Source organism: Flavobacterium zubiriense, from assembly GCF_041729725.1.
GTDB classification, from domain to species: domain Bacteria; phylum Bacteroidota; class Bacteroidia; order Flavobacteriales; family Flavobacteriaceae; genus Flavobacterium; species Flavobacterium zubiriense.
Window position 1 is genome coordinate 1 of sequence record NZ_JBCFQL010000011.1, and the last position, 57,083, is coordinate 57,083.

The window sequence follows — 57,083 nt, forward strand, 5'->3', positions numbered from 1 at the left end:
GGAAAGCAATATAAAGATAGTTTTTGATGTAATATTTTTCATAATTTTAGAGTTTTTAACAACTACAAATCTAATTTAAACAATTGAATAATAATGAAATTAAAATATGTCCTTTTAGCATTACTTGTTGGATTGGCTTTTACTTCTTGCAGCAAGGATTCTGATGCGGATTCTGATTCAAACGAAACCGTTGTTCCTGATGAGATCAACGACTTTGTTTGGAAAGCGATGAATTCCTGGTATTATTGGCAATCTGATGTTGACGATTTATCAGATAGCAAAATTACTTCTGGCAATAAGTATGCTAATTTTATTAACGGTAAAACTCCAGATGCTCTTTTTTATTCGCTCCTTTATCAAAGAGGAACTGTTGATAGATTTTCTTGGATTGAAAACAGTAATGAAGTTGTAAATGTTTCAAAAATTGCCGAAGTCAAAAAAAGTAGCGGTTTTAGTTATGGTATTTATCCTAAAGATTTCAATAATGTAAATTTGGTAGCCTTGATCAATTATGTTGTACCAGATTCACCTGCAGCTTTAGCAGGATTGAAAAGAGGTGACGTTATTACCAAAATAAATGGGGCTCAACTTACGGCAAGTAATTATAATCAGCTAGAGGATACACAAGTAACCCTTACTTTGGCCGCAAGTGTGGGATTTATAAGTACTGGTATGGTAACTACTAACAAAGCAGGAACCGTAACTTTATCCCAAACTGACATTGACGAAAACCCAGTTGCTTATTATGAAAAGAAAGTATATGGCAGTAAAAACATTGCCTATTTAGTGTATAATAGTTTCAAATCTGATTATAATGATGAACTTAATGCGGCTTTCGCCAAAATGCAATCGGATGGAATTAACGAATTGGTTTTAGATTTAAGATACAACGGAGGCGGATCATTAGAAACTGCAGTAGCTTTGGCACAAATGATTAATGGAAGTTTTACTAATAAACCTTATGTTTACTTAGATTTCAATGATAAACATAATAGCAACGATGGCTTTGAAAACCTTTCAGATAAAGTTAAAGTTTACAACTTGGTTGACAACGAACCTACTTTTCAGAGAGATGAAAGTATTAATAGCCTTGCTTTAACAAAAATATATGTCTTAGTAAGTTTTGAAACGGCTTCAGCGAGCGAACTCACGGTTCAATGTTTAAAAAAATACATTAGCGTTATTACGATTGGAAATGAGACGGTTGGCAAATTTGTTGGATCTAACACCCTGTATGATGATCCTGTATCAAATTATACTTCATCTACCAATAAAAGTACCAAGCACCAATGGCAGTTACAGCCCATTACCTTTACCTATTTCAATAAAGACAAAGACAAAAATCCAGATGAAATTACACCTAATCACGATATTAATCCATATGAAATTTTCTCAGATTCAGTTGAGTTTGGAAACGTAAACGATCCTTATTTAAAAAAGGCACTCGAGCTGATTACCGGGCAAACTTTGCGGACTAATACTCAAAACACCAACATCTCATTGTCTTTTAGAAACAACAATCTTGCTTCGTTCAATCCTACAAATGCTGCCAAAGGATTGTATATTGAAAATTTTAAAAATTTAAAAAAATAAGAATCAGTATAAGTAAGACAATAGTTTAATAGTCATAAAGTAAAAAGAAAGTTGTAACTGTTTTAATTGTCTTTCAGAATTGATTTGTCTGATAAATTATATAAAATTTTAGACTAAAAATACAGTCAAAAACAGTTTTAAAGCCTATTTCAAGTTAGTTGAAATAGGCTTTTTTTATAAAAATTTTAATGTTTTGGAGAATTCTTAATTTTGCAACTTAAGATTAAAAAATACTATCTTTACAGATTAAACGTTTTAAGAACTTAAGTTGTGCTGGTCACAACACTACATATAAAATTATGGCATGTGCAAGTTGTTCAACTTCTGATGGTGCTGCACCTAAGGGTTGTAAAAATAATGGGACTTGCGGCACCGATAGCTGCAACAAATTAACGGTTTTCGATTGGCTTTCTAATATGAGTTTGCCTAACGGCGATGCTCCTTTTGATTGTGTTGAAGTTCGTTTTAAGAATGGAAGAAAAGAGTTTTATCGCAATACTGAAAAATTAACTTTAAGCATGGGAGACATTGTGGCAACTGTCGCTTCTCCTGGACACGATATTGGAATTGTTACTTTGACAGGCGAATTGGTTCGCATCCAAATGAAGAAAAAAGGAGTCGATCCTAACAGCAATGAAGTTCCAAAAGTGTATCGCAAAGCTTCTCAAAAAGACATCGACATTTGGTCAGCGGCTCGAAATAAAGAAGAGCCTATGAAGGTTCGTGCGCGTGAATTGGCGATTCAGCATAAATTAGAAATGAAAATATCGGATATTGAATTTCAAGGAGATGGTTCGAAAGCGACTTTTTATTATACTGCTAATGATCGTGTTGACTTTAGACTTTTAATTAAAGATTTTGCTAAAGAATTCAGTACCAGAGTCGAGATGAAACAAGTAGGTTTCCGTCAGGAAGCAGCTCGTTTAGGTGGAATTGGTTCTTGTGGAAGAGAATTGTGTTGTTCGACTTGGTTAACTGATTTTAGAAGTGTAAATACTTCGGCAGCACGTTACCAACAATTGTCTTTAAATCCTCAAAAATTAGCCGGACAATGTGGTAAATTAAAATGTTGTTTGAATTATGAACTAGATACTTACATGGATGCTTTAAAAGGATTTCCTGATTTCGACACCAAATTGGTTACCGAAAAAGGAGATGCTATTTGTCAAAAACAAGATATTTTTAAAGGTTTAATGTGGTTTGCTTATACTAATAATTTTGCTAACTGGCATGTGTTAAAAATTGATAAGGTTAAAGAAATTATAGCGGAAAATAAATTAAAAAAGAGAGTTTCTTCGCTAGAAGACTTTGCAATTGAGGTTACACAAGAAGTTGAAAAAGACTTTAATAATGCCATGGGGCAAGAAAGTTTAACGCGTTTTGACCAACCAAAAAGAAGTAAAAAGAACAATAAAAAGCCTAAAAAAGCAGTTGAAAATATTTCGGTAGTTCCAAACACTAAAAAACCCGTAAATAATAATAAGCAGCAGAATAAACCGGCTGATGCTTCTCAAAAAACAGCTGCTGATAAAAAACCTAAAGGCCCAAGAAAACCTATAATTATTAAAAAAAATGAGGCTAAAGAATAGCGTTTTACTCCTTTTAGTTAGCATACTCTTTTTTTCATGTGATGAAGAAAGAGTTTTTGATGAATACAAATCCGTGGGCAGTGCTTGGCATAAGGACAGTATTGTTTCTTTTAATTTACCCGAATTAGATTCAACAAAAAGATATAATCTTTTTATAAATATAAGAGATAATAATAATTATCCTTTTAATAATCTTTTCTTGATTGTAACGCTAGAAAAACCAAATGGTTACACTAAAGTAGATACTTTAGAATACCAAATGGCAGCTCCAGATGGTACTTTGCTAGGAAACGGATTTACAGATATAAAAGAGAGTAAGTTGTATTTTAAAGAGAATGTAAGGTTTAGAGGGAAATACAAACTGAATATCAAACAAGCGGTGAGAGAAGGAGGTAAAGTTCCTGGAGTTACACAATTAGAAGGAATTACCGAAGTAGGTTTAAGAATAGAAAAAAAAGAATAAATAGTTATGGCAACTAATAAAAAAACAAATAATACCAATCACGATTTTAAGTATTATACAAAAAAATTCTGGAGGTTTTTTATCTATGGAATAGGAGCAATTGTTCTTTTTTTCCTTTTTGCATCCTGGGGACTTTTTGGTTCTATGCCTTCTTTTGAAGACTTAGAAAATCCAGATTCTAATTTAGCAACCGAAGTTATTTCTTCTGATGGTGTGGTTATTGGAAAATATTTTCAAACCAATCGTTCGCAATTAAAATATTCCGATTTGCCAAAAAATCTAGTAGATGCATTAGTAGCTACTGAGGATGAGCGTTTTTACGAACATTCAGGTATTGACGGTAGAGGTACATTAAGAGCGGTATTAAGTTTAGGAACTAACGGTGGAGCAAGTACGTTAACCCAACAATTAGCCAAACAATTGTTTCATGGTGAAGGCTCTAAATTTTTACCTTTTCGTATTGTCCAAAAAGCAAAAGAGTGGATTATTGCCATTCGATTAGAAAGACAATATACTAAGAATGAAATCCTTGCTATGTATTGTAATGTGTATGATTTTGGAAATTATGCAGTAGGAGTAAGCTCGGCGGCACATACTTATTTTTCAAAAACACCAAAAGAATTAACCATAGATGAATCGGCAATTTTAGTAGGGATGTTTAAGAATTCAGGTTTGTACAATCCAGTTAGAAACCCTGTGGGAGTAAAAAATCGTAGAAATGTGGTATTGGCACAAATGGAAAAAGCGAAAATGATTTCTAGTGCAGAAAAAGAAAAATTACAAGCATTACCAATTACGTTACAATTTAAATTAGAAAGTCATCGTGAAGGAACAGCTACTTATTTCAGAGAATATTTGCGTGATTACATGAAGAAATGGGCAGAAACGAATAAAAAACCGGATGGTTCAGATTATGATATTTACAAAGATGGATTGAAAATTCATACTACTATCGATTCCAGAATGCAATTGCATGCAGAAGAAGCAGTAGCGGCTCACATGGCTAATTTACAAGAAGAGTTTTTTATTCAATCTAAGACCAATAAAAATGCGCCTTTTGTTAATATTTCTGAGAAAGAAACTAACCGTATTTTAATGCAAGCCATGAAGGCTTCTAATCGTTGGTACGTAATGCAATCTATGGATAAAAGCGAAGATGAAATTATTGAATCTTTCAATAAAAAAACAAAGATGACCGTTTTTACATGGAAAGGAGAAAAAGATACCATTATGACTCCTATGGATTCCATTCGTTATTACAAACACTTTTTACAAGCGGGATTGATGGCAATGGAACCACAAACCGGAAATATAAAAGCTTGGGTAGGCGGAATCAATTACAAATATTTTCAATACGATCACGTAGCACAAGGAGCGAGACAAGTAGGTTCTACTTTTAAACCTTTTGTTTATGCAACCGCTATAGAACAATTAAATATGTCTCCGTGTGATTCAATCATCGATGCACCATTTACTATTCCTGTAGGGCGTCATCATGTTACTGAAACTTGGACTCCTAGAAACTCTAACAACACTTACCTTGGAATGGTAACTTTGAAAAAAGCATTGGCAAGTTCGATAAATACTGTTTCGGCTAAATTAATTGACAAAGTAGGACCAGAGGCTGTTATAAAATTAACCCACAAGTTAGGAGTTAAAACCGATATTCCTGCACAACCTTCGATAGCACTTGGAGCTGTAGATATTACTGTTGAAGAAATGGTGGCTGCTTACAGCACATTTGCAAATCAAGGAGTATACAATAAACCTCAATTTTTATCTCGAATAGAAGACAAGAGCGGAGTAGTTATCTACGAGCCAATACCAGAATCACATGATGTATTAAATAAAGACATTGCTTTTGCAGTTGTTAAATTGCTGGAAGGAGTTGTCGAAGGTGGTTCAGGTTCAAGATTAAGATCTGAATACGGAGGAAGTGGTGATAATAGATGGACAGGATATCCGTATAAATTGACCAATCCAATTGCAGGAAAAACAGGTACTACTCAAAACCAATCGGATGGATGGTTTATGGGAATGGTTCCTAATTTGGTAACTGGAGTTTGGGTAGGATGTGAGGATCGTTCGGCACGTTTTAAAAGCATTACTTATGGTCAAGGTGCCACAGCGGCATTGCCAGTTTGGGGCTATTTTATGAAATTGTGCTACCAAGATCCTAATCTCAAAGTATCCAATAAACCATTTGATCGACCTGCAAATCTTTCTATAAAAGTAGATTGCTATCAACCGCGAAAAGTAAAAGATACTACGGCTGTTATTCAAGACACAGACGAATTTGAATTTTAAAATTAAAATTGAGCCTCCTAATCTAACGGAGGCTTTTTTTTGTTTATTAACGAATGCTACTATTTTTTTTTCTTTTGAAAATAAAGACTTATTTTTAAGAATCAAAATCAAAGCATTTCTTTATGATTAACAAAAAAGTAAATACCGTTCAAGATGCGCTACAAGGCATTGAAAATGGCATGACTATCATGCTAGGCGGTTTTGGATTATGTGGCATTCCTGAGAATTCCATTGCCGAATTGGTACAAAAAGAAATCAAAAATCTGACTTGTATTTCCAATAATGCTGGAGTGGATGATTTTGGACTTGGATTGCTTTTGCAAAAGCGCCAAATCAAAAAGATGATTTCTTCCTACGTGGGAGAAAATGCCGAGTTTGAACGTCAAATGCTTACTGGCGAACTAGAAGTTGAATTAACACCTCAAGGAACTTTGGCGGAAAAATGCCGTGCTGCACAAGCCGGAATTCCTGCTTTTTTCACGCCGGCCGGTTATGGAACTGAAGTTGCCGAAGGAAAAGAAGTTCGCGAATTTAATGGCAAAATGCACATCATGGAACTGGCTTACAAAGCTGATTTTGCTATTGTGAAAGCCTGGAAAGGTGACACCTCAGGAAACCTAATTTTTAAAGGAACTGCCCGGAATTTTAATCCTGTAATGGCTGGTGCTGCTAAAATCACCATCGCTGAAGTAGAAGAATTAGTAGAAGCAGGAACTTTAGACCCGAATCAAATTCATATTCCCGGAATCTTCGTGCAACGGATTTTTCAAGGTGAAATGTACGAGAAGAGGATTGAGAAGAGAACGGTTCGGGAGAGAAAATAGTGGTCAGTGTTCAGTTTTTAAAAATAGTTAAATGGTTTTAATTGATGATTTCTGAAAAAGTGTTCAGCTAGAAAAAACTTATATGACTTATATGGTTCAAAAAAATAAAATTTCGAAATCATGTTAACAAAAGAAGACATCGCAAAACGAATTGCTCAAGAACTTCAGGACGGCTATTATGTCAATTTAGGGATAGGAATTCCAACTTTGGTGGCCAACTATATACCTGAAGCAATAAACGTCGAATTTCAAAGTGAAAACGGTGTTCTGGGAATGGGATCTTTCCCTTTTGAAGGAGAAGAAGACGCTGATTTAATCAATGCGGGAAAACAAACTATCACTACCTTGCCTGGAGCCAGCTTTTTTGATTCTGCAACCAGTTTCGGAATGATACGTGGGCAACACGTTGATTTGACCATTCTGGGTGCAATGGAAGTTTCCGAAAACGGCGATATTGCCAACTGGAAAATTCCTGGTAAAATGGTCAAAGGAATGGGCGGTGCGATGGATTTAGTAGCTTCTGCCGAAAATATCATCGTGGCTATGATGCACGTCAATAAAGCAGGAGAATCTAAAATTCTAAAAAAATGTACTTTACCTTTAACAGGCGTGGGTTGTGTTAAAAAAGTAGTAACGGAGCTTGCTGTTCTCGAAGTGACTCCAAAAGGTTTTAAGCTCTTAGAACGCGCGCCAGGGGTTTCAGTTGAAGATATCATTGCTTCTACCGAAGCTAATTTGATTATTGAAGGCGAAATTCCGGAGATGGTTTTTTAGTAAATTATTGCTCAAACGAAAATTGTGCGGGAATCTAAAAGACAATGGAAAAATTTATGTAAGGAACATATTGACAAAATTAAATATTTTATTGTCTAAAAAATGTAAAAACCAATAAGAATTTTATGGTAGACTACGAACAGATGTTACAGAAAATAATTGATTCGTTAACTAATTTTTCTTTTGAATTTGATTTCGAAATAATGAAAAAAGAAATGGAATTGCAAGAAGTTTCAAATGAAGAATTAGAAAAATTAGGAGAAAATAAAATAAAGGAAAAATTCAATTCAGGTTTTTTTATAATCAAATTATCGAATGGAAGTTTAATTGATTGTAAGTCAGTGACCAAGTATAGCATAGAAAATAATATTAAAGAACCATTTATTTTTATTAATCCCAATTTTAAATATGTAAAATGGGTTGTAAAGAAAGATTTCACAACGCCTCAAATCAAAAAGCAAATCCGAAAACAACTTGCAAATAATACAGATACAAATCTTGTAGAAATTCAAAAAGCGTTATTGATAGAAGACGTAAAAAGCAAAAAGCATGAAAGCTACATAAACGAAGTTCCAATAAAAACTAGTAATTATATTAGTGAAGGAAAATTTCTGATTCAATCTTCTTGCTCTAGGGAAAATGCGATTAAAATGATGAATGAAGTAATTGAAGAATTAAAAACAGAAGAAAAAAAATATGTCGAAAACAAGTTTAAAAAAGATTATAAAAACATATCTTTTTACTTAATTTTCATATTTATTGTATGTTTTTTTTGGTATATAAACAAAGAATACAAAACATTACCAATTTGGATTTCAAACAGTCTAGGTCTATTCTTGTTTTTAATTTCTTTAGTAGTCATGCGTTTAATTAATCACTCAATTTTTGACATAATATTTTTTAACAAGAAAGCTGAAAAAAAATATGTGAAAGAATTTTATAATAAATTGACATAATACATATAAACAATAAAACCGCCTTGGTAGGCGGTTTTGTTTTATAAAATATTTTCTAAACTTAGAATCTTAGCAGCTTTAGTCTCACAAATTATAAATTCTCAAAGAAATCATTTCCTTTATCATCAGTGATAATAAAAGCAGGGAAATCTTTTACAGTGATTTTACGAACAGCTTCCATTCCTAATTCTTCAAAATCAACTACTTCTACTTTTAAAATATTATCCTGAGCCAGAATTGCCGCTGGTCCACCTACAGAACCCAAATAGAATCCACCGTAAGTTTTACAAGCATTCATCACATCTTTAGTTCTGTTTCCTTTAGCAAGCATTACCATACTTCCGCCATTTTTTTGGAACTCTTCTACATAAACGTCCATTCTACCAGCAGTTGTTGGTCCAAAACTTCCCGAAGGCATTCCTTCTGGAGTTTTAGCTGGTCCAGCATAATATACAGGGTGGTTTTTAAAGTATTCCGGCATTGGTTTTCCTGCATCCAATAATTCTTTGATTTTTGCGTGCGCAATATCACGGGCTACAATCAAAGTTCCGTTTAATTTCAAACGTGTTTTAATTGGATATTGCGATAATTTTTTAAGAATATCAGCCATGGGTTGGTTCAAATCAATCTCAACAGCTTCTTCTAAATGTGGTGGTGTTTCTGGCAACAAACGTTTTGGATTTACTTCTAATTGCTCTACGAAGATTCCGTCTTTGGTAATTTTACCTTTGATATTTCTATCGGCCGAACAAGAAACTCCTAATCCTACAGGACAAGAAGCGGCGTGACGAGGTAAACGAATCACTCGAACATCATGCGTAAAATATTTTCCGCCAAATTGAGCTCCAATGGCACTCTCCTGACAAATGCGTTGCACTCTTTTTTCCCATTCGATATCACGGAAAGCCTGACCTGCCATGTTTCCAGTTGTTGGTAAATTGTCAAAATAACCTGCTGATGCTTTTTTAACTGTAGCTAAATTCGCTTCTGCCGAAGTTCCTCCAATCACTAAAGCCAAGTGATACGGCGGACAAGCAGAAGTTCCTAAATCCATGATTTTTGCACGAATGAAAGCATCCAATGATTTTTCATTCAATAGCGATTTCGTCTGTTGGTACAAATAGGTTTTATTGGCTGAGCCTCCACCTTTTGCTAAAAACAAAAAATCATAAGAAGTTCCTTTTTTAGCATAAATATCAATTTGAGCAGGAAGATTCGAACCAGAATTCTTTTCTTCAAACATGCTAATTGGTACAATTTGAGAATAACGAAGGTTTCTTTCTTGATAGGTGTTAAAAATCCCTTTCGAAAGCCATTCTGCATCATCGACACCAGTATATACATTTTCTCCTTTTTTAGCCATTACAATTGCTGTTCCAGTATCCTGACAAGAAGGCAATTCGCCATCAATAGCTACTACAGCATTTTGCAATAAATTATAGGCTACAAAACGGTCGTTATCTGTTGCTTCAGGGTCGTCAAGAATGGCTCTTAATTTTTCTAAATGCGAAGTACGCAACATAAAAGAAACATCTTTCAAAGCTTCTTGAGCCAATAATTCTAAACCTTTCGGATCAACGGTTAAGATTTCTCTATCACCTAGTTGCTCTACTTTTACAAAGTCAGATGAAATTTTGCGATATTGAGTATCGTCTTTTAAAATTGGATACGGGTCTTGATATATAAAGTCCATAAATTTGATTTAATTTAAGAACGCCAAATATAAGAATTGTTCAAAGAATGATAACCGATTTATATCACGTTCCTTAAAGAAATTATTAAAAAATTAAATTTAATTATTAATTTTTCGAACAGTAATAACTGACTTTTTTGGAAAATTAAGATTCTTATGGGTTATTATTATTTAGACTATTACTCAGCTTAAAACTCTAAAAGCCTCTCAAAATGAGAGGCTTTTAGAGTTTTGTATTTAAAATTTTTTAATTAACCAAAATTAGCTTAACATCAAAAATTAATACCGAACCGCCTGGAATAGAATTGTTATTGTAACTGCCATAGCCCAAAGTAGCAGGAATCAAAAGTTTTCCGCTTCCTCCTTCTTTAAAATACGGAATTCCTTCCGTCCAGCCTTTAATTACTTGTTGTAAATTCAATGAAATTCCAGTTGTGCTGCCTGGGTCAAAAACAGTTTTATTTGTAAAATAACCTTTGTAGGCCACAGTAACATTTGAGGTTGATGTAGGTTGTTTTCCAGTTCCCGCTTCGTCAATAACATAATACAAACCAGATTCTGTTTTTGTAGCATTTAATTGATTATCACTAATGTATTTTACAATTTGAGCATCATTAGTAGCACTAAATTCAACCGCCAATAATTTAATTTCAAAAATTAAAACAGACCCCCCAGGAACTTTTTGATAATCCTTACTTCCATAAGCTAAATGTGCTGGAATTAACAGAATACCATTTCCGCCTTCTTTAAAGAAAGGAATGCCTTCAATCCATCCTTTAATTACTTGTTGTAAATTAAAAGTAACTCCAGTTGTACTGCCTGGGTCAAAAACAGTTTTATCTGTATAGTACCCTTTGTAGGATACAGTAATTACTGAAGTTGCAGTAGGTCTTTTTCCAGTTCCTTCTTCATTGATTACGTAATACAAACCAGAACTTGTTCTTTGTGCATCCAAATCATTTTCTGCGATATAAGCTTGAATTTCAGCCTCATTTTGCGCACTATAATCTATCAACTTTTCGGAATCATTACTACATGACATAAAAAATACAGTGATAATAGCAAGAAATGAATATTTCATATTAAGTAAATGTGTTTTGATAAAATTTAAGATAATAAGCTGGTAACTAAAAATAGAATCACTAATCCTATGGCGATGTATTTAGTATATTTTGACATTTTTTTAATTTTTTAAAGTGTTTATAAATAGTAATTATTGTAAAATTCAAAAGAATGAAAAATAGATTAAAAAACCTAGAATATTATAATGGCAATAAGTTAAAAAAACCAACTCGCCACGAAAATAGCCGTAATCACACAAATTAAATCTACTAAAAGCATTATTGGCAAAGCGTATCGGGTATTTTTGATGTTTACTGATCCAAAATAAACCGCAATTACGTAAAAAGTACTTTCGGCACTGCATTGAAAAATACTGCTTAGTCTTCCTGTCATGGAATCAGCACCAAAAGTATTCATCGAATCAATCAAAAACCCTCGTGATCCAGCCGAACTAAAAGGTCTTAACAATGCTACTGGCAAAGCATCTGTAATTTGTTTATTGACACCCATATTAGAGAAAAGAAAAGCAATCCAGCTGCTGATAATTTCGAATAAACCACTATTTCTAAACAACGATATGGCGACTAACATTCCTAAAACATAAGGAAAAATAACCACTCCCGTTTTAACACCATTATTAGCTCCCACCACAAAAGCATCAAAAACAGTAGTATTTGCATCAGCAAATTTCTTCTCTTTGATGAATGAAAACACCAAAGTAAAAGCAATAATTACTATCAATATCAAACTCGAAAGATTAGACGTAAAATAGTTTTTTCCAATTAAATCCAAATGATTTACGTACATCAACAAACCGATGATTGCTGCAATTAATGTGATTAAGGCCAATACTAAAGATGCACTTTTGAAATTAATTTTTTGTTTCGCTCCAACAATAAGAAAAGCAGCAATGGTACCGATAAAAGAGGTAATGATACAAGGCAACATTACATCGGCTGGATTTGCCGCACCAGCTGCTGCGCGATATCCAATAATCGAAGTTGCAATTAAGGTTAGACCTGATGCGTGCAAACACATAAACATAATTTGGGCATCACTAGCCTTGTCTTTTTCGGGATTGAGTTCTTGTAAACTTTCCATAGCTTTTAATCCAAAAGGCGTCGCAGCCGAATCCAATCCCAAGAAATTGGCAGCAAAATTTAAGGTCATATAGGATATCGACGGATGGTTTTTAGGGATGCTAGGAAATACTTTTACAAAAACGGGACTCAAAACGATAGCCAATTTCCCTGATGCTCCAGAAATGATTAAAAGCTCCATCAAGCCACAGAAAAAGGCCAAATAAGCAATAAGCGGAAGTATTAAATCAATTAAAGTGCTTTTACAAGTAGGCAATAATCCATCTGATTTTTGAACTCCACTATAAATTTTAACCGTTTTTGCCGAATACACATAAGTGGTATCCGGATTAGAGGTAATAGTATTGATTATCATCATTTTATCAGGTGCTTTTTCGATGCTGTCTTTTATAAAAGCAGGCATTTGATCGATGTATTTTTCGGAAATTAAAATAGGATCGTCTTTCTTACCGTTGAGCACAAAATCAATAGTATAACTGTTTCCTGAAAATAAACTCACTACAATAAAAACAATCGATGAAATAAAAATCACCAACCAAAATCTACTCAATACCATAATCTATAATTTTTGTAAATGTAATAAATCAATTGAAATGACAATTGCAATGGCAAAAATCAATTTCAATGAGAAAGACAAAAAACAAAAATAGTTGTTTATTAATATTGAGATTGAATTTTGTAATTGCTATTGAAATTTAAACATGAATAATCTCATCGTCAATCAATAAATCTTCTCTTCTTAGCCGAAGAAAAATCTGTGCTACGGCGATGGTGTCTTTCTCACAATAAGTTACAATTCTATCAATATCTTTGTCTACATAAAAAACATGACCTACTTGGCTGCCGTCGATATCGCCTTTTGGAGAAGGGATTCCGAGGATTTTACATAGTAATTTTAACGAAGTAAAATGTTTGTAATCACCAAATTTCCACAATTCCAAGGTGTCCAAATGCGGAATTTCCCAAGGTTTTTTTCCAAAAAGATTGAGCTTGTCAGGAATTGGAATGTTGTTGATAATCATTCGGCGCGCTAGAAACGGAATATCAAATTCCTTCGCATTATGTCCGCATAAAAGATGTTGCGGCCCATTGAAATGATTGTTTAAGAGATTATTGAAATCTTTTAAAAGTTTGGCTTCTTCGCCAAAAAAAGATGTCACTCTAAAGTTGCGGATATCGCCTTTAATCACAAAAAAACCAACAGAAATACAAATAATTTTTCCAAACTCGGCCCAAATTCCTGCCCGATCATAAAATTCTTCGGCTGAAAAATCGTCTCTGCGTTGGTATTGTGTTTTTTGTTCGTACAACGATTGCATTTCTGCATCCAAAGAGTTGAAATCTTCTGTTTCTGGGACAGTTTCAATATCCAGAAAAAGAATGTTGTTGAGGTTTATTTTTTCGATCATTTCTGTAAAATTTAGCCACTAATTCACGAATTTAATTAATTATAATACAACTTGTGATTTTGTAGTCCATTTATTAAAATAAACTTTGCTGATTTGTAGCATTTTCATGTTCTAGCAACCATTTCTTTCGCCATAAACCACCTGCATAACCCGTAAGTGAACCGTCAGTTCCAATGACTCTGTGACAAGGAACGGCAATCCAAAGCGGGTTTTTCCCATTGGCGGAAGCCACAGCACGAATGGCTTTGACATCGCCCAACTTTTTAGACAAATCCATATAACTACAGGTTTTTCCAAATGGAATTTCGAGCAAAGCTTGCCATACTTTTTGCTGAAATTCGGTTCCTTTAGGATTCATTTTAAAATCAAAATTTATTCTTTTTTCTTCAAAATATTCTTGTAGTTGTCTAACTGCATCTTGTAAAACAACGGGAATATTTTCTGAAATTGCACCTTCATCAGCAATGGAAATAGTCGAAATTCCGTTTTCGTCACCAATTATGGTTGCAATTCCGAGTGGCGTTTGGAAAAAGGCAATTGTGTTTTCGTTAGTACTCATCTTTTAAATTTTGTTCCGTTAAAAACTGTATTGCTGCTTGCGAAATCTCCGATGGATTTCCTTTTGGCGTAGCCAATAAAATATCAGTAAAAAGAGCTGTTTTCCTGAGTTCCACAAATCCTAATTCTGGATAATTATGACTTTTCATAATAGCCGTCGGCACAATTGAAATTCCCAAACCGTTTTTAACCAATTGAATAATGGACGAAATGTTATTCGATTCATGAACCACTTTTGGATTAAAACCATATTGAGCACAAATTTCCAATAAAGCATCGTAAAAATAAGGCGCATATTGTTTATTAAAAAATACAAAGGTGGCGGTTTTTAAGGATTCTAAATCCCCTTCGGAAGAAATACTGTAATTATTTCGGTTAAAAACCAACGAAAAACTGTCTTTGAACCACAAATGCGAATCGATTTTGGGAGAATGCAAGGGCGAGCGAATGATTCCAAAGTCGATTTTTCCTTCTTCTAAAGCAGCAATTTGTTTGACTGTTGGCACTTCATACAATCGAAAATTGACATAAGGATATTGAGCTGATAAAAATTGTATCAGTTTAGAAATATCTCCTGAAAAAGTTGAACTCACGTAAGCTATTCGAAATTCGCCACTTTGATTTTCGCTAATTTTTTTCGCTTGAATGTTGATGCGTTCTAAATTTTTGAGTAGTTCCTGGATTTCTTTTTGATAAAATTTCCCTGCATCGGTAAGGATTACTCTTTTATTATTTCTTTCGAAAAGTGTGGCACCGAGTTCGATTTCTAATTCTTTAATCTGTCGGCTCAATGGTGGTTGAGAAATAAAGAGCTTATCGGCTGCGCGAACAAAGCTTAATTCTTCGGCTAATTTTAGGAAATATTTTAAGTGTCGTAATTCCATAAATACTTTTTAAGTATTAATAATTGACAAAATAAGCATTTTTATGGCATATATAAAAATTATAGGTTTGTAAAAAAAAACCAAGAATTATGAAAAAATCAACAGTAACAGAAATCAGAGAACGTTTTGATAATGAGGTGGAACGTTTCTCGAATTTAGAAACCGGACAGGTTGCTACAATGGATGCTAAAATTGCATTAGAGTTGATTACATGTACCGCAAAAGCTATAAAACCCGAAGCGAAAACTATTTTAGATTTGGGCTGTGGAGCGGGAAATTATACGTTGAAAATGTTGTCCAAAGTGCCTAATTTGAATTGTACTTTGGTCGATTTGAGTCAGAATATGTTGGACAAAGCTTTTGAGCGTGTTTCTGAAGCTACAATAGCCAAAGTCGAAACTATTCAAGGAGATATTCGTGATATCGATTTGGCTAATAATTTTGACATCATCTTAGCAGGAGCGGTTTTGCATCATTTACGTGAGGACGCCGATTGGGAATTAGTATTCCAAAAAATGTATGATAGTTTAACGCCTGGCGGTTGTTTCTTGATTTCTGACTTGTTGATTCAAGAGAATGAAGCGGTAAATAAATTGACTTGGAAAATGTATGCCAATTATTTAAAGCATCACGGTGGGGACGAATACCAACAAAAAGTTTTTGATTATATTGAAAAAGAAGATACGCCAAGATCGATGACCTATCAATTGGATTTAATGAAAAAAGTAGGTTTTTCAAGCACTGAAATTTTACATAAAAATGCTTGTTTTGGAGCTTTTGGAGGGATTAAGTGATTTTAACCGCAAAGAGGAGAAAGTTTTCGCAAAGTCTGCAAAGATGATTAATAAAAAAACAGAAAACCCATTCAATGTTAAGAATGGGTTTTCTGTTTTCTAATTTTTTATTACTTCAAAGACGAATTGATATAAGCTACTAAACCTTGTAATTCTTTATCAGAAAATGTTTTCGTTAATTCGATGTTGGCTTGCATTAAAGCAGATTGAGAAGGATCTACAATAGCCTCGCTTTCACCTTTTAAGAAAGCCACCATGTTGCCATTCTTTTCTTTATAAATTTTGGCAATTTCTTGTATACTTGGGCCAATGGTTTTACTGTCCACTTGATGGCAAGAAATACAGTTTCCTTTACTTTCGAAAATTATTTTCCCTAGTTCTTCAGGAGCTAATTCTTTTTCTTCAGTTGTAACGGTTGTTTGTTCTTCATTTCCAAAAGATTCCTGACTTTCTTTTTTACAAGAATACAAGGCTATAATAGCACTTAATACAATCAATTTTTTCATGTTTATTTATTTTAGACAATAAAATAGTTTCGTTTAATGCTTACCAACCCACGTATTTTGGTGGTTCTATTTGTTTGAGATTCAAATAAACGATAATTTGTGCGCGGTGGTGCGTTAGGTGGTCCTGCATTAAATTAAGTATTTGCAATTTAGACTTAGGACCGGCAAAAAACGGGACTTTATTTGATAATTCGCCCTCACTAGCCTGCTGTACAAAGGCTCTGGCTTGATCAAAACTAGTTTGAATATCTAATAAAATTTGTGCTTTGGAACGCGATGTATCAAAAACTTTCTTTTCGTATTTTTGAGTAGAAAAGTGTGTCGTACTCAACCACAGCATATTATCTTGGATATGAAACAACTGCTCTCGAAAAGACATTTCGCGGGCTGCTGGTTTGAAATCGTATTGCTCCTCTGGCATGGCACTTGCTACAGCGAGTAAGTATTCTTTTGAATTGTCCCATTTTTCAATGAATGTGGGAATAATTTCTGCTTGGGCAAAAAGATTTATACTTAAAAGAAAACCTATGACAATAAAAATATTCTTCATTATTTTTTGTTTAAAAGTATTGCGGCTTCTTTGGCAAAATAAGTCGAAATTAAACTGGCTCCTGCACGCTTGATGCACATTAACTGCTCCATCATGGTTTGGTCGTGATCTAGCCAACCTCTTTCTGAAGCGGCTTTAATCATAGCATACTCACCAGAAACATGATATACCGTTACAGGCACATGAACCGCATTTTTTACTTCGCGAACGATATCTAAATAAGCAATTCCAGGTTTTACCATCACCATATCAGCACCTTCTTCAACATCCCAAAGTGCTTCTTTGATTGCTTCTAGACGATTGGCATAATCCATTTGGTAGGTTTTTTTATCTTTTGGCACCACTACATCTGCTTCTTTTGGAGCAGAGTCTAAAGCATCCCGAAACGGTCCGTAAAATGCCGAAGCATATTTGGCAGAATAACTCATGATGCCCACGTTGCGAAATCCTGCAGCATCTAAACCTTGGCGCAAGCGTAGTACACGTCCGTCCATCATATCGCTTGGCGCTACAAAATCAGCACCGGCTTGAGCATGAGAAACAGCCATTTTTACCAAAGCATCGTTGGTACTATCATTTTCGACATCGCCATTTGCTATGATTCCGTCATGACCATAAATAGAATAAGGATCCAAAGCCACATCAGGCATGACAATCATTTCTGGACAAGCGGCTTTGATGGCACGAATGGCATTTTGCATGAGTCCGTTGGGGTTCCAAGCTTCAGTACCTGCGTTGTCTTTTAGATTTTCATCGACTTTTACGTAGATGTTTACTGCTCGAATTCCTAAATCGAATAATTCTTGCACTTCCTTTACAGTTAAATCAATAGAACGGCGAAAAATTCCTGGCATAGATGGAATTTCTACTTGTACGTTTTCGCCCTCGGCAATAAACATTGGAAACATAAAATCACTTGGACTTAATGTAGTTTCTCTAACTAACGAACGAATGGATTCGTTAACTCTTAACCGACGACCTCTTTGTAATGGGAACATATTTTTAGTTTTTCAAGCTCCAGAGGAGCATAATATTTATAGTAATTTGTTTTATCGTGATCTATTTAAGCCCAGTAAGGGCGACATATTTATCTCTAATTAAACATCATCAAAAAGATATTCATTTTTAAAATCAACATTAAACATTTTTAAAAATTCTACATATTCCTCTCTGAATGTTTTTATTTTATGATGTTCTTCTTGATTTTGTATGTAATTGATAACATTTGTCAATTGTGAATGACTATAGGTGAATGCACCAAATCCAGTTTGCCATTCAAATTTACCTTTTATCCAAGCTTTTTCATTAATGAATCTTGATGAATTGGCTTTTATATCTCTGACCAAATCTGATAAGGCTTTATTTGGCTTTAAGCCAATTAAAATATGAACATGGTCTGGCATTCCATTAATCGCAATCAGTTTTTGACCTTCATTTGTAACAATACCAGTGATATATTTGAATAATTCATCTTTCCATTTACTAGAAATTAGATTTTGTCTTCCTTTTACAGCAAAAACAATTTGGATGTATATTTGAGAATAGGTGTTTGCCATTATAAATTGATGTTGGTTAAATATATCATACTTACGGGATTCAATTTCAATTACATAAATTATTTGCTATAAATATGGCGCTCCTACGGAGCTACAATGAATTGATTTAATTCTATAAATATAACGCTCCTACGGAGCTAGATCAAAACAATATTATTAATTCAAATATAACACGGCGCTATAAATATAGTGCTCCTACGGAGCTAAATCAAAACAATGCTATTTATTCAAATATAACGCGGTTGCTATAAATATGTCGCTCCTACGGAGCTAAAATGAATAAAAACAATATTATTTGCTTTACATATAGCACTCCTACGGAGCTAAACCATCCACTCAACAGGATTCTCTAACACTTTCAATAACTTTTCTTCTTCACTTCCTGATTTTGGATGATGATCGTAAACCCACTGAACATGTGGTGGTAATGACATCAATATTGACTCGATTCTTCCGTTAGTTTTTAGTCCAAATAAAGTGCCCTTGTCATGAACTAAATTAAACTCAACATAACGACCTCTACGAATTTCTTGCCAGGTTCTTTGTTCTGCGGTAAATGGTAAATTTTTTCGTCGTTCTAATATTGGAACATAAGCGGTAAGAAATGAATTTCCAACTTCAGTTACAAAGTTAAACCAATTTTCCATTGACATTTGTTCTGTTTCCTTGCAATAATCAAAGAATAATCCACCTAGTCCACGAGCTTCATTACGATGTGCATTCCAAAAATACGCATCGCATTGTTTTTTATATTTTGGATAAAAATCTAAATTGTGTTTATCACAAGCGGTTTTACACGTTTGATGAAAATGAATCGCATCTTCTTCAAATAAGTAATAGGGTGTTAAATCCTGTCCGCCACCAAACCAACTATTGATAACATTTCCGTTATCGTCATACATTTCGAAATAGCGCCAATTGGCATGAACCGTAGGTGCCATTGGGTTCTTAGGATGGATAACCAAACTCAATCCGCAGGCAAAAAAATCAGCTTCGCCTACGTTAAATAATTTTTGCATCGAATCGGGTAATTTTCCATGAACAGCAGAAATGTTTACACCGCCTTTTTCGATTACGTTTCCGTTTTCGATAACACGAGTTCTACCGCCACCACCTTCAGGACGATCCCAAAGGTCTTCCTTGAATTTGGCTTGACCTTCAACGGATTCTAAGCCAGTAACAATTTGGTCTTGCAGGTTTTGTATGTATTGGTAAAATTTGTTTTTCATATTTATCAGTTATCAGTCGCAGTTATCAGTCGCAGTTTTTCTAAAAACTGAGACCGAGACTGTTTACTTTTGATACTCCTTCACCGCATCAATAAACGCTTTGGCGTGATCCACAGGAATATTAGGTAAAATACCGTGGCCTAAATTTACGATGTATTTGTCTTTTCCGAATTCGTCAATCATTTCATGAACCATTTTCTTAATTACTGGAATTGGAGAAAATAATCGAGAGGGATCAAAATTACCTTGTAGTGTGATATTTCCGCCTGACAAATAACGTGCATTTCTAGGTGAGCAGGTCCAATCTACACCTAGTGCAGAGGCTTTACTTTTACCCATTTCGTTCAAAGCAAACCAACATCCTTTACCAAAAACAATAACTGGAGTTACCTCAGCTAAGGCATCGATGATTTGGTTGATGTATTTCCATGAGAATTCTTGGTAATCAACTGGCGATAACATACCGCCCCAAGAATCAAATATTTGTACCGCATTCACACCTGATTTTACTTTTTCTAACAAATACAAAATAGTGGTGTCGGTAATTTTTTGTAATAAAGTGTGCGCCGCTACTGGATCTGAGAAACAGAATCCTTTGGCAGTATCAAAACTTTTAGACCCCTTGCCCTCAACCGCATAACAAAAAATAGTCCATGGCGAACCTGCAAAACCTATTAAAGGCACCTCATCGTTCAACATTTCTTTCGTCAACTTAACCGCATCAAAAACGTAACCTAAAGTTTCATTGACATCCGGAACGAACACTTGGTTTACTTGCTCCATCGTACGAATGGGATTCGGGATAATTGGTCCTAAATTGTCTTTCAATTCTACATGAATTCCCATAGCTCTTGGCACCACAAGAATATCAGAGAACAAAATCGCCGCATCTGGAGCAATTCTGCGAATAGGTTGAACTGTAATTTCGGCAGCTAATTCTGGAGTTTCGCAACGAGTGAAAAAGTCATATTTGTCTCGCAAAGCTCGGAATTCTGGTAAATACCTTCCTGCTTGACGCATCATCCACACCGGTGGACGTTCAACAGTTTCTCCTTTTAGTGCTCTTAAAAATAGGTCGTTCTTTATCATTGTTTTAGGTTATTTTGCTTACGGCATATTGCCTAAAGCGTATTGCTCTATTTATATTCTTCGATTACAACTTCGATCACATCTTCAATTGTAGGCTGATCAGCGATGACGATGTTTTTTGTTTTATTTTCCAATGCTGATGCGGTGGTTTCACCAATGCAAAAGCAAATTTCGTTTTTTAATTTATTATCTGCTAAATAACTCTCCACTCCCGAAGGACTAAAAAACAAGACTGCATCAACAGTTCCCTTAATTTTTTGAGGAGTCAGTGTCGTTTCGTAAACTTCAATTTCGTTAAAAATCACTCCAGCTTCTTTTAAAGCATCTGGTAAAGTATCTCTACGTTTGTTCCCACTAAAAAAAGTATAGCTTTCCGATTTGTAAATCAACGTAATTATTTCAGCTAAATCAGCCGCATAACCCGTATAAGCAATTACTTCAAAACCATTTTCGGTTAGTAAATTTTTGGTTTTTATACCAACACAATATATTTTTTTGGCTTTTAGCGTTTCTAATTCAGGATGTTTTAAAATACATTCAACGGAATTTTGACTCGTAAAAATCAAACTTTCGTTTGTGTTTTTTAAGTCAAAAGGCTTGATTTGTGTACTGATAAAATCATTTTCGATGAGTTCTAAACCAGCTTCAATCAGTGGTTTTTTTTGAGATTCAGTAAGTATTTTGGTAGCGAGTATTTTCATGTTTTGGAATTGGAAAACAGAATTATTTTTTCAAAGTTGTTTTTATATTCGCCATCAATTTCGTTCCGCCGTTCTCTAAAATTTCTTTAGCAGAATAAAATCCTAATTTTTTCCATTCTTCGATAGGTACCACTTTGTTGATTTCGATTTTTTCTTTTCCGTCCAATGAAAATAAAACGCCATCAAAATGAATGGTATCTTCGTCTTCATTGTATTTTGCCAAAGCACCAATAGGAGCGGTGCAACCACCTTCTAAGGTTCTTAAAAACTGACGTTCGATATAAGTACAAACTTCGGTTTCAATATCATTAAGATGCGAAAGTGCATCCAGAGTGTAATTGTCATTTCCCATAGCAACTACAAGCATGGCGCCTTGAGCTGGCGCAGGAATCATCCAATCCAAATCAATATAATCGCTCGGTTTTAAGTTGATTCTTTCCAGTCCTGCAGCGGCAAAAACGGCTCCGTTCCAGTCGCTTTCCTGTAATTTTCGCATTCTGCTATTTACGTTTCCACGTAAATCGACTACGTTATGATTGGGGTATTTGTTCAACCATTGTGCCTGACGACGCAAGCTTCCAGTGGCGATAGTTCCATTGGTTTCCAAGAAATCTAGATTGCCTTTATGAACTAAAATATCTAAGGTATTGGCTCTTTCTAAAACAGCAGCCTGAACAATTCCGAGAGGTAGGGCGGTAGGTACATCTTTCATCGAATGTACTGCAATATCCACATCGCCGTTAATCATGGCGATATCTAATGTTTTGGTGAAAATTCCAGTAATTCCTAATTCGTATAAAGGCTTATCAAGAATAATGTCGCCCTGAGATTTTACGGCTACAATTTCTGTTTTGTACCCTAAATCGTTTAACTTTTTTTGAACAGTATGTGCTTGCCATAAAGCGAGTTCGCTATCTCTTGTACCTATACGTATTATTTTTTCTGCCATTTTTGTTTTAAACTATTAAATAATGTTACCATTATTTATTTTATTAACCATTAAGAAATTAAGTTTCACTAAGGTTTGTTGTACTTTGTTGATGATTAAAGCTTGGGAAGCATTACAATTTTAATAGTCAAAAATAGTAGAATTATTTAACCAATGCCTCAATTTTAAAGACTTTTTCAATCCATTCGATACTTTCATCTACCATGGTGTTTTCATCTTTGAGGTGATTGGCAAAATGAGTAGTGATTTTTTGAATGATTCTGTTGCTGATGATTTCGGCTTGTTCTTCGTTAAAATCGACTATTTTTTTACTTTGAAAATCCAATTCTGAATTTTTTATATCGTTCAGTTTGGCTTTTAGCGCATTAATAGTTGGTGCAAATTTTCGACCTTTAGTCCAAGTTTTAAATTCGTCTTTTATTTCCTCTATAATAGCCTCGGCAGCAGGAATGTGTCTTTTTCTGTTTTCTAGAGTTTCATCTGTCATTTGGGACAAATAATCCATGTGAATAAGTGTTACACCTTCTATCTCGGTAACATTTTCATTTACGTTTTTAGGAATCGATAAATCTAAAATCAACAAAGGTTTTTTAAGATTTAAAATGGCTTTATCAACTGTTGGATTTTGTGCACCAGTTGCAACAATTAAAACGTCAGCTTTTTGTAATTCTAACTGTAAATCCGAATAATCTTTAACCACTAAATCCAATTTTTCAGCTAATCTTTCGGCCTTGTCTTTGGTTCTGTTGATTAAAGTAATTTGCTCGTGTTTGGTGTGTTTTACCAGGTTTTCACAGGTATTTCTACCAATTTTTCCTGTTCCAAAAAGCAAGATATTTTTATTAGTAATATCTTCTACGTTTTTGATAATATATTGAACGGATGCAAAGGATACAGAGGTTGCACCCGAAGAAATTTCAGTATCTGTTTTTATTTTTTTACTCGCCTGAATCACCGAGTTGACTAAACGCTCCATGAAAGTGTTTATTAAACCATTGGATTTACTTTGGTTGAAAGCGTTTTTGATTTGGCTGATGATTTCAAAATCACCTAAAATTTGACTGTCTAATCCTGTTCCTACTCGAAACATGTGGTTGATAGCGTCTTGGTTTTTATAGATATAAGCTACTTCCTGGAATTCCTGAACGGATCCGTTGCTGTTTTCGCAAAGTAATTTAATTAATTCGTAAGGGTGATTGGCAAAACCATAAATTTCGGTTCTGTTACAAGTGGAAGTTACTATTAACGACTCGATACCTTCGGCTTCAGCCTGCATTAATAAAATAGATTGAGCTTTGGCGTCTAAGCTAAATTTTCCTCTAATGGTGGCATCTGCTTTTTTGTAACTTAGACCTAAAGCGTAAAAAGTGCTGTTTCTGGACATGTTAAAATTTTCCATAATTATACTTTCCTTAAAAAGTTCAACAAAATTATTATTAACTATTTTATAAAAACAACGCTGTAAGTTCTTTTTGTATCGCTTCGAGAATATTTGATTCAAAATAGTAATTACAAAATCGATTATATTTAAAAATATAGCAAAATCAGGTGTTTTTTAGTGTTTTATGTAGATTTATTCTAAATAAGACCGCTGTCTGATTTCTATATTATTTACGAAAAAATATCGCTTAGGGTTCTATGAAAATGTAAAAAAAGTATATTTTTTATCAGGTTAAAAAAACACTACTTTCAAACTCATTGTATTTTGTGTATTTGAGTTTTTATTTTCAATTGGATAATGAAATAAAAACGCTACCAGAAATGATTCGGTAGCGTTTTTAATTCTTAAAAAAATTACTTTTGAACAATAGGTGTTCTTAGTGATTGTAAAACAACAACAATGTCAGCATATAATTCTGTGTTTGAAGCAACACCATTTGTATTTGCAGCAGCACCTACATAACCAACAAATTTAGTATAGTCCGCATCAGATGATTTTGTTCCCATACGAGGATTTTTTGCCGGATCATGAGCGTCAACCATATTCAATCCTGAATACGTATTTACTGGATTTGTTCCTCCTGTATTAAAAGAAAAGAAATCAGTTAGATTATCTACTAATATAGCTAAATTAGTAGTGTTGTTAGCTCCAACTTCTGCTAAAACTGGTGCAAAATGTGCTCCAAGGTTTCCAGAAGCATTGTTTTGTACATCAGCAACAATAAGTCCTACGGTAGAGTTTACCACCTTACGGAAAGATAATCTACCAGCTTCAATCATTTGTCCAGAATTATCAGGATCGGCAACCATTTTTGTTCCACCTAAACGGGTGTAAATTGATGCTTTTACTGGTTCTGGCGCTGGATCATCGTCATTGTTGCAAGAGGTAAATGTTGCCGAAGCAGCTACTAATACACTTAGTGTAAGTTTAGAAAAATTTCTCATAATTATTGAATTTAAGGATTAATTAAAAAATTGATTTATTGATTTTGATACTTTATAGCTCATGCTATTTTGATCCACAGGACAAACCTCTTTGTTTGCCATTCCTTCTGGAAGAATATAGCGCTCGGCTTCATAAGGTCTTTTGGTCATCAGTTCGTTGAAAACAATTTCTGAATTGGTAATTTTATTATTGTGGAAATACACAACTACATTTCTTTTGACAATAATAGAATCGGTAGTTAGGCCTTTGATAGTTCTTAGGTCGGCACAAATTTGTTTGGCTTGTACCGAATCGATATTGGATTTAAAATCAATTCGACTTACTTGCAAATTGGGGCTGTCATAAACGGCTGGTTTAGCCGTGATAATATGAAACAACAAAATGGCAATAAACAACACTCCTATGCTTACTGCTGCGATTACTACTTTCTTGACTGTTTTATTCATTTTCTATAAATTTTAAGTTTTCAAGTTCATTTACGAGGCTTTTTGAACCATGGTTTTAAAATTGAGGAAAAAAAATTAATTTAGAATTGGTTTAAATACACATAGTGCTAAATACAGTTATTCTCTGGCTTTTTTTAAAAAACTCTAAGTAAATTGAATCCGAAAAACACATCCCCTTTTGTCCAGTCTCCGGTGGTTTGGCCTAAATATCCCGCTTCGTGAATACCTTGAGAACTGGTAAAGTGCATTTGGAAAACGTGTCCGCCTGTTTCTAAATCAAAACCAATAGAAAGAGGGTTTTTGTAGATAGAATTAGTTGCTCTATTTAAATGGGCTGCATAATCCACATTAAGAGACCAACGTTTTGACAATTTGTAACGACCACCAAAACCGATGGCATATTGCATATTATCCTGTTGTGCATTGTCTACAAAGTTTTCGTGGAAAACAGTCGGTGCCAATTGCAGCGATAAATTTTCTGAAAATTTTCTGGAAATCAATAATTGTTGTACATAAGTGAACCGATCGTTAAAAGTAAGGTTTGGGTACAAACTTTGTTTTAGCGTATTATTGATGGCTAAACTGGAAAAACCTGCAATGGTTACAGGAAAACCATCGGTTATTTGATGAAGCAAAGTATATTTTGTAGAAAAATCATAGGCTAATTCGCTTCTCGCTCCACTTATGGTCAACCAATCAGTCAAACCATAAACAAATTTAAGTTGGGTATTGGCATTGTCTAAACCAAAGAAACCCTCAAATCCTTCTTTTACAGAGCCAAATCGATGGGCAACAATAAAATACAAATCGCCTTTTGCGGCCAGTTTGGTCGATTCCAGATTGACAATTTTTAAGCCTTTGAAGGCAGAAGTAACTTTTTCTTTATCCGAAATGGTATCGATACCTTTTAATAAATCTTCTTGTGCGAAGGCAAAAACAGGAAATAATAATAGTAATAGTAACTTTTTCATAAAATATAAATTTAGGTTTGTTAGTGAAGTGGTTTTTTTATCGAATAAGTGAACTTTGATCCATTTTGAACTCTTGGAGCAATTCGTCGTAGCCTAGAAATCTTCCTTTGATTCGAATTTTTTTGCCCGAAATGATGTCTTTAGAGAAGCTGTCATTAAATATTGCAAACATTTTCTGGTCTAAAATAATGGCTTTGTTTTCTATATCTACAGCTGTAATTTTTGCTTCTATTGCAATGGTTTGATCTTGGTATTTGGCAAAAGCCAAACTATCATTTGCTGCAAATTCTTTTACTAATGCAGGAATAGTGACTAAGTATTGGGCTTTTTCGCTGCTTATATCCCGGTGCTTTTGATAGGTGTAACTATAAATGGCAAATGCTACTATAAATAAAATTAAAATGCTATAGGTTATTTTTTTCTTCATCGTATTGATTTTTAAGTCTAATGCTATGTACGGAAAAAGAGAAAGATTGGTTTTTGTTTATAAAAAGAATTACAAATTGAAAACTAGAGTATCAATTTTAACGTAAGTGTAAATGTCGATGAGATGTAATTTTATTTTAATCTAAAAACCAATTTATTATGAAACCAAAAAACCTTTTTCAACTTCTAGTGTGCACTAGTTTTTTAATGGCTTGTTCTACTGATAATCCAGATACTTTAATGGAAGACACGCCTACGCCTCCTACTGGTGGAACCACAATAACGTATCGTCAAAATGTAAAATCCATTATTGATAATAATTGTATTTCTTGTCACGGAGCAACGCCTAGAAACGGCACTTCGTTGTCTTTATCAACTTATGCCCAGGTTAAGAACGCTATGGAAAACCGCGGTTTGTTGAATCGAATTTCGTTGAATAATGGCAATAGTGCTTTGATGCCTCAAGGGGGGCCGAGATTACCGCAAACAACTATTGATGTAGTAGCAAAATGGCAACAAGACGGATTATTAGAGTAATTTAAAACAAACTAAAAAATGAAAAACAGCATACTTATAGCAATTTTAATTCTCTCGAATTGGGCAATTGCACAAGAAAAAAAAATGAGTAAGTCGGCAGTGATTGTTTTTGAAGCTTCAGTACCTTCTTTTGAAGAGGTAAAAGCAACTAACAAAAACACTACCATGGTTTTAAATTCTAAAACAGGCGAAATAGCCAGTTTAGCCTTAATGAAAGGCTTTCGGTTTAAAGTGGCATTGATGGAAGAGCATTTTAATGAAAATTATGTGGAGAGTCACAAATATCCGAAAGCCTTATTTAAAGGAAAAATTGTAAATTTTGATGCTAATGCTTTAACTGAAAACCCAAAAGAATTTATAATCAATGGAAAATTAGAACTTCATGGAAAAACAGTAATGCTCAATGTTCCTGCTAAGATAAGAAAGTCTGGTTCTGGAATACATCTAGTATCTAAATTTATCGTTAATGCTAGTGATTTTGATATTTCAATTCCATCAGTGGTTAAGAATAAAGTGTCGAATAAAATCAATATTCAGCTGGATGCGGTTTTGAATTAATCGTACTAAAAAAATAAAGATGCTATAAAATGAGTAGGAAGTGTTAATAAACCATCAAAAAGATTTAATTTTGAAAGACCAAAGTATTGTTTAACTACAAACATTGATATTTAGAGAAATGAAATAAATCAAAAAAATGGAGGAAGAAATAAAAATTGACGATGATTTTATTTTAATTCGTTTTCAAAATAATACTGATGAGGTTGTAACTTTTCAGCGCCCTGTGCAATTGGGATTAATTCAGTTTCATTTTGGGTTAAAAGGAAGTGCTAATTATATTTTTAATCAAGGCAATTATGTCTTGAACCTAAAAGAAGAGAAAGCATTGTTGTTTTATAATACCGAAAAAGAATTGCCATTAAACGTAGCAATTGCGCCAAAAACCTGGTTGATTTCTATATTTGTTTCCATTCGAAAATTCCACGGATTATTCACTAATGATGCGGAGCATATTCCGTTTTTAAGTAAAGAAAATCAGGATAAAAAATACTATAACGAAAGCGATATTAGTCCATCGATGGCTATTGTCTTGAACCAAATGTTTCATTACAACTTGAATCCATCTATAAAAAACCTGTACTATAAAGGAAAAGGATACGAATTGTTGAGTTTGTTTTTTAATCGAAATGAAGATCCAAATGCTGAGCAATGTCCGTTTTTAGTCGATGAAGAAAATGTGCTAAAAATCAAGAAAGCCAAAGAAATTATTATCGCCAATATGTCTGAACCACCTGGATTACAGGAATTAGCCGATCAAGTGGGACTGAATTTAAAAAAACTCAAAATGGGTTTTAAACAAATTTATGGCGACACCGTTTATGGTTTTCTGTTTGATTACAAAATGGATTTTGCTCGAAAATTACTCGACAGCGGTTCGTATAACGTCAACGAAGTTGGTTTGAAAATAGGTTACAGCACCGGAAGTCATTTTATTGCCGCATTCAAAAAGAAATTTGGAACAACACCCAAAAAATATTTGATGTCGATTAATACCAATATGTAAACGCCATTAGTTTTATATATCAAAACATAAGTAAAAAATAACATTTATCATATACTTTAAAAGTGCTTTAAATTACTTTTGAAAAAATCAAAAAACAACAAAAATCTACACATGAAAGGAGTATTATTAGTCAATCTGGGTTCGCCAGAAAGTCCAACGCCAAAGGATGTAAAACCGTATTTAGACGAATTTTTAATGGATAAATACGTTATTGACGTTCCGTTTTTATTACGTGCTTTATTAGTTCGAGGTATTATTTTACAAACCAGACCCAAAAAATCGGCAGAAGCTTATGCTCGAATTTGGACTGACGAAGGTTCGCCTTTAATTGTGCTTTCGAAAAAAATGCATGAAAAAGTTCAGAAATTGGTAGATATTCCTGTTGCTTTAGCGATGCGTTATGGAACCATGACCATCAAAAAAGGATTGCAAGAACTAAAAGACAAAGGCGTAACCGAAGTAATGTTGATGCCATTGTATCCGCAGCACGCAATGGCTTCGACAACCACTATTGTGGTTTTGGCCGAAGAATTGCGTCAGGAATTTTTTCCAGAAATGACTTTTACCAATGTTCCTGCATTTTATAATAAACCCGATTATATTCAGGCATTGGCCAATTCGATAAAAAAACATTTGGAAGGCTTTGAGTACGATCATTTGTTGTTTTCGTATCACGGAATTCCGAAACGTCACATTCGTAAAACAGATGTAACGAAATCGCATTGCAAAATTGATGGTTCTTGTTGTAATACGCCATCGCCAGCACATGAGTTTTGCTACCGTCATCAATGTTATGAAACGACTAAACAAGTGGTAAAATTATTGGGAATTCCAGAAGGGAAATACAGCCAAACGTTTCAATCTCGATTAGCGGGAGACAAATGGTTAACGCCTTACACCGATGTGGAAATAAACAAAATGCCCGAGCAAGGTATCAAGAAATTGGCTGTAGTAACTCCAGCTTTCGTAGCCGATTGTTTAGAAACTTTAGAAGAAATTGCTATGGAAGCCAACGAGCAATTTTTACACCATGGTGGCGAAGAATTTATGGCTGTTCCTTGTATGAATGATGAGGACGAGTGGTGTGGTGTGGTGGCCAATTGGATTGAGGATTGGGCGAAGTAAAAACATTTTTATGATTAAAAAGTTTTACATAATCATTCCCTTTTTAATTTTCTGCAATTTTTCTTTTGGTCAAAATAGTTTTTCAGAAAAAATTAAATCTGAATGTAAAATAATGGCAGATGCTATGCTTCAAAAAAACTATTCAACAATTATCGATTACACATATCCAAAAATAGTTGAAATGGGAGGTGGGAAAACATCTCTACTAAAAGCATTGGAATCCTCATTTAAAAAAATTGATGGTGGTTTTGAATTTGATAAAATTACTTTTGGAGAGCCCCAAAAGATTTATGTTGCTGGAAAAGAATTACATTGCATTGTTCCAGAAACACTAATAATAAAAACAAATAAAGGGAAAATTCAGGCAACTTATTATTTATTGGCAACTAGCAGAGATAACGGAAACAAATGGTATTTTATAGAAACTCATAAGTTCACACCGGACATTCTAAAAAAGATTTTTCCTGATTTTAATTATAATCTTGATATTCCTGAAAAAACTAAACCAATTCTAATTGATTAAATAATTTATGGAATACTACAACTACCTAAAATCCCTACACCTCATCTTTGTAATTACTTGGTTTGCAGGTTTGTTTTATATTGTTCGTTTGTTTGTGTACCAAATTGAAGCCAACGAAAAACCATCGCCAGAGAAGGAAATTTTGCAAAAGCAGTTCAAAATTATGACGTATCGTTTGTGGTATATTATTACTTGGCCTTCGGCAGTTTTGGCTAGTTTTTTTGCTTTTTGGATGTTGTTTTTTACCGAAATAGGAAACGCTTGGTTGCAAATGCCCTGGATGCATGTTAAACTTGGCTTTGTTTTTGTATTGTATTTGTACCATTATAAATGCCATAAAATATTCAAAGAATTACAAAACGATCAGGTAAAATATACTACTAATTTCATGCGTTTGTGGAACGAAGGTGCTACAATTATCTTGTTTGCCGTAGTGTTTCTAGTGATTTTAAAAAATGCTGTAAATTGGATTTATGGTGTAATTGGGATTGTATTGTTTTCGGTTTTAATTATGCTGGGTTTTAAATTTTACAAAAGAATTAGAGAGAAAAAATAGTTGTGAGTTATGGGTTATGAGTTGTAAGTTTATGACGCATAACTCATAACCCATAACTCATAACTTTAAAACATGTTTAGAGTCTTCAAATTATCCATGCTTTCATTACGAGTTCGAATCTTTCTTTCGATGATCGTGGTGATAATTGTAGCTTCGGTTTTGTTAGCTTCTATTTCGATAATTCAATTTAAAAATGAAGCTAAAGAGTACCATCGAGAACGTCTAGAGCGTAAGGAAAACGCGGTGAGAGAACACATCAATTTTTTGCTTTCTACCACAACTTATCCGCTTACAACGGATAATTTAGATTTAATTTTCAAGGATAAAATTCATGAGCTGGCTCATATTCATAACACCGAAATTAATATCTATGACCTTAATGGGAAGTTGTTAAAGTCGTCTAAAGAATCTTTTTCTATAGATAAAGTAGCACCTGCAATTCCAAAATACATTCTTAAACTCGTTCGTTCTTCTATCGAAAAACGTTATGAAGACATTAAAACAATAAACGGAATTAAAAACAGATCCTCTTTTACTCAAATCAAAGATGACAAATTCAAGCCTTTGGGGGTTTTGAATTTACCGTATCAAGAAGACGATGGCTTTTATGACAAGGAATTAAATAGTTTTCTTATTCGTTTAGGACAGGTGTATTCCTTTATGTTGATTGTAGCATTTGCTTTGGCTTACTTTCTTTCGTCCTATATTACTAAGTCATTGAAAACCATTTCGGATAAGCTAAACGAAACCCGATTGAATAAAAAAAATGAAAAGATTTTACTTTCAGCTAATAGTAAAGAAATCAATTTGTTGATTAATGGTTACAACCAAATGGTCGATGAATTAGAAAAAAGTGCTATCAAATTAGCGCAAAGCGAAAGGGAAGAAGCCTGGCGCGAAATGGCCAAGCAGGTAGCCCACGAAATCAAAAATCCATTAACACCAATGCGATTGACTGTTCAGAGTTTTCAGCGAAGATTTAATCCTGAAGATCCTGAAATCAAACAAAAAATGAACGACTACTCCGAAACATTGATTCAGCAAATTGACACCATGAGTGCTGTTGCTTCGGCTTTTTCTAATTTTGCTTCCATGCCAGCACAACAAAATGAAACCTTAAATGTGGTGGATGTTGTCGAATTAGCTTTGGATATTTTCAATGAAAATAATATTGTTTTTGAATGTGATGCTCCTGAGATTATTTCAAAAGTCGATCGTACCCAATTAATCCGGATTATTACTAACTTAGTCAAAAATGCTATTCAATCCATTCCGGAACAACAGGAAAACAAAACGGTTTTGGTTTGGGTAAAAAAGGAGAATAATAATGTATTAATTATTGTTCAGGACAACGGAATTGGGATAAAAACCGAAGATATAAATCGTATATTCGAACCTAAGTTTACCACAAAAAACAGTGGTATGGGATTAGGATTAGGAATTATAAAGAACATTATTGAAAATTATAAAGGCACTATTAGCTTTGAAACCGAATACGGAAAAGGAACTCGTTTTACCGTTTCTCTCCCTATTATTAACTCTTAAATCAATACCATGAACTACAAAAATATTTTGATTGCTCAAGAGGATACTATTGTAACTATTACCATTAATCGTCCAGAAAAATTGAATGCTTTAAACAGAGTTACCATTCAAGAATTGCATCATGCGTTTTCTGCATTGGAACCAATTAAAGAGATTAGAGCTATTATTTTAACGGGTAGTGGTGAGAAAGCATTCGTGGCAGGTGCTGATATTGCTGAATTTGCTGATTTTTCAGTCGAGGAAGGCATCCAGTTAGCCGCTCAAGGACAAGATATTTTGTTTAATTTTGTCGAAAACTTGAGAGTACCTGTTATTGCAGCCATTAACGGATTTGCCCTTGGTGGCGGATTAGAATTAGCTATGGCTTGTCATATTCGTGTGGCATCAGAAAATGCTAAAATGGGACTTCCAGAAGTTTCGTTAGGCGTAATTCCGGGTTATGGAGGAACGCAGCGTTTGCCACAATTAATTGGTAAAGGTCGCGCCTTAGAAATGATACTTTCTGCTAAAATGGTAACAGCTGAGGAAGCCTATAGAACGGGTTTAGTGAATCATGTAGTGGCTCAAGAGGAATTATTATCCTATTGTAATGAAATAGCTCAAAAAATCATTAAAAATTCGCCTGTAGCAATTGGTATGGCTATTCATGCCGTTAATGCCAATTACAAAGAAGGCGAGAACGGTTTTGAAACCGAAATAAAATCCTTTGGAAAATGTTTTGGAACTATAGATTTCAAAGAAGGAACTCAAGCATTTTTAGAAAAAAGAAAAGCGGTTTTTACGGGAGAGTAAGCAAGTAATTCAGTGCGCAGTAGCAGAAAGCAGCAAATTAAAAATTTAAAAAACAAAATGTCATACGAGCCTATATTTGCCCTTTTTTGGGAAAGAGTAAAACAAAGTATTGAAGATAAAACTTTTGCTAAATTAACCTTGGCAAAAACCATTGGTGATACTGAATTAAAAAACATTTATGTTCGTCCAGTTTTGCTGGAAAATGATGTTTTTAGTCTTTCGTTAATTGCAAGATATAAAACCGAAGAAGTTGAAAGTTTTCATAGTTTGGACGAAGCTTATCCAATATTAGCATCTTATATGAACCAACCTTTTTTAAGTGCCTTATTATTCACCACAGAAAACGATGTTGTTTTTAAACTCAATAAAAAAAGAGTGGGAAGCATTACAGAACAAGCTCCAACTTTTAAAAGCGCTTCTGATGTGATTCTGGAAATGAAAGAAAAAGGAATTTGAAAAAGTGTTCAGTGTTCAGGTTTTTAGTGATCAGTTGTTGGAATAAATAAAAAGTTGTTGATTAACTGAATACTAAAAAGCTGAATACTGCTAACTATTTCTCTCCTTCCCATTCAGCATAAAATTGTGCCAAAAATCCTTCCATAAAACGGTGTCTTTGCTGGGCAATTTGTTTTCCCGTTTGGGTGTTCATTTTGTCTTTCAGTAACAATAACTTCTCGTAAAAATGATTAATTGTTGGCGCCTGACTATTTTTGTATTCGTCTACAGTCATTTTAGTGTTTGGCGCAATTTTAGGATCGTAGAGCGTTCTGTTTTTAAAACCGCCATAATTGAACGTTCGGGCAATTCCGATCGCTCCAATGGCGTCTAAACGGTCTGCATCTTGAACAATGTCTAATTCTATGGAATTGAATTTTTTTTCGAAATGGCCACCTTTGAACGAAATGTTCTCAATGATGTTTATAACGGCATGGATTACGTCTTCACTAACATTTTGAGATTCCAGAAAAGTACGGGCAACTTTAGGCCCCACTGACTCGTCGCCATCGTGAAATTTACTATCAGCAATATCGTGAAGTAAAGCACCCAGTTGAACTATTTGCAAATTGCAATTTTCTTCTTTAGCAATCAATAAAGCATTTTTATACACTCTTTCAATATGAAACCAGTCGTGTCCGCCTTCGGCGTTTTCTAATTTTTGTTTTACAAAAAGGATGGTAGTGTTTATTAAATCTGTAGTATTCATTTAAAAAAGGGTATAAAAAAAGCTGATTTTTAAAGTCTAGGCCTCAAAAATCAGCAATATAAATTAATAATGGCAATGGCAATTTCAATAGCAAAAATCAAATAATATTCAATTTGAAATCATTTTCCCATTTCAATCCATCTGAAATCAAAAATCGTTAATCTTCAATCTGAAATCTACAATCTTGCTGGTTCTACCCATTTAAAAATATGAGATTCTTTAGGGATCACTAATCTTTCAGAAACTCTAGCCATTCGAGCAGGTAATTTCATCAAATAATCACGTGCTTTTTCTGCTTCGTCAGTTAAGCCTCCAATTTTTTCAATTTCCCATTTTTCGATTAATTTTTGCATGATTTCAACATAATCTTGTGCTGTGTAAACTCCAATACGTTGTGCTGAATCCGAAAATAATTCGAAGGCAGAACTTATTTTTTGTCCTGATTCTCTTAAAAAATGGGCTGGCATTACAATTTTTGCTTTCATCATGTATTGAAAAGCAAGCATCATTTCGCTAGGGTCAACTTTGAAAATTTCGCTCACAAAATGGCTATACGCATGGTGGTGACGCATTTCGTCTCCAGCTATCATTTTACACATTTTAGAAAGTTTTTTATCGCCATAGTTTTTAGCTAATTGCGAAACTCTATTGTGCGAAACATAGGTTGCTAACTCTTGAAAACTCGTGTAAACAAAGTTTTTATACGGATCTCTACCAGTTCCAATGTCGAATCCGTCATTGATAAGGTGTTGTGTTGTCATTTCTACTTCACGCATGTTCACACGACCAGATAAATACAGGTATTTGTTCAATAAATCACCATGACGATTTTCTTCTCCTGTCCATTGACGTACCCAGGCAGACCATCCGTTTCTTCCTTCATTATCCACTCCTTCTACTTCCATCAACCAGTTTTCATAAGTTGGAAGTGCTTCTTCGGTAATCATATCACCCACCATGGCTACCCAAAAATCATAAGGTAAATCTTTTGAAATTTCGCGTAATTCTTTTACTTCTTCTAAGAAATTATCGCCTTCAGAATTGGGTAAAAAATCAGACGGCTGCCATATTTGTTCCACGGGAATCAAATACTGATCCATGTAGCCCGTCACGTTTTTTTCCAAAAACTGCATAACTTCTAATCGAATGTTTTTTATAGACATTTTATTATTTATTAAAATTGTATTCCTTTTATTACTGCACTTTCAGTCTTCTCCATTAATTCAGGAAAATTATAATCACTTACCTTTAAAGGCTTATGAATTACAAAGGTAAGATGATTTCCTAAACCTACTGGAAAAAAACCATATTTTACCATTTTCCAAGAATTGTTAATACTCAGCGGTACAATGTAAGCTGAAGGTGCGCTTTTGCATAATATTTTTAATCCTGTTGGAGCAAATTCTTTGGGTTTACCTGTTTTGCTTCGGGTTCCTTCTGGGAAAATGACTGCCGAACGTTTGTTGTTTTCAATGTATTCGGATAATTTTTTTAGTTCAGGAATGGCTTGTTTCGGGTCTTTTCTATCAATTAAGGCTCCTCCGCCATGCCTTAAATTAAAAGAAACGCTTGGGATTCCTTTACCTAATTCTTTTTTACTTACAAATTTACAATGAAAACGTCGCAAATACCAAATCATAGCAATAATATCGTACATACTTTGATGATTGGCTACAAAAATCAAAGGTACTCCTTGAGGAATACTATCTCTATTTTCGAATTGATACGTTGTTCCTACTAAGTTAGTACATTTTAGCAAAAAAAAGTTCAAATAGTCCACACTTTTTTTGTGCGCTTGATACCCAAAAATATTCAAGCAAATCCATTGAATGGGATGAAAAATAACCAACGTAAGTCCAAAACACAAATAATAAATAACCGATATAGGATAGGAAATAAGTTTTTGCATTTTAAAAAAATTAGCTGCAAAAGTATGAAATAATTTTTTAGTGCTATTTAATTCCTAAACAATAATAGGTCTAGTGTTAAATTGTACCTTTGTACTTTACAAAAAATGTCTTTTACTGATACAAATGAGCTTTAACTATCCAAAAAACGAAAAACTAAAAAGTAAAATCAGCATTGGATTGTTGTTCTCCGAAGGCAATTCGGTTTCTAAATATCCCTTGCGATTGGTGTATCATTCGGGTTCTTTAAACGAAGGCGAAAAAATAAAAATGGGTGTTTCTGTTTCTAAAAAGAATTTTAAAAAAGCCGTTGACAGAAATCGTTTCAAGCGCATTCTTCGGGAAACGTATCGCCTCAACAAACACATTCTTTTGGATAATTTAGACAAACCGTATGCCTTTATGTTTTTTTATCAAACCAAAGAGCGTTTGTCTTACGAAGAAATTAATACCAAAACCATTCAACTGTTTGAAAAGTTTGTAGCTCAAAATATAAAAAAAGAACTTTCTGACAAGGAAGATGAATCGGGTAAATAATCTATTAAGAGTACGTTTGTTGTCAATTTTATTATTGCTGATTTATTGCTACTTTAGTGGTCTGTAATTTTAACATTATGAACTTCTCTATTAAAAAAAAATACATCATTCCTGTAGTCGCTTCGGCTTTCTTGTTTATTGGTTCTAGTTTTAAAGACAACTTTTTTGAAATTGCCAAGCAAATCGAAATTTTTACGACACTTTTCAAAGAATTGAATACCAATTATGTTGATGAAACGAATCCAGGCGAATTGATGGACAGCGCCATCAAAGGAATGCTGGCGAGTTTAGATCCGTACACAGTGTATTTTAACGAGCAAGATGTGTTGAAATTTAAAATCAACAATACAGGAGAATATACTGGAATTGGTGCTTTGATTACCCAAAAATCAGGGAAATTAATGCTGCGTGAAGTTTATAAAAATTTCCCCGCCGATAAAGCAGGATTTAAACCTGGAGATGAAATTATTCAAATAGGCGATGTGCTAATTGCTGATTTTAAAGACGATGCTTCTCAATTGCTAAAAGGAGCAAAAAATACTAAAATTGACATTCGATTCCTTCGTCAGGGAAAAACCAATACCACCCAAATTTCACTCGATGAGGTCGAAATTAAATCGGTTCCTTTTTATTCAAAGATTGATGATAAAACGGGTTACATTGTTTTGAGTCGTTTTAATAAAAAGGCTTCGAATGAAACCAAAGAAGCTTTATTGGAACTCAAAAAACAAGGTGCTGAACGTATTGTTTTAGACTTAAGAAATAATCCTGGCGGACTTTTAGGCGAAGCCATTAATATTTGCAACTTGTTTGTTCCAAAAAACGAAGTGATTGTAACCACAAAATCCATCAACGCGAAACACAACAATATTTATAAAACTGCTGCTGATCCTGTAGATTTAGAAATTCCATTGGTAATTATTGTAAACGATAAAAGTGCTTCGGCATCCGAAATTGTTTCAGGTGCTTTACAGGATTTAGACCGTGCAGTAATCATTGGAAGCCGAAGTTTCGGAAAAGGGTTGGTTCAAAAACCAGTCGATTTGACTTATAATACACAGTTAAAAGTAACAATTTCCAGATATTTTACGCCTTCTGGAAGATGTATTCAAGCGATGGATTATGCTCATAAAGAAAATGGAGTGGCAGTTCGAACTAAAGAAACTAGTTATAATTCGTTCAAAACCCGCAAAGGAAGAACTGTTTATGATGGAGGCGGAATTTTGCCAGACATCCAAATGGAAGAATCAAAAACAAGTGTCATTGCCAATGCTTTGCTTAAAAACGATGGTATTTTTAATTATGCTACAGTTTATTATTACAAAAATCCAAACTTAGGCAACCAAATTCCAAATTTCACCAATGCTGATTTTCAGGATTTCAAACAATACTTAAAAAATCAAAAAATTTCATTTGACACTGAAACTGAAGTGGCATTGAAAAACACTTTGGCTATTGCCAAAAAAGAAGCCATTGATGGTGAGATTAGTAACGAATACAATCAATTGCTAGCTGTGGTTCAAAAAAGCGAAGCCACGCAATTAGATAAAAATCAAGAAGAAATCAAGAATTTGATTTTAGAAGAAATTATAAAACGATTCCAATATCAGGAAGGTTTTTATCAATATTACATGAAATCCAATTCGGAAATTAAAAAAGCGGTGAATCTTTTGAACGATACTGCAACCTATAAGAATATCTTAAAAATCTAATGATAAAATCTACACTATTAATTTCTTTTTTTGCTTTGAGTGGATTGTGTGCCCAAGAAAAAAAAATTGGAACGGTGTATTTTGACTTTGACAAATACGATATTGATGCTGTCCAGAAACAAATTGTTGCAGATTTTATTAGAGAAATAGACACGACACAATTAGAATCCATACAAATTTATGGCTATTGCGATGATAGAGGCAATAACGATTATAATTTAAAATTATCCGAAAATAGAGTAAATGCAGTCAAAAATATTTTAATTGCCAATGGATTCAAAAAGAACAAAATGGTAGTTATTGAAGGCAAAGGACGCGTGCTTATTGATGATTTTTCGGGCGAAAGCCTAGCTGATCTTCGTTCAAAAAATAGACGTGTTGACTTATTAATTGTAAAGAAAAATAGTTTTGGAAAAGGAATTTATAATTCACTTCAAGAACATCATGAAGTAGGGGATCGCATTTATCTTGAAAACATTTTTTTTGAGTTAGGAAGCAGCAATCTTACGCTGGCCTCTCAAAAAGAATTGGATAAAATAGCCGCGATACTTCAAAAAAATAAAGCAATAGAATTTGAAATTCGCGGTCATGTGTGTTGCACGCCTAACCATTACAAAGATGCTATTGATCGTGCAACTAAGGAAAGAAAACTTTCTTTGAATCGTGCCAAAAGTGTTTTTAGGTATTTGATTTCTAAAAATGTCAATAGTTTAAGGATGATTTATAAGGGTCTAGGAAATCAATTTCCTTTAGGCAAAGGTGATGAGTACGATAGAAGAGTAGAGTTTTTGATTACCAAGAATTAATTTCAAATTAATCTCTGTTTTCAAACATGGCCATAATCTTTGATTTTTCCTTTGTAAGCGGTTTTTTATTGATTTTAACCGATTTTATGATTGCTTCTAACTCAAGCATCAAATCTCTTTTTTCTTTTGAAGGAGAGTAGCAAAAACCCTCTAAAACAAGTATGCGATCGTTTTCTTTGTCAACAATGGCGTAATTGATAAAAGGACCAGACATAAAATCGTTTTTTAATTCCCAGGTTCCCTTCGTTTCATAGGCTTTTTTATAGTTCAGAACAATATTAAAAAAATAAGGCGCATAAGCTTCTTCGGTGATCATATTGGTATTTAATTCTTTGCCATGAATGTATAGTTTTCCTATGGAATCTCTCATTTTTATAATGTTTGAAACTTTACTATTGCTGTTTTCGATACTACTCATAGGGACCTGATACAATAAAAGACTGGTGTTTCCACTGATAATTTCTTTTTTAAACCATGCAAATCCATCTTTTTGAAGCATTAATTGATAGTTCGATGGAACATCAAGATTCAGATTAAAGTTTTCTTTAAAAAATTTCTGACCCAAAAGTGACTTTTTGTTGATGCGTTGGAATTCTTCAATCTCTGTTTGATGAATGGTTTTAATAATTTCTGCTGCGTTTTTTTGAATGAGACACAAAATATCATTAGCTGCTTTTCCTGAAATATGAAACACATTTTGAGGTGAAGCATACTGGTTTTTCACAATTTTAAAATTTTCTTTAGTATCTTTTTTTATAACAATAATGTTTCGGCTATCAGTCATAAAGCCTTCCATTAGTTTTACAGGATATTGATTGATATTAAAAAGAGGTTCTTCCTGAGGTAATCCAATTACTGGTGAAGCAAATTTATTTCGGATGCTATCGCCAATTTCGCCATTCCACAATAAATCATCGATAATTACCGAGATATTATTGATTTTTCCAGTTGCTTTTCTAGCATTAGTTGTTTCCTCTTTGCAAGAAAAGAAAAAAATGGTAATGAAAAACAATATAAAATGGAATCTGTTCATTTTGTATCGATTGTAACCGCAATTCAATCTTTAGATTGGAATTGTTGTTTGAGTAATTGATTAGGTTTCTTATGTTATACGCTGCTAATATCGTTCCATTTTTGTAGAATTAGGATAAAAATAAGGTATAACTAGCAATTATAAGTAAAAAAGGGCTTTATTCTGTTACCAAATAAAGCCCTTCTTGTGTTTTTTGAGATTTAAAATTAACCTCCTATTTTTAATTTCATTCCTGGTTTGATGTCTTCATTGTTGATATCATTCCATTTTTTTATATCTGAAACGGTTACTCCAGATTTTTTTGCAATACTAAATAAGGAATCTCCTTTTTGTACAAGATAGTCTTGCTGCAAAGTCTTGTTGTTTTTCTTAAAAGAAGCAACCGAACTTTTAGAAGTATGTATGGCAACTTCATTCTTAGCCACAATAAGTTTTTTTCCAAATGCAATATTGTTGTCTGAAAGATGATTCCATTCCTTTAACTCGGCAACAGCAGTACCGAATTTTTTTGAAATAGTACCAAGGTTGTCTCCTTTTTGAACCGTGTATTCAATATTTTTCAATTCAGTTGCATGAGTTGTAGCAATAGCTTCTATTTCTTTCTCAGTAATTTGCAATGAAATTCCCGCTTGGATGGTGTTTCCAGTAAGTTTATTCCATTCTTTAATTTGAGCAACAGTTACGCCATTTTCTTCGGCAATAGTGTTAAGGTTATCACCTTTTTGAACAATGTAATTCGAATTTTTATTAGCAATTAAAGTATCCGCTTTAATTTCTTTTTTAATTTTTTCGGTCTTGTTTATTTTGGTTTCTACCGAAGCAACTGCAGTATTGTTTTCAGTGGCTATTATTGTTAGGACTTTCCCGTAGGAAATAGAATTGCTGCTTAATTTATTCCATTTTTTCAAGTCGTTAATATCAACATTATATTGGCGGGCAATACTGCCTAAGTTATCGCCTTGTTTTACTTTGTAATATTGAGTAACACTTCCAACAGGATAACTTGGTTTTTGGACAGTGGCTACTGTAGTAGTGTTATTTTTAAAAGGACTGGTATTTTTAACTTCTGATTCGTGTTGGATGTAAGCGTAAATCTTTTCTTCATTAGAAACAAATACTCCTATTTTCTCTTTTGGTAATCGCAAATAATGATTTTCATTATTATAATGCGGAATTACATTGAGTTTGTACGAAGGATTGAGTAATTGCAATTGCGATATCGGAACGTCCAGCAAATCAGATATTTGATTAAATGTCATCTGCTTTTTAATCATCACAGTGTCGGTAGCAAAATGTTTTACAATTGCTCTGTTGGGTTTAATTCCGTGTTCGTTATGGTATTCGTACAAATACATTGTAGCTAAGAAAGCAGGAACATAACCTTGTGTTTCTTTTGGAAGATGATTTTTAATACTCCAAAAATTTTGTTGTCCGCCTGATCTTCTGATGGCTTTTGAAACATTTCCTGGCCCTGAATTATAAGACGCTAAAACCAGTTCCCAGTCGCCAAAAATGGCAAACATATTCGACATATATTGCGCAGCTGCCTCAGTAGCTTTTAATGGATCGCTGCGTTCGTCAATATAAGAATCGATTTTTAAATTGTATTGTTTTCCTGTATGATACATAAATTGCCAAAGTCCAGTGGCACCCATTTTAGAAACCGCTTTTGGGTTTAATGCCGACTCTACAATGGCTAAATATTTTATTTCTAAAGGAACATTTTGCTTGGCAAATGTTTCTTCAAACATCGGGAAGTAATATTCCGAAATCGCCATAATACGTTCAAATGACTTTTTTCTATTTTTTAGAAATGATTTAATGATGTTTTCCAGTCCTTGATTGTATTGAATGTTAAATGGAGATTTAGCATTCATGGCTTCTAATCTGGATTTTAGTAATTCAGTAGGTAGTTCATAATCTACTTTTTCATCCGTATTGATATTTGCAATATCCTTTGAGATGTCATTGTATAAATCAAGATTTGTTAGTTCTTTAGTCCACAAACTATCCACACAACTCGCTATGTCGTCATGAACAAAGCTGTGTTTTACAGAATCTAAATAAGAAAGCTTAGTTTCTAATACAGAAATTCCCTTGTTTTCGGCAATTTCTTGCGAAAACAGGGGAACTGTTAGTAGTAGAAAAAAGGATAAGGTGATTTTCTTTATATTCATATTTTTTATTGTCAACGTGCTTAATTTTAAACAATTACAGAATTGTTTATGCAAACTTAATAGGTTACAACTAAAAAAATCAATAAATATTGTTAAAATTGCGATAGTTATTCTAGAATGGCAGCAATTCCAGGCAAAGTTCTTCCTTCTAGCATTTCAAGCATTGCTCCGCCACCTGTAGAAACATAACTTACTTTATGTTCAAAACCAAATTGTTTTACCGCTGCAACTGAGTCTCCACCACCCACAAGTGAAAAAGCTCCATTGGCAGTTGCCTCAGCAATGTAATCGCCAAGAGCAATTGTTCCTTTAGCAAATGTTTCCATTTCGAATACTCCTAATGGACCATTCCAAAGAATAGTTTTACAATCTAAAATTACTTTTTTGAAGTTTTCTAATGATTTAGGTCCTGCATCCATACCTTCCCAACCATCAGGTATATTTGTAACATCAACTACTTGAGTATTTGCTGAGTTTGAAAAATCATCTCCTGCGATAACGTCTACTGGAATGTGAATTTGAACTCCTTTTTCTTTAGCTAATCTTAAAATTTCAAGTGCTAATTCTTGTTTGTCGTCTTCACAAATAGAATTACCAATTTTTCCACCTAAGGCTTTCACAAATGTAAAAGTCATTCCTCCACCAAGAATCATGTGGTCTACTTTGTCTAAAATATTTTCGATAACTGTAATTTTAGAAGATACTTTAGAACCACCAAGAATTGCAATTACAGGTTTTTCGCTATCCTTTAATACTTTGTCGATGCTTTCAATTTCTTTAGCTAACAAATAACCAAAACACTTAGATGTTGGGAAAAATTGAGCTATAATTGTGGTAGAAGCGTGTGCTCTGTGAGCCGTTCCAAATGCGTCGTTTACATAAATGTCTCCTAATGAAGCCAATTCTTTTGCAAAAGCAATATCTCCAGCTTCTTCTTCTGCATGAAAACGTAAATTTTCTAATAATAAAACTTCACCTGCTTTTAAGTCATTCGAAGCTTGTTTTGCAATTTCACCTACACAGTTTGAAGCAAATTTTACAGGAACTCCAAGAATGTCAGTTGCTGTTTTTAAGATATGTTGTAATGAATATTTTTCTTCAACTCCTTTTGGTCGACCTAAATGTGACATTAATAGTACACTTCCACCATCGGCAAGGATTTTATCAATAGTCGGTTTTGCAGCTTCGATACGAGTAACATCTGTTACATTAAAATTTTCGTCAAGAGGCACGTTAAAATCAACACGTATTATTGCTTTTTTATTTGCAAAGTTAAAATCGTTTAAAGTCTTCATTAGTATAATTTTAGTTTATTTTTTTGAACTGAAACAAATATAGAAATTTTCTAGTACTATTAAATTTCAAAATTTCAAAAAAATCAATTTTTAGCAACGAAAACGATGTAAACTCACAAATAATTTTATTTCTAACCTATTTTTTAAAAATTTAGGACTATCCGTTTCTTTTGCCAATCGTTGAAAATGACTCACAGATGAAACGGTTTGTAACGGATTTTAGCAGACCGTGATTTACTAAGAGCTTAAAAAAATCCGTTCTATCGGTTCCATCATTGGCATCAATGTCCTGTTTTTTATTTAGTCCGATTGGTATTGTTGGACTGGTATTTTTTTAAAAATGACAGAAAAGCTAAATTTTAGGATTTTAAAAGCGAATACAATTTTTTTGAATTTTAAATCCAAATGTGAAAAGGCTTTTTTTTGGCAAAAAGGTTTTTTGGGGCAAAAAACAGAAAGATTTTTGTAAAGTTTTAGTAGGCTAAACTTTATAGGCTAAACTTTTAGACTTATCCATTTTCTGCTATCTTTGCTTTATGCAATTTTCTGAAATTTTAGGGCAAGAACACATTAAAAACCATCTCACTAGAAGTGCTAATTTGGGCAGAATTCCGCATGCACAACTGTTTGTTGGGCCAGAAGGGAGCGGAACTTTAGCCATGGCAATTGCTTATGCACAATACATTTTGTGTGGCAATGAAAATGGAGAAAATGATGGAGAAAATCATGCTTGTAATATAAAATTCCAAAAATTATCACATCCCGATTTGCATTTTGCTTATCCTACCGTTACTACCGATGAGGTAAAGAAAAGTCCTAAAAGCATTGACTTTATTGTTGATTGGAGGGAGTTTGTAACCCAAAATCCGTATGGCGGATTGTTTGATTGGTACGCTGTGTTAGGCGTTCAAAACAAACAAGGAGAAATTAGAGTTGATGATGCTCAGGAAATTCTGAAATCACTTTCTTTAAAAGCCTACGAAGGCGGTTATAAAATCATGATTGTCTGGATGGCGGACAAATTGAATATTGCTGCGTCTAACAAACTTTTGAAATTGCTTGAAGAACCACCTGAAAAAACGGTATTTATTCTAATTTCTGAACACGAAGAAGATATTCTGCAAACCATTCGTTCCCGTTGTCAAATTTTACACTTTAATGGATTGAGCGAAGCGGTTATTGCCGAAGCTTTGGTTTCCCGTGAAGAAATTGACTCTAAATTAGCCACAAAATTAGCGCATCAGGCACAAGGAAATTACAATGCCGCTTTGCATTTGTTAAGAGATAAAGACGAGGAACATCCGTTTGAACAATGGTTTGTGACTTGGGTTCGTGCTGCTTTTAAAGCTAAAAAAGATGCGGCTGCCATTCAGGATTTGATTCTTTGGAGCGAAAAAATTGCTACTTTAGGAAGAGAAGCCCAAAAGAAGTTTTTGCAGTTTTGTATGGAAATGTTTCGTCAGGCTTTACTAATCAATTATGAAACGCCAGGTTTAGTTTATTTCGAACCAAAAGTGGATAAATTCAAATTAGAAAATTTTGCGCCATTTGTAAACGGCAATAATATTCAAGATATTTTTAAAGAACTTTCGGATGCGATGTATCATATTGAACGCAACGGAAATGCTAAAATAATTTTAACCGATTTGTCCATCAAACTAACCCGTCTTATCCATAAAAAATAATGCCTATGAACAATGTAGCTTCTATTTTAATTTTAGTATTTTTTGGGATTACTTATTTGCAATCCAGTTATGAAAAATTGTTTTATTGGGAAGACAATGTAAACTGGTTAAAAGGACATTTTGCTAATACAAAATTGAAAAATCATGTAAAATTAGCCTTAGCTAATCTCGTTGTAATGGAATTGATTTCGACTGTTTTGTGTTTTGTAGGTTGTATCGAATTAATGGTTAGTAATGGAAGAATATTTGGGTTTTACGGAGCAGTATTCTCGGCAATTACTTTGCTGATGATGCTTTTTGGTCAACGATTAGCCAAAGATTATGATGGCGCCAGAACCATTGTTATTTATTTTATTCCAGCGGTAATGGCGGTGTATTGGCTGAACTAGAAAAAACCAAGGGCAATGTCAATGACAATTTCAATGTCAAAAAACAATTCTGATTAAATCTGAAATCTTCAATCTTCAATCTAAAATCAGATGACACCAAAACATCCTTCAGAATCCTTAACGATATTAACCGATATGGTTTTGCCAAGTGAGACAAATGCTTTGCATAATCTTTTTGGAGGGGAATTATTAGCCCGAATGGATCGTGCAGCCAGTATTTCGGCAGGAAGACATTCGCGACAAGTTTCGGTAACGGCATCGGTAAACCACGTTGCTTTTAATAAAGCTATTGCTTTGGGAAGTGTTGTTATTATTGAAGCAAAAGTGTCTCGAGCATTCAAAACCTCAATGGAAATTTATATTGATGTTTGGGTGGAAGATCGTGAATCTGGCGAAAGGACAAAAGCCAATGAAGCCATTTATACTTTTGTGGCAGTAGATGCAACAGGAAAACCAGTTGAGGTTCCTCAAATAATTCCCGAAACGAAACTTGAAATTCACAGGTATGATGATGCTTTAAGACGCAAACAGCTGAGTTTAGTATTAGCCGGAAAAATGAAACCCGAAGAAGCTACAGAGTTGAAAGCGTTGTTTGTTTAAAATCATAAGTTTATTAAAATAGAATCTAATTTATTTTATGTAATTTTGATACTATAATTTTACAAAAATGAACCTAATAGAAAGATTAAATAAAGAAATATTGGCTTTGTGCAAAAGGCATAAAGTCAAATCTTTGTATGCTTTTGGTTCTGTTTTAACAGATAAATTTACCCCTGAAAGTGATGTAGATTTAATAGTCGATTTTGAACCCATAGACGTTTTAGAATATGGAGACAATTATTATAATCTTAAATTTTCTCTTGAAAATATTCTAAAAAGAAACGTTGACTTATTAGAAGAAAAAGCCATAAAAAATCCCTATTTCAGAAAAACATTAAATCAAAATAAAAAATTGATTTATGGATAACAGTATTAAAACTTGGCTTTTTGATATTTTAAATTCTATAAATGAAATAGAAAGCTATTTTCTAGATACTCCTAAATTGTTTGAAGTGTATCAAAATGATTTAAGAACGAAAAGAGCAGTAGAAAGGAATATCGAAATTATTGGTGAAGCAATGAGCCAAATTCTTAAAGAAGATAAAGATATTCAAATTTCAAATTCCAGAAAGATTGTTGACGTTCGAAATCGAATAATTCATGGTTATGATTCTGTTTCAGATGATGTGATTTGGGGAATTGTAATTAAAAACCTGCCTGTTTTACAACAAGAAGTTGAAGTTCTATTATGAGAGTAGTAATCAGAAAAAGCTACGGAGTTGAAAGCGTTGTTTTTGTAAATTTGTTTATTGTAAAATATTTAAAATGAGTAAGATAATAATTATTTTTTTATTGATAACAACATCTTGTTTTGCTCAGTTAGAATTAAGGAATAATCCATATTTAAAGGGGGAAATAATCTTAATAGATGGCAATGTAAAAAATGGTTTTGTAAAACTTAATGGTTCGGCATTTAGTGTAGAGTTTAAGGAAAACGAAGATCAAAGAAAACCAGATAAAATTGATTATAAAAGCATTAATAAAATTGTTATAAACTCTGAGCTGTCAGGCAGAAGGGAGTTTTATTATAAAAAAACAGACGCAGACAAGTTTTATAAATTCGTTGAATTAATCTATTCTAATAATTTGGAGGTATATGTTTATTCTCCAGATAATCTTAGTTTGTTTTATAGTGGAGTTGATAGAAGTAATGTTAACGATTTTCTTGTTGGGGGAGTAGTATTTAATGGTAGTAATGCAATTTGGATAGGACGGAGCAGTGTTTCAGTGATAAAAGAAAATTTAGCTAAAGCCAAAAACATAAAACATTTATTGTCTAGAAAAGATTCCGAAAAGTTGAATTTTGTTTATTCGAATAAAAAATTGAATGAATACGCTGTTGAAAATTTCAGTGATTGTCCGGGATTAATTTCAAAAATTGAGAATGAACAATTGCAACTTGAAAATATTTTTGAAATAGTTGATTTATATAATAATTGCAAAATATAATAAATATTATAAACAGAGGTAAAATGTTTTTTTAGATATTTATACATTCAAACGTTCCCCTTGCAACTTCCAAAAAAAGAAGTATTTTTACCAAAGATAAGCACCTAAAATAAATGAAAGAAAAGATGAGTACAGAGAAAGAAGCCAAATTAAAAGCGTTACAACTTACCCTTGATAAACTGGATAAAACCTACGGAAAAGGGACAGTTATGAAAATGGGAGATAAGGCCATTGTAGAAGTAGAAACTATTTCTTCAGGTTCTTTAGGTGTTGATTTAGCATTAGGAGTAGGTGGATATCCAAAAGGAAGAATTATAGAAATCTACGGACCAGAATCTTCTGGAAAAACTACTTTAACGCTTCACGCTATTGCCGAAGCACAGAAAGCGGGTGGAATTGCTGCTTTTATTGATGCAGAGCATGCATTTGATAGAAATTATGCTGAAAAATTAGGTGTAGATATCGAAAACTTAATTATTTCACAACCAGATAATGGAGAGCAAGCTTTAGAAATTGCTGAAAACCTGATTCGTTCAGGAGCAATTGATATTGTGGTAATTGACTCGGTTGCGGCTTTGACTCCAAAAAGTGAGATTGAAGGCGAAATGGGAGATTCTAAAATGGGTCTTCACGCACGTTTGATGTCACAAGCATTGAGAAAATTAACAGGAACAATTAGCAAAACCAATTGTACGGTTTTCTTCATCAACCAGTTGAGAGAGAAAATTGGAGTGATGTTTGGAAATCCAGAAACTACAACAGGGGGTAATGCCTTGAAATTTTATGCTTCGGTACGTTTAGATATTCGTCGTTCAACTCAAATTAAAGACGGGGAGAATGTTATTGGAAACAGAACCAAAGTTAAAATCGTTAAAAATAAAGTTGCTCCACCATTTAAAGTGGCTGAGTTTGATATTATGTATGGCGAAGGAGTTTCTAAAACAGGAGAAATTCTGGATTTAGCAGTAGAATTCGAAATTGTAAAAAAATCAGGATCATGGTTTAGTTATGGTGAAACCAAATTAGGTCAGGGTCGTGATGCTGTAAAATCGTTGATCAAAGACAATCCAGAATTAGCTGACGAATTAGAAGAAAAAATCAAAGCGAGAATTAAAGAATTAGCTGAAAACTAATTGATTAAGTTTTTGTAATACTAGAAATGCTCGGCAATTGTCGGGCATTTTTTTTGTTCGAAGTAGAATCAGAATGGATTTTTTGTAAAAAAAAATAGCTTCCAAAAGCAACCTTTTTTATTCTTCGCTGTCTTTATAAAAGAACCAATGAAAAATTGTTAATTTATAAATTCAAAAAAAATGAAAAAAATAGCCCTGTTTTTAGTCTTGATGACCACATTGTTAAGTTGTAGTGTAGATGAGCCAGATCGTTACACTAATTATGTTTTACCAATTGAAAGTTATGTTTTGCCATCAACTTTCTCTGTAGGAGCATCTCATAAAATAGAGTTGAAGTATCAAAAGCCTACTGTATGCTATAATTATGGAGGAGTGTATTATGATTATGGAACTGGTACAGAATCTTTTACAAGAACAATAGGGATTTATGCCAATACAAAGGTAGGAGAAGTTTGTGCAGAAGTAGTACCACCCTTGTCTGATGCTTCTTTTAATTTTGTTCCGCAAACAGCAGGTACCTATACTTTTAAGTTCTATAAAGGTAAAGGTCCAGATCCAGATGATGCAAGCAAAGAGATAGATATTTTTGAAGAAGTAGAAATTGTTGTAGCTGAATAAGAATCTATAAGTTTTAGAGTATAAAATAATCACCTTTATTGGGGTGATTTTTTTGTTTTAAGCGGTTTTAACGTTTTTTTTAGCTTCAAAAGCTACCAATTGAGTGAAAATAGTATTTCTTACTTCCTCCCGAATTTCTTTCCGATTCGATTCGTTTTTACCAAAAGTTTCCACCTGTTTGTGAATTTTTACACGCATAATTCCGGGGCTTCCAGCAAAAAAAGTATAAGGAAAACGCTCTTTATTATCTGCAAAACTGATGGGTAAAATAGGAATTTGGTGTTGAATGGCTAATTTAAAAGCACCTTCTTTAAAATGATCTAAAAGGATTGATTCGTCGCCTGGAACGCCACCTTCGGGAAAAATACAAACACTAAGACCACATTGAATTCTTTTTTGAGCTTTTGTAAAAACAGCCATTCGGCTTTTAGAATTGCTTCGATCCACTAAAATGCAGGTTCTTTTATAGAAAAATCCAAAAACTGGAATTTTGGACAGTTCTTGTTTACCTACAAATACAAAAGGATTTTTAATGACGGCAAGCATTAGCATAATATCCATCATCGAAGTGTGGTTTGCCACAATCATATAACTTTTATCTTCTTCAACAGTTTGTTCGCTCTCTACTTTATAATAAAAACCCATTCCGAATAGAATGAATTTGGCCCATATTCGAGCCATAATAAAAAAGTAAGGATAGCCTTTTTCGGAAAGAATCGAAAGTACTAAAAACGGAAACATAATTAAAATTGGTATCGCCATTAGGATGTAAAACCAAATGCGCCAAAGTGTCCAAAAAATTATTTTGATGCCTTTCATGTGTTCAAAAATAAGGAATCCTAAAGTAAGTTTTAGTAAAAACTATTAAATTTGGTAAGAATTAACCGCAAAGAGCTCAAAGTTTTTTCGCAAAGTAAAAAATTAAGGATGACAGAAAATGATATTTCCAGAGTTGTAATTGGTTTAGCCATTGAAGTTCATAAAGCACTTGGTCCAGGTTTGTTAGAAAGTACTTATAAAGAATGTTTGTTTTACAAAATAAATAAACATGGCCTTTTTGTTGAAAAAGAGAAACCGATGCCAGTAATTTTTGAAGAAATAAAGCTAGATTGTGGTTATAGAGTTGATTTATTGGTTGAGAAAAAGTTAATAATAGAACTTAAAAGTGTGGAGTCTTTGAGTGTGATTCATCTTGCTCAAACGTTGACTTATTTAAAATTAGGAAATTATAAACTCGGATTATTGATTAATTTCAATGAAGTTCTGTTGAGAAACGGAATCAGAAGAGTTATAAATAATTTATAAAAAGAAGGAAAAGTGTCGACTTTGCGAAAAAACTTTGCAACCTTTGCGGTAGAAAAAACAAAACAAACTTTGTGAACTTTGCGAAAACTTTGTAACCTTTGCGGTATAACAAAACTACATCGATAGAAATAAATCATAATGGCAAAAATACTTACCGGAGTTCAAAGTACAGGAACTCCACATTTAGGAAACTTACTTGGAGCAATTATTCCAGCGATACAATTATCTAATAATTCTGAAAACGAATCTTTTCTTTTTATTGCCGATTTACATTCGGTTACCCAAATAAAAAACGGAGAAACCTTAAGAAATAATACGTATAGTGTTGCGGCTGCTTGGCTTGCGTTTGGATTAGATGTAAACAAAGTCGTTTTCTATAGACAGTCGGATGTGCCGCAAACAGCGGAATTATCTTGGTATTTGAGTTGTTTTTTTCCGTTCCAAAGATTGACTTTGGCGCATTCTTTCAAAGATAAAGCCGATAGATTAGACGATGTAAATGCAGGTTTGTTTTCGTATCCAATGTTGATGGCAGCTGATATTTTATTGTATGATGCCGAATTTGTTCCTGTAGGTAAAGACCAATTGCAGCATTTGGAGATTACTCGCGATGTTGCTTCTCGTTTCAATTATCAGTTGGGAGAAACCTTTGTGCTTCCAGAAGCTATAATTCAGGATGATAGCATGTTAATTCCGGGAACTAATGGCGGAAAAATGAGTAAATCGGCTAATAACATCATTAATATTTTCTTGGATGATAAAGCGTTGCGCAAGCAAGTAATGAGCATTGAAACGGATAGTACACCACTAGAAGATCCAAAAAATCCAGATACTTGTAATGCTTTTGCTATTTATTCGTTGTTAGCCAATGAAGAGCAAATTGCAATCATGAGAGCCAATTATTTAGGTGGAAATTATGGTTATGGTCACGCCAAACAAGCTTTGTTTGAATTGATTTGTGAAACATTCAAAACCGAAAGAGAGAAATACCACTATTACATTAACAATTTAGAAGAAGTAGATGCTTTGTTGAAAATAGGCGCTGAAAAAGCTTCGACTGTAGCTAATGATGTTTTGGCAAGAGTGAGAGCTAAATTGGGGTTTGGAGTAAAATAATTTTATAGAAAAATAGACCGCAGATTCGCAGATTATTTAAACATAATTAATTTGCGAATTTGCGGTTTTTTTAAAATTTGACAACTTTTGAAAATTTGTCAAATTAAATCGCCTCAAACAATTTTCCTGGCAAAGGTCTAATTACCCCTTTGAGTTCCATGTTTAATAATAAGGCAGAGATTCGGTAAATAGGGAATTCGCATTCCAGCGCAATAATATCCATTAATTCTTTTCCTGTTTTTAAGAGGTAGTCGTAAATTTTTTGTTCGTCGGGATCAAGGGTAACGAACAATTGTTTTTGTATTGCTTTAGTTCCTTCTTTAATGTCCCAATTGAGCATATAAATCAAATCGGCGGCGCTAGTGAGTACGTTTGCTTTTTGAGTTTTGATAAGGTTGTTGCAGCCCGCGCTGTATTTGTCAGTCGTGCGACCGGGAACAGCAAAAACATCGCGGTTGTAATCATTCGCCATATTAGCAGTAATTAAGGAACCACCTCTATCAGCCGATTCTATAACAATAGTGGCTTCGGCAATTCCCGCCACAATGCGATTTCTTTTTACAAAATTTTCTTTATCAGGATTAGTCGAACTCCAAAACTCGGTCATAAAACCACCATTGGTTTCCATCTTAGCCATGTATTTCTTGTGGTTTTTAGGGTAAATTTGGTTTAAACCATGAGCCAGCACCCCAATAGTTTGCAAATTATTTTCCATAGCCAATTGATGTGCTACAATATCTACTCCATAAGCAAAACCGCTAACAATTATTGGGTCGAGCGGAGCTAAGTCTTCGATTAATTTTTTGCAAAATTCAGTTCCGTACGAAGTAATTTGACGCGTTCCCACAATACTAATTATCTTTCTGTTTTTTAAATCGATATTTCCAGCTGTAAATAGCAATACAGGAGCATCAAAACAATGTTTGAGTTTGTCGGGATAATTTTCTTCTTGAAAATAAGAAACGTTTATGTTATTGTTTTGGATAAATTCCAATTCTTTATTGGCTTTGTCAAATACGCTTTGGTCTTTTAGGTTTTTCAGCAACATGCTGCCTACGCCGTCAATGGCTGCCAGTTGGTTGGTTTTGGTTTTAAATACAGCCTCTGCCGAGCCGCAATGGCTGATTAATTTTTTTGCCATTATGTCGCCTACACCTTCGACTTTTTGCAAAGCGAGTATGTAAAATAAATCGGATGTTGTCATGCTATATATTTGAGACTGAAAAGTATAAATTTTCGGGCAGATTGTTAATAAAAATTGTGAATAAAATTTTGATAACTATTTTCATTGTATAACTTTGTAAACATGAATATAGAACACTACATAGGCCAACTTTTGTATCGTTATCAATGTGTTACCGTTCCTGGTTTCGGTGCTTTTTTGACTGAAATTCAATCGGCTCAATGGGTTGAAAACGCAAATTCTTTTTTTCCACCTAAAAAACAAATTTCTTTTAATACCAATATTAAAAATAATGATGGTTTATTAGCCAATCATATTGCCAGAACAGAAAAAACTTCTTATGAATACGCCATTAGTGCGATTCAATATGAAGTTCTGAACTGGAAAAAAGAATTGGAAAAAAACAGAACGTTGACAATTAAAAATGTAGGTAGTTTTTCATTGAATGCTACTGATAATTTAATCTTTACACCATCCGAACAAAAAAATTATTTGACTTCCTCTTTTGGTTTGAATTCTTTTATTGCTCCAGTTGTTAAAAGAGAATCTTTTGAAGAAAAAGAAGAAATTATCGAAGAAACTCCAGTGATCTCTTTGGTTACCGAAGAAAGAAACGGTCGCTCTTATTTGAAATATGCTGCTGTTTTTGTTATTGGATTAGGATTATTAGGCACTGTAGGTTATCCGGTTTATCAAAACCAAATGGCTACAGAAAGAGTTTTGGTTGAGCAAGCGGTACAAAAACAAGTAGAGAGTAAAATTCAGGAAGCTACTTTTTTTATTAAAAGTCCAATGCCTCCGGTAACGCTTTCGGTAAAAACGAATAAAGAGCAAAAATTACCGTATCATGTGGTAGCTGGTGCTTTTAGAGATGAGAATAATGCAGAAGAAGTTTTAAAAAAATTATCTAAAATGGGTTATAAAGCTAGAAGGTTAGAGGTCAATAAACACGGTCTTTATCCTGTGCTATACGGAAGTTTTGCTACTTATGCCGAAGCTCAAAAAGTCAAAAATGAAGTTCGGGAATCAGAAAATCCAGAAGCCTGGTTGCTGGTGGAATCACTATAATTTAAAAGCCTATTCGTAACAGAATAGGTTTTTTGTTTTTAGAGCGAATGACATACTAAGTGTTTATGAGTTTTATAAATAGCTGTTTTTCAATCTATTTAAATCTTAATCCCACTAAAACCCTGCTTTTTTGAGAAGTATTTTATACTTTTGCACTTTGATTCCAGAAAATTTGGAATTATAGCAATGATTATATGAAATGAGCATTACGTTAATTGGTCGCTACAGCGAAAATTATTATGCGAATTACATTTGACCTATAAAAAGGAATAAAAATCTTCAAATGAAAAAGAAAGTAGAAATTCTTGCTCCGGCTAAAAATTTGGTTCAGGGAATTGCGGCTATCAATGCGGGTGCAGATGCTGTATATATTGGTGCTCCGCTTTTTGGAGCGCGTACCAATGCCACCAATTCAGTGGAGGATATTGCCGAAATGGTCAAATATGCTCACTTGTTTAAGGCGCAGGTTTTTGTGGTGATCAATACCATTTTGTACGACAACGAACTAGATGCTTGTAAAAAATTAATCTATCAATTATACGATATTGGTGTCGATGCACTGATTGTGCAGGACATGGCGATTATGGAAATGGATTTGCCTCCAATAGTTATTCACGCGAGTACTCAAGCCAATAATCGCGAACCAAAACACGTAAAATTCCTGAAAGATGTTGGAATGCAACGCGTGGTTCTAGCCAGAGAATTGAATTTAGACCAGGTGAGAGACATTGCCGCAGCAACTGATGTGGAATTGGAATTCTTCGTTTCCGGGGCACTTTGCGTGTCTTTTAGCGGAAACTGCTACATGAGTATCGCTGGTGGAGAACGCAGCGCTAATCGTGGTTCTTGTGCGCAAAACTGCCGTTTGCCGTACAACTTGATTGATGGAAATGGAACGACTTTATTGACCGAAAGTCATTTGCTTTCGATAAAAGATTTGGATTTAAGTGACCAATTGCCGAATTTGATTGAGGCGGGAATTACTTCGTTTAAAATCGAAGGTCGTTTAAAAGACATTGTTTACGTAAAAAATAATACTTCGTTTTTAAGAAAGAAATTAGATGCTTTTTTAGAAAATAATGAGAGTTTCCAAAAAGCTTCTTCGGGTAGAACTTTCTATAATTTCGAACCAGAAATGGACAGAAGTTTCAATAGAGGGTATACCGATTATTTTGTAAACCAACGTAAAGAAAAAATAGGAAACTGGGAAAGTCCAAAATCGCAAGGACAGTTTATAGGTAAAATCACCGAAATCAAAGCCAATGGTTATGTGATTGAAAATCATGATAAGCTAAACAACGGTGATGGTTTATTTTTTATCAATGAAGAAGGCATTGCCGATGGAGTCCAAATCAATATTATTGTGAATGATATTGTGGTGCCTAATACCTTCAAAAATATTGCTGTAGGAACGGTTATTTATCGAAATTCGGATGCAGAATTTAATCGAATTGTAGAAAAAGAAAACGCTGCGGTTCGAAAAATTGGCGTAAGTCTGCGTTTTTCTGAAACGGAGGAAGGTTTCCAATTAACAGTTGTAGATGAAGACGGACACCAAAGTGTATCAAATTTGGTTACTGAAAAAGAACTGGCAAAAAGCGAAGATTCGGTAATCCCGAATATCACAAAAAACTTAGCTAAAACAGGAAATACGCCTTTTGTAGTTGACAATATTGAAGTAGAATTTTCTAAGAATTGGTTCTTGCCTATTTCGAAAGTGAATGAAGTTCGAAGAATTGCTTTGGAACAATTGATTGATATTCGAATCAACGAATACCACAGAGAAGAATTCCAAATTGCAAAATCGGATATTCCTTATCCAACCGGAAAATTAGATTTTACTTTCAATGTTTCGAATAAATTAGCGAGAGCATTCTATAAAAGACACGGTGTAACCGAGATTGAAAAAGCATTCGAATTGCAATGGGATCCTGGAAAAGCCCGTGTGATGACAACTAAATATTGCGTGAAATACGAGTTGGGTAAATGTGCCCGTTTTCAGCGTGATACTATGGGAGAAAAAGTAAAAGAACCGCTAACGTTAAAACACGGCGAAACGGAATACAAACTGAAATTCAACTGCAAACCGTGTGAGATGGAAATTTGGGAAAAAGATGCCGAATTTGAAATCATCGACCAAGACGAGCAATTGGATTATGTGAAAAGAAGATAATATTACTATTATATTTTACCGCAAATTCGCAAATTTCTTTTTTAAAGACTAAGTAAGGCTTGAAAATAATTTGCGAATTTGCGGTTATTTTTTCTTAGTCTGTGAGTAATTACACTTCTAAAATACTAATCTCTGCATCATTCAAATCAGCGGTGATATAGATTTGGCACGAAAGGCGGATGTTTGCTTCTTCAAAACCTAATTTGGATAAAGTGGCGGGTTCATTGCGTTCTTTTAGC

The 57,083-nt window shown here is 33.7% G+C and carries 60 protein-coding genes (1 of these 60 running past the window's edge); 32 read left to right on the forward strand and 28 right to left on the reverse strand.

From position 1 onward, the window contains the following. Positions 1–93: 93 nt before the first annotated feature. The 7 genes from AAGV28_RS10890 to AAGV28_RS10920 all read left to right on the forward strand — a co-directional run bounded on the left by AAGV28_RS10890 (position 94) and on the right by AAGV28_RS10920 (position 8,506). Positions 94–1,593, forward strand: a complete 1,500-nt coding sequence (locus tag AAGV28_RS10890; protein WP_373406837.1) for a S41 family peptidase — start codon at positions 94–96, stop codon at positions 1,591–1,593. A 299-nt stretch (positions 1,594–1,892) separates the two neighbouring features. Continuing rightward, complete coding sequence (locus tag AAGV28_RS10895; RefSeq protein ID WP_373406838.1) at positions 1,893–3,182, forward strand: PSP1 domain-containing protein; 1,290 nt, start codon at positions 1,893–1,895, stop codon at positions 3,180–3,182. Then, positions 3,166–3,645: a gliding motility lipoprotein GldH gene (locus AAGV28_RS10900; protein WP_373406839.1), complete on the forward strand. Its 480-nt coding sequence runs from the start codon at positions 3,166–3,168 to the stop codon at positions 3,643–3,645. Before AAGV28_RS10895 ends, AAGV28_RS10900 begins: the two co-directional genes overlap by 17 nt. 6 nt (positions 3,646–3,651) lie before the next feature. Further along, positions 3,652–5,952: a penicillin-binding protein 1A gene (locus AAGV28_RS10905; RefSeq protein ID WP_373406840.1), complete on the forward strand. Its 2,301-nt coding sequence runs from the start codon at positions 3,652–3,654 to the stop codon at positions 5,950–5,952. A 122-nt stretch (positions 5,953–6,074) separates the two neighbouring features. Then, complete coding sequence (locus AAGV28_RS10910) at positions 6,075–6,776, forward strand: CoA transferase subunit A (RefSeq protein WP_373406841.1); 702 nt, start codon at positions 6,075–6,077, stop codon at positions 6,774–6,776. A 120-nt stretch (positions 6,777–6,896) separates the two neighbouring features. Next, positions 6,897–7,550 carry a CoA transferase subunit B gene (locus tag AAGV28_RS10915; protein ID WP_373406842.1) on the forward strand — a complete coding sequence of 218 codons (654 nt, stop codon included), beginning with the start codon at positions 6,897–6,899 and terminating at the stop codon, positions 7,548–7,550. 203 nt (positions 7,551–7,753) lie between these two features. Next, positions 7,754–8,506: a hypothetical protein gene (locus AAGV28_RS10920; RefSeq protein ID WP_373406843.1), complete on the forward strand. Its 753-nt coding sequence runs from the start codon at positions 7,754–7,756 to the stop codon at positions 8,504–8,506. Between the two features lie 91 nt (positions 8,507–8,597). On the opposite strand, the gene AAGV28_RS10925 is transcribed toward AAGV28_RS10920, so the two are convergent. From AAGV28_RS10925 to AAGV28_RS10950, 6 genes are all read right to left on the reverse strand, one after another. Then, entirely contained in the window at positions 8,598–10,199 is a 1,602-nt protein-coding gene (locus AAGV28_RS10925) for a fumarate hydratase (RefSeq protein ID WP_373406844.1), read from the reverse strand. A 247-nt stretch (positions 10,200–10,446) separates the two neighbouring features. Next, the gene (locus AAGV28_RS10930) at positions 10,447–11,280 is read right to left on the reverse strand and encodes an FKBP-type peptidyl-prolyl cis-trans isomerase (protein WP_373406845.1); all 834 of its coding nucleotides are present in this window, start codon (positions 11,278–11,280) and stop codon (positions 10,447–10,449) included. Between the two features lie 197 nt (positions 11,281–11,477). Next, positions 11,478–12,917 (reverse strand): nucleoside recognition domain-containing protein, encoded by a 1,440-nt coding sequence (locus AAGV28_RS10935; protein WP_373406846.1) that lies wholly within the window; start codon positions 12,915–12,917, stop codon positions 11,478–11,480. Positions 12,918–13,056: 139 nt separating this feature from the next. Further along, positions 13,057–13,770, reverse strand: coding sequence for a 3'-5' exonuclease (locus tag AAGV28_RS10940; protein WP_373406847.1), 714 nt, complete (start codon positions 13,768–13,770; stop codon positions 13,057–13,059). 73 nt (positions 13,771–13,843) lie between these two features. Beyond that, positions 13,844–14,329 carry a methylated-DNA--[protein]-cysteine S-methyltransferase gene (locus AAGV28_RS10945; RefSeq protein ID WP_373406848.1) on the reverse strand — a complete coding sequence of 162 codons (486 nt, stop codon included), beginning with the start codon at positions 14,327–14,329 and terminating at the stop codon, positions 13,844–13,846. Next, complete coding sequence (locus AAGV28_RS10950; protein WP_373406849.1) at positions 14,319–15,212, reverse strand: LysR family transcriptional regulator; 894 nt, start codon at positions 15,210–15,212, stop codon at positions 14,319–14,321. Before AAGV28_RS10950 ends, AAGV28_RS10945 begins: the two co-directional genes overlap by 11 nt. An 89-nt stretch (positions 15,213–15,301) precedes the next feature. On the opposite strand from AAGV28_RS10950, the gene AAGV28_RS10955 reads away from it, so the two are divergent. Beyond that, positions 15,302–16,006 (forward strand): class I SAM-dependent methyltransferase, encoded by a 705-nt coding sequence (locus tag AAGV28_RS10955; protein ID WP_373406850.1) that lies wholly within the window; start codon positions 15,302–15,304, stop codon positions 16,004–16,006. Between the two features lie 110 nt (positions 16,007–16,116). On the opposite strand, the gene AAGV28_RS10960 is transcribed toward AAGV28_RS10955, so the two are convergent. The 13 genes from AAGV28_RS10960 to AAGV28_RS11020 all read right to left on the reverse strand — a co-directional run bounded on the left by AAGV28_RS10960 (position 16,117) and on the right by AAGV28_RS11020 (position 26,816). Continuing rightward, positions 16,117–16,512 carry a c-type cytochrome gene (locus AAGV28_RS10960; RefSeq protein ID WP_373406851.1) on the reverse strand — a complete coding sequence of 132 codons (396 nt, stop codon included), beginning with the start codon at positions 16,510–16,512 and terminating at the stop codon, positions 16,117–16,119. A 40-nt stretch (positions 16,513–16,552) separates the two neighbouring features. Next, positions 16,553–17,062, reverse strand: a complete 510-nt coding sequence (locus AAGV28_RS10965; protein WP_373406852.1) for a DinB family protein — start codon at positions 17,060–17,062, stop codon at positions 16,553–16,555. Beyond that, positions 17,062–18,060 carry a porphobilinogen synthase gene (gene hemB / locus AAGV28_RS10970; protein ID WP_373406853.1) on the reverse strand — a complete coding sequence of 333 codons (999 nt, stop codon included), beginning with the start codon at positions 18,058–18,060 and terminating at the stop codon, positions 17,062–17,064. Before hemB ends, AAGV28_RS10965 begins: the two co-directional genes overlap by 1 nt. A gap of 99 nt (positions 18,061–18,159) precedes the next feature. After that, the gene (tnpA, locus tag AAGV28_RS10975; RefSeq protein WP_373406854.1) at positions 18,160–18,618 is read right to left on the reverse strand and encodes an IS200/IS605 family transposase; all 459 of its coding nucleotides are present in this window, start codon (positions 18,616–18,618) and stop codon (positions 18,160–18,162) included. 323 nt (positions 18,619–18,941) lie between these two features. Then, positions 18,942–19,847, reverse strand: coding sequence for an oxygen-dependent coproporphyrinogen oxidase (gene hemF / locus AAGV28_RS10980; protein WP_373406855.1), 906 nt, complete (start codon positions 19,845–19,847; stop codon positions 18,942–18,944). Positions 19,848–19,910: 63 nt separating this feature from the next. Further along, positions 19,911–20,936: a uroporphyrinogen decarboxylase gene (gene hemE, locus AAGV28_RS10985; protein WP_373406856.1), complete on the reverse strand. Its 1,026-nt coding sequence runs from the start codon at positions 20,934–20,936 to the stop codon at positions 19,911–19,913. A gap of 47 nt (positions 20,937–20,983) precedes the next feature. Beyond that, complete coding sequence (locus tag AAGV28_RS10990) at positions 20,984–21,637, reverse strand: uroporphyrinogen-III synthase (protein ID WP_373406857.1); 654 nt, start codon at positions 21,635–21,637, stop codon at positions 20,984–20,986. Positions 21,638–21,659: 22 nt separating this feature from the next. Beyond that, positions 21,660–22,586 (reverse strand): hydroxymethylbilane synthase, encoded by a 927-nt coding sequence (gene hemC / locus AAGV28_RS10995; protein ID WP_373406858.1) that lies wholly within the window; start codon positions 22,584–22,586, stop codon positions 21,660–21,662. Between the two features lie 142 nt (positions 22,587–22,728). Beyond that, a complete protein-coding gene (hemA, locus tag AAGV28_RS11000) occupies positions 22,729–23,985 on the reverse strand; it encodes a glutamyl-tRNA reductase (RefSeq protein ID WP_373406859.1) in 1,257 nt (418 codons plus the stop codon). A 395-nt stretch (positions 23,986–24,380) separates the two neighbouring features. Then, entirely contained in the window at positions 24,381–24,971 is a 591-nt protein-coding gene (locus tag AAGV28_RS11005) for a hypothetical protein (RefSeq protein ID WP_373406860.1), read from the reverse strand. Between the two features lie 18 nt (positions 24,972–24,989). Beyond that, on the reverse strand, positions 24,990–25,418 hold the full coding sequence (locus AAGV28_RS11010; RefSeq protein WP_373406861.1) for a hypothetical protein: 429 nt from the start codon (positions 25,416–25,418) through the stop codon (positions 24,990–24,992). A 134-nt stretch (positions 25,419–25,552) separates the two neighbouring features. Next, positions 25,553–26,389 (reverse strand): DUF5777 family beta-barrel protein, encoded by an 837-nt coding sequence (locus AAGV28_RS11015; protein WP_373406862.1) that lies wholly within the window; start codon positions 26,387–26,389, stop codon positions 25,553–25,555. A gap of 37 nt (positions 26,390–26,426) precedes the next feature. Next, positions 26,427–26,816: an OB-fold protein gene (locus tag AAGV28_RS11020; RefSeq protein ID WP_373406863.1), complete on the reverse strand. Its 390-nt coding sequence runs from the start codon at positions 26,814–26,816 to the stop codon at positions 26,427–26,429. Between the two features lie 158 nt (positions 26,817–26,974). Between AAGV28_RS11020 and AAGV28_RS11025 the strand changes: the two genes are divergently transcribed. From AAGV28_RS11025 to AAGV28_RS11065, 9 genes are all read left to right on the forward strand, one after another. Then, a complete protein-coding gene (locus tag AAGV28_RS11025; RefSeq protein ID WP_373406864.1) occupies positions 26,975–27,352 on the forward strand; it encodes a c-type cytochrome in 378 nt (125 codons plus the stop codon). Between the two features lie 18 nt (positions 27,353–27,370). Continuing rightward, entirely contained in the window at positions 27,371–27,910 is a 540-nt protein-coding gene (locus tag AAGV28_RS11030; RefSeq protein WP_373406865.1) for a YceI family protein, read from the forward strand. A gap of 136 nt (positions 27,911–28,046) precedes the next feature. Further along, on the forward strand, positions 28,047–28,913 hold the full coding sequence (locus AAGV28_RS11035) for a helix-turn-helix domain-containing protein (protein ID WP_373406866.1): 867 nt from the start codon (positions 28,047–28,049) through the stop codon (positions 28,911–28,913). A gap of 111 nt (positions 28,914–29,024) precedes the next feature. Further along, positions 29,025–30,038 (forward strand): ferrochelatase, encoded by a 1,014-nt coding sequence (gene hemH / locus AAGV28_RS11040; protein ID WP_373406867.1) that lies wholly within the window; start codon positions 29,025–29,027, stop codon positions 30,036–30,038. 112 nt (positions 30,039–30,150) lie between these two features. Then, on the forward strand, positions 30,151–30,561 hold the full coding sequence (locus AAGV28_RS11045; RefSeq protein ID WP_373406868.1) for a hypothetical protein: 411 nt from the start codon (positions 30,151–30,153) through the stop codon (positions 30,559–30,561). Positions 30,562–30,568: 7 nt separating this feature from the next. After that, the gene (locus tag AAGV28_RS11050; protein ID WP_373406869.1) at positions 30,569–31,117 is read left to right on the forward strand and encodes a CopD family protein; all 549 of its coding nucleotides are present in this window, start codon (positions 30,569–30,571) and stop codon (positions 31,115–31,117) included. A gap of 129 nt (positions 31,118–31,246) precedes the next feature. After that, positions 31,247–32,662: a PAS domain-containing sensor histidine kinase gene (locus AAGV28_RS11055; protein ID WP_373406977.1), complete on the forward strand. Its 1,416-nt coding sequence runs from the start codon at positions 31,247–31,249 to the stop codon at positions 32,660–32,662. Positions 32,663–32,671: 9 nt separating this feature from the next. Then, entirely contained in the window at positions 32,672–33,454 is a 783-nt protein-coding gene (locus AAGV28_RS11060) for an enoyl-CoA hydratase/isomerase family protein (protein WP_373406870.1), read from the forward strand. Positions 33,455–33,511: 57 nt separating this feature from the next. Further along, positions 33,512–33,910 carry a hypothetical protein gene (locus tag AAGV28_RS11065; RefSeq protein WP_373406871.1) on the forward strand — a complete coding sequence of 133 codons (399 nt, stop codon included), beginning with the start codon at positions 33,512–33,514 and terminating at the stop codon, positions 33,908–33,910. A 94-nt stretch (positions 33,911–34,004) separates the two neighbouring features. Here the strand turns inward: AAGV28_RS11065 and AAGV28_RS11070 are convergent, their stop codons facing one another. The 3 genes from AAGV28_RS11070 to AAGV28_RS11080 all read right to left on the reverse strand — a co-directional run bounded on the left by AAGV28_RS11070 (position 34,005) and on the right by AAGV28_RS11080 (position 36,567). After that, positions 34,005–34,658, reverse strand: coding sequence for an HD domain-containing protein (locus AAGV28_RS11070; RefSeq protein ID WP_373406872.1), 654 nt, complete (start codon positions 34,656–34,658; stop codon positions 34,005–34,007). Positions 34,659–34,834: 176 nt separating this feature from the next. Next, positions 34,835–35,821 carry an acyl-ACP desaturase gene (locus AAGV28_RS11075; RefSeq protein ID WP_373406873.1) on the reverse strand — a complete coding sequence of 329 codons (987 nt, stop codon included), beginning with the start codon at positions 35,819–35,821 and terminating at the stop codon, positions 34,835–34,837. An 11-nt stretch (positions 35,822–35,832) separates the two neighbouring features. Further along, positions 35,833–36,567: a lysophospholipid acyltransferase family protein gene (locus AAGV28_RS11080; protein WP_373406874.1), complete on the reverse strand. Its 735-nt coding sequence runs from the start codon at positions 36,565–36,567 to the stop codon at positions 35,833–35,835. Positions 36,568–36,691: 124 nt separating this feature from the next. On the opposite strand from AAGV28_RS11080, the gene rnpA reads away from it, so the two are divergent. The 3 genes from rnpA to AAGV28_RS11095 all read left to right on the forward strand — a co-directional run bounded on the left by rnpA (position 36,692) and on the right by AAGV28_RS11095 (position 39,620). After that, entirely contained in the window at positions 36,692–37,102 is a 411-nt protein-coding gene (rnpA, locus tag AAGV28_RS11085; protein WP_373406875.1) for a ribonuclease P protein component, read from the forward strand. A gap of 77 nt (positions 37,103–37,179) precedes the next feature. Further along, positions 37,180–38,814, forward strand: a complete 1,635-nt coding sequence (locus tag AAGV28_RS11090) for a S41 family peptidase (RefSeq protein ID WP_373406876.1) — start codon at positions 37,180–37,182, stop codon at positions 38,812–38,814. Next, positions 38,814–39,620, forward strand: a complete 807-nt coding sequence (locus AAGV28_RS11095) for an OmpA family protein (protein ID WP_373406877.1) — start codon at positions 38,814–38,816, stop codon at positions 39,618–39,620. The genes AAGV28_RS11090 and AAGV28_RS11095 overlap by 1 nt, the downstream gene beginning before the upstream one ends. Positions 39,621–39,627: 7 nt before the next feature. Here AAGV28_RS11095 and AAGV28_RS11100 read toward each other — a convergent pair whose 3' ends face one another. From AAGV28_RS11100 to AAGV28_RS11110, 3 genes are all read right to left on the reverse strand, one after another. Next, complete coding sequence (locus AAGV28_RS11100; protein WP_373406878.1) at positions 39,628–40,653, reverse strand: DUF4837 family protein; 1,026 nt, start codon at positions 40,651–40,653, stop codon at positions 39,628–39,630. Between the two features lie 206 nt (positions 40,654–40,859). Beyond that, positions 40,860–42,830, reverse strand: a complete 1,971-nt coding sequence (locus tag AAGV28_RS11105; protein ID WP_373406879.1) for a LysM peptidoglycan-binding domain-containing protein — start codon at positions 42,828–42,830, stop codon at positions 40,860–40,862. 107 nt (positions 42,831–42,937) lie between these two features. After that, entirely contained in the window at positions 42,938–44,125 is a 1,188-nt protein-coding gene (locus AAGV28_RS11110) for a phosphoglycerate kinase (protein ID WP_373406880.1), read from the reverse strand. 536 nt (positions 44,126–44,661) lie between these two features. Between AAGV28_RS11110 and AAGV28_RS11115 the strand changes: the two genes are divergently transcribed. From AAGV28_RS11115 to AAGV28_RS11150, 8 genes are all read left to right on the forward strand, one after another. After that, positions 44,662–45,810, forward strand: coding sequence for a DNA polymerase III subunit (locus AAGV28_RS11115; RefSeq protein ID WP_373406881.1), 1,149 nt, complete (start codon positions 44,662–44,664; stop codon positions 45,808–45,810). A gap of 5 nt (positions 45,811–45,815) precedes the next feature. After that, a complete protein-coding gene (locus AAGV28_RS11120) occupies positions 45,816–46,199 on the forward strand; it encodes a DoxX family protein (RefSeq protein ID WP_373406882.1) in 384 nt (127 codons plus the stop codon). A 90-nt stretch (positions 46,200–46,289) separates the two neighbouring features. Next, a complete protein-coding gene (locus AAGV28_RS11125; RefSeq protein ID WP_373406883.1) occupies positions 46,290–46,799 on the forward strand; it encodes an acyl-CoA thioesterase in 510 nt (169 codons plus the stop codon). Between the two features lie 67 nt (positions 46,800–46,866). Beyond that, complete coding sequence (locus tag AAGV28_RS11130) at positions 46,867–47,166, forward strand: nucleotidyltransferase family protein (RefSeq protein ID WP_373406884.1); 300 nt, start codon at positions 46,867–46,869, stop codon at positions 47,164–47,166. Beyond that, the gene (locus AAGV28_RS11135) at positions 47,159–47,491 is read left to right on the forward strand and encodes a HepT-like ribonuclease domain-containing protein (protein WP_373406885.1); all 333 of its coding nucleotides are present in this window, start codon (positions 47,159–47,161) and stop codon (positions 47,489–47,491) included. The genes AAGV28_RS11130 and AAGV28_RS11135 overlap by 8 nt, the downstream gene beginning before the upstream one ends. Positions 47,492–47,564: 73 nt before the next feature. Beyond that, positions 47,565–48,248, forward strand: coding sequence for a hypothetical protein (locus AAGV28_RS11140; RefSeq protein WP_373406886.1), 684 nt, complete (start codon positions 47,565–47,567; stop codon positions 48,246–48,248). Between the two features lie 125 nt (positions 48,249–48,373). Next, positions 48,374–49,381, forward strand: coding sequence for a recombinase RecA (gene recA, locus AAGV28_RS11145; protein WP_373391159.1), 1,008 nt, complete (start codon positions 48,374–48,376; stop codon positions 49,379–49,381). Positions 49,382–49,561: 180 nt separating this feature from the next. Next, positions 49,562–49,999: a hypothetical protein gene (locus tag AAGV28_RS11150; RefSeq protein ID WP_373406887.1), complete on the forward strand. Its 438-nt coding sequence runs from the start codon at positions 49,562–49,564 to the stop codon at positions 49,997–49,999. Positions 50,000–50,056: 57 nt separating this feature from the next. On the opposite strand, the gene AAGV28_RS11155 is transcribed toward AAGV28_RS11150, so the two are convergent. Continuing rightward, positions 50,057–50,818, reverse strand: coding sequence for a lysophospholipid acyltransferase family protein (locus AAGV28_RS11155; RefSeq protein WP_373406888.1), 762 nt, complete (start codon positions 50,816–50,818; stop codon positions 50,057–50,059). A 108-nt stretch (positions 50,819–50,926) separates the two neighbouring features. Here AAGV28_RS11155 and AAGV28_RS11160 point away from each other — a divergent pair, with 108 nt between their 5' ends. After that, positions 50,927–51,304 (forward strand): GxxExxY protein, encoded by a 378-nt coding sequence (locus AAGV28_RS11160; RefSeq protein ID WP_373406889.1) that lies wholly within the window; start codon positions 50,927–50,929, stop codon positions 51,302–51,304. Between the two features lie 138 nt (positions 51,305–51,442). Further along, entirely contained in the window at positions 51,443–52,420 is a 978-nt protein-coding gene (gene trpS / locus AAGV28_RS11165) for a tryptophan--tRNA ligase (protein WP_373406890.1), read from the forward strand. 103 nt (positions 52,421–52,523) lie between these two features. Here the strand turns inward: trpS and dprA are convergent, their stop codons facing one another. After that, positions 52,524–53,624 carry a DNA-processing protein DprA gene (gene dprA, locus AAGV28_RS11170; protein WP_373406891.1) on the reverse strand — a complete coding sequence of 367 codons (1,101 nt, stop codon included), beginning with the start codon at positions 53,622–53,624 and terminating at the stop codon, positions 52,524–52,526. 102 nt (positions 53,625–53,726) lie between these two features. Here dprA and AAGV28_RS11175 point away from each other — a divergent pair, with 102 nt between their 5' ends. Both AAGV28_RS11175 and AAGV28_RS11180 read left to right on the forward strand, forming a co-directional pair. After that, positions 53,727–54,671 carry an HU domain-containing protein gene (locus tag AAGV28_RS11175; protein ID WP_373406892.1) on the forward strand — a complete coding sequence of 315 codons (945 nt, stop codon included), beginning with the start codon at positions 53,727–53,729 and terminating at the stop codon, positions 54,669–54,671. 283 nt (positions 54,672–54,954) lie between these two features. Continuing rightward, positions 54,955–56,844, forward strand: a complete 1,890-nt coding sequence (locus AAGV28_RS11180) for a peptidase U32 family protein (RefSeq protein WP_373406893.1) — start codon at positions 54,955–54,957, stop codon at positions 56,842–56,844. Positions 56,845–56,953: 109 nt separating this feature from the next. Here AAGV28_RS11180 and AAGV28_RS11185 read toward each other — a convergent pair whose 3' ends face one another. Beyond that, positions 56,954–57,083: the final stretch of a 2Fe-2S iron-sulfur cluster-binding protein gene (locus AAGV28_RS11185; RefSeq protein ID WP_373406894.1), read on the reverse strand. It continues 203 nt past the right edge of the window; 130 of the gene's 333 nt are visible here — the last part of the coding sequence; its start codon lies beyond the right edge, outside the window; its stop codon occupies positions 56,954–56,956.

What these genes read in the sequence shown, in the direction of transcription:
- hemC (WP_373406858.1), bottom strand. Translation starts at nt 22,586, where the DNA reads ATGGCAGAAAAAATAATACGTATAGGTACAAGAGATAGCGAACTCGCT.
- AAGV28_RS11100 (WP_373406878.1), bottom strand. Translation starts at nt 40,653, where the DNA reads ATGAACAGATTCCATTTTATATTGTTTTTCATTACCATTTTTTTCTTT.
- AAGV28_RS11020 (WP_373406863.1), bottom strand. Translation starts at nt 26,816, where the DNA reads ATGAAGAAAAAAATAACCTATAGCATTTTAATTTTATTTATAGTAGCA.
- AAGV28_RS11060 (WP_373406870.1), top strand. Translation starts at nt 32,672, where the DNA reads ATGAACTACAAAAATATTTTGATTGCTCAAGAGGATACTATTGTAACT.
- AAGV28_RS10935 (WP_373406846.1), bottom strand. Translation starts at nt 12,917, where the DNA reads ATGGTATTGAGTAGATTTTGGTTGGTGATTTTTATTTCATCGATTGTT.
- hemF (WP_373406855.1), bottom strand. Translation starts at nt 19,847, where the DNA reads ATGAAAAACAAATTTTACCAATACATACAAAACCTGCAAGACCAAATT.
- recA (WP_373391159.1), top strand. Translation starts at nt 48,374, where the DNA reads ATGAGTACAGAGAAAGAAGCCAAATTAAAAGCGTTACAACTTACCCTT.
- AAGV28_RS11155 (WP_373406888.1), bottom strand. Translation starts at nt 50,818, where the DNA reads ATGAAAGGCATCAAAATAATTTTTTGGACACTTTGGCGCATTTGGTTT.
- AAGV28_RS10950 (WP_373406849.1), bottom strand. Translation starts at nt 15,212, where the DNA reads ATGGAATTACGACACTTAAAATATTTCCTAAAATTAGCCGAAGAATTA.
- AAGV28_RS10955 (WP_373406850.1), top strand. Translation starts at nt 15,302, where the DNA reads ATGAAAAAATCAACAGTAACAGAAATCAGAGAACGTTTTGATAATGAG.
- AAGV28_RS11090 (WP_373406876.1), top strand. Translation starts at nt 37,180, where the DNA reads ATGAACTTCTCTATTAAAAAAAAATACATCATTCCTGTAGTCGCTTCG.
- AAGV28_RS11125 (WP_373406883.1), top strand. Translation starts at nt 46,290, where the DNA reads ATGACACCAAAACATCCTTCAGAATCCTTAACGATATTAACCGATATG.
- AAGV28_RS11045 (WP_373406868.1), top strand. Translation starts at nt 30,151, where the DNA reads ATGGCAGATGCTATGCTTCAAAAAAACTATTCAACAATTATCGATTAC.
- AAGV28_RS11160 (WP_373406889.1), top strand. Translation starts at nt 50,927, where the DNA reads ATGACAGAAAATGATATTTCCAGAGTTGTAATTGGTTTAGCCATTGAA.
- AAGV28_RS11065 (WP_373406871.1), top strand. Translation starts at nt 33,512, where the DNA reads ATGTCATACGAGCCTATATTTGCCCTTTTTTGGGAAAGAGTAAAACAA.
- AAGV28_RS11110 (WP_373406880.1), bottom strand. Translation starts at nt 44,125, where the DNA reads ATGAAGACTTTAAACGATTTTAACTTTGCAAATAAAAAAGCAATAATA.
- AAGV28_RS10945 (WP_373406848.1), bottom strand. Translation starts at nt 14,329, where the DNA reads ATGAGTACTAACGAAAACACAATTGCCTTTTTCCAAACGCCACTCGGA.
- AAGV28_RS10895 (WP_373406838.1), top strand. Translation starts at nt 1,893, where the DNA reads ATGGCATGTGCAAGTTGTTCAACTTCTGATGGTGCTGCACCTAAGGGT.
- AAGV28_RS11030 (WP_373406865.1), top strand. Translation starts at nt 27,371, where the DNA reads ATGAAAAACAGCATACTTATAGCAATTTTAATTCTCTCGAATTGGGCA.
- AAGV28_RS11095 (WP_373406877.1), top strand. Translation starts at nt 38,814, where the DNA reads ATGATAAAATCTACACTATTAATTTCTTTTTTTGCTTTGAGTGGATTG.
- AAGV28_RS10990 (WP_373406857.1), bottom strand. Translation starts at nt 21,637, where the DNA reads ATGAAAATACTCGCTACCAAAATACTTACTGAATCTCAAAAAAAACCA.
- AAGV28_RS10930 (WP_373406845.1), bottom strand. Translation starts at nt 11,280, where the DNA reads ATGAAATATTCATTTCTTGCTATTATCACTGTATTTTTTATGTCATGT.
- AAGV28_RS10960 (WP_373406851.1), bottom strand. Translation starts at nt 16,512, where the DNA reads ATGAAAAAATTGATTGTATTAAGTGCTATTATAGCCTTGTATTCTTGT.
- AAGV28_RS11150 (WP_373406887.1), top strand. Translation starts at nt 49,562, where the DNA reads ATGAAAAAAATAGCCCTGTTTTTAGTCTTGATGACCACATTGTTAAGT.
- AAGV28_RS11010 (WP_373406861.1), bottom strand. Translation starts at nt 25,418, where the DNA reads ATGAATAAAACAGTCAAGAAAGTAGTAATCGCAGCAGTAAGCATAGGA.
- AAGV28_RS10915 (WP_373406842.1), top strand. Translation starts at nt 6,897, where the DNA reads ATGTTAACAAAAGAAGACATCGCAAAACGAATTGCTCAAGAACTTCAG.
- tnpA (WP_373406854.1), bottom strand. Translation starts at nt 18,618, where the DNA reads ATGGCAAACACCTATTCTCAAATATACATCCAAATTGTTTTTGCTGTA.
- dprA (WP_373406891.1), bottom strand. Translation starts at nt 53,624, where the DNA reads ATGACAACATCCGATTTATTTTACATACTCGCTTTGCAAAAAGTCGAA.
- AAGV28_RS10900 (WP_373406839.1), top strand. Translation starts at nt 3,166, where the DNA reads ATGAGGCTAAAGAATAGCGTTTTACTCCTTTTAGTTAGCATACTCTTT.
- hemA (WP_373406859.1), bottom strand. Translation starts at nt 23,985, where the DNA reads ATGGAAAATTTTAACATGTCCAGAAACAGCACTTTTTACGCTTTAGGT.
- AAGV28_RS11055 (WP_373406977.1), top strand. Translation starts at nt 31,247, where the DNA reads ATGATCGTGGTGATAATTGTAGCTTCGGTTTTGTTAGCTTCTATTTCG.
- AAGV28_RS11015 (WP_373406862.1), bottom strand. Translation starts at nt 26,389, where the DNA reads ATGAAAAAGTTACTATTACTATTATTATTTCCTGTTTTTGCCTTCGCA.
- AAGV28_RS11140 (WP_373406886.1), top strand. Translation starts at nt 47,565, where the DNA reads ATGAGTAAGATAATAATTATTTTTTTATTGATAACAACATCTTGTTTT.
- rnpA (WP_373406875.1), top strand. Translation starts at nt 36,692, where the DNA reads ATGAGCTTTAACTATCCAAAAAACGAAAAACTAAAAAGTAAAATCAGC.
- AAGV28_RS10925 (WP_373406844.1), bottom strand. Translation starts at nt 10,199, where the DNA reads ATGGACTTTATATATCAAGACCCGTATCCAATTTTAAAAGACGATACT.
- hemH (WP_373406867.1), top strand. Translation starts at nt 29,025, where the DNA reads ATGAAAGGAGTATTATTAGTCAATCTGGGTTCGCCAGAAAGTCCAACG.
- AAGV28_RS11135 (WP_373406885.1), top strand. Translation starts at nt 47,159, where the DNA reads ATGGATAACAGTATTAAAACTTGGCTTTTTGATATTTTAAATTCTATA.
- AAGV28_RS10890 (WP_373406837.1), top strand. Translation starts at nt 94, where the DNA reads ATGAAATTAAAATATGTCCTTTTAGCATTACTTGTTGGATTGGCTTTT.
- hemE (WP_373406856.1), bottom strand. Translation starts at nt 20,936, where the DNA reads ATGATAAAGAACGACCTATTTTTAAGAGCACTAAAAGGAGAAACTGTT.
- AAGV28_RS10940 (WP_373406847.1), bottom strand. Translation starts at nt 13,770, where the DNA reads ATGATCGAAAAAATAAACCTCAACAACATTCTTTTTCTGGATATTGAA.
- AAGV28_RS11070 (WP_373406872.1), bottom strand. Translation starts at nt 34,658, where the DNA reads ATGAATACTACAGATTTAATAAACACTACCATCCTTTTTGTAAAACAA.
- AAGV28_RS11050 (WP_373406869.1), top strand. Translation starts at nt 30,569, where the DNA reads ATGGAATACTACAACTACCTAAAATCCCTACACCTCATCTTTGTAATT.
- AAGV28_RS11180 (WP_373406893.1), top strand. Translation starts at nt 54,955, where the DNA reads ATGAAAAAGAAAGTAGAAATTCTTGCTCCGGCTAAAAATTTGGTTCAG.
- AAGV28_RS10910 (WP_373406841.1), top strand. Translation starts at nt 6,075, where the DNA reads ATGATTAACAAAAAAGTAAATACCGTTCAAGATGCGCTACAAGGCATT.
- AAGV28_RS11035 (WP_373406866.1), top strand. Translation starts at nt 28,047, where the DNA reads ATGGAGGAAGAAATAAAAATTGACGATGATTTTATTTTAATTCGTTTT.
- AAGV28_RS10905 (WP_373406840.1), top strand. Translation starts at nt 3,652, where the DNA reads ATGGCAACTAATAAAAAAACAAATAATACCAATCACGATTTTAAGTAT.
- AAGV28_RS11175 (WP_373406892.1), top strand. Translation starts at nt 53,727, where the DNA reads ATGAATATAGAACACTACATAGGCCAACTTTTGTATCGTTATCAATGT.
- AAGV28_RS11080 (WP_373406874.1), bottom strand. Translation starts at nt 36,567, where the DNA reads ATGCAAAAACTTATTTCCTATCCTATATCGGTTATTTATTATTTGTGT.
- AAGV28_RS11005 (WP_373406860.1), bottom strand. Translation starts at nt 24,971, where the DNA reads ATGAGAAATTTTTCTAAACTTACACTAAGTGTATTAGTAGCTGCTTCG.
- AAGV28_RS11120 (WP_373406882.1), top strand. Translation starts at nt 45,816, where the DNA reads ATGAACAATGTAGCTTCTATTTTAATTTTAGTATTTTTTGGGATTACT.
- AAGV28_RS11025 (WP_373406864.1), top strand. Translation starts at nt 26,975, where the DNA reads ATGAAACCAAAAAACCTTTTTCAACTTCTAGTGTGCACTAGTTTTTTA.
- AAGV28_RS11075 (WP_373406873.1), bottom strand. Translation starts at nt 35,821, where the DNA reads ATGTCTATAAAAAACATTCGATTAGAAGTTATGCAGTTTTTGGAAAAA.
- trpS (WP_373406890.1), top strand. Translation starts at nt 51,443, where the DNA reads ATGGCAAAAATACTTACCGGAGTTCAAAGTACAGGAACTCCACATTTA.
- AAGV28_RS11115 (WP_373406881.1), top strand. Translation starts at nt 44,662, where the DNA reads ATGCAATTTTCTGAAATTTTAGGGCAAGAACACATTAAAAACCATCTC.
- AAGV28_RS10920 (WP_373406843.1), top strand. Translation starts at nt 7,754, where the DNA reads ATGAAAAAAGAAATGGAATTGCAAGAAGTTTCAAATGAAGAATTAGAA.
- hemB (WP_373406853.1), bottom strand. Translation starts at nt 18,060, where the DNA reads ATGTTCCCATTACAAAGAGGTCGTCGGTTAAGAGTTAACGAATCCATT.
- AAGV28_RS10965 (WP_373406852.1), bottom strand. Translation starts at nt 17,062, where the DNA reads ATGAAGAATATTTTTATTGTCATAGGTTTTCTTTTAAGTATAAATCTT.
- AAGV28_RS11130 (WP_373406884.1), top strand. Translation starts at nt 46,867, where the DNA reads ATGAACCTAATAGAAAGATTAAATAAAGAAATATTGGCTTTGTGCAAA.
- AAGV28_RS11105 (WP_373406879.1), bottom strand. Translation starts at nt 42,830, where the DNA reads ATGAATATAAAGAAAATCACCTTATCCTTTTTTCTACTACTAACAGTT.